This is a genomic window from Cellulosimicrobium sp. 22598 (assembly GCF_052044445.1).
Taxonomy (GTDB): Bacteria; Actinomycetota; Actinomycetes; order Actinomycetales; family Cellulomonadaceae; genus Cellulosimicrobium; species Cellulosimicrobium cellulans_G.
The window spans coordinates 57672-113610 of sequence record NZ_JBQEMZ010000014.1; the positions used below are offsets into that span (position 1 = coordinate 57672).

The 55939-nt window shown below is 75.2% G+C and carries 54 protein-coding genes, 3 tRNA genes and 1 pseudogene (1 of these 58 running past the window's edge); 31 read left to right on the forward strand and 27 right to left on the reverse strand.

Annotated elements, in window-relative coordinates:
* Nucleotides 1-329: 329 nt before the first annotated feature.
* The 4 genes and pseudogenes from ACTJIY_RS15350 to ACTJIY_RS15365 all read right to left on the reverse strand — a co-directional run bounded on the left by ACTJIY_RS15350 (nt 330) and on the right by ACTJIY_RS15365 (nt 1794).
* Nucleotides 330-611 (reverse strand): hypothetical protein, encoded by a 282-nt coding sequence (locus ACTJIY_RS15350; protein WP_253051200.1) that lies wholly within the window; start codon nt 609-611, stop codon nt 330-332.
* Between the two features lie 30 nt (nt 612-641).
* Nucleotides 642-809, reverse strand: coding sequence for a hypothetical protein (locus tag ACTJIY_RS15355; RefSeq protein WP_440674608.1), 168 nt, complete (start codon nt 807-809; stop codon nt 642-644).
* A gap of 83 nt (nt 810-892) precedes the next feature.
* Nucleotides 893-1072: pseudogene (locus ACTJIY_RS15360) on the reverse strand (hypothetical protein); the annotation flags it as partial.
* Nucleotides 1054-1794: an SDR family NAD(P)-dependent oxidoreductase gene (locus tag ACTJIY_RS15365; protein ID WP_440674578.1), complete on the reverse strand. Its 741-nt coding sequence runs from the start codon at nt 1792-1794 to the stop codon at nt 1054-1056. The pseudogene ACTJIY_RS15360 and the gene ACTJIY_RS15365, both read right to left, overlap by 19 nt.
* A gap of 305 nt (nt 1795-2099) precedes the next feature.
* Here ACTJIY_RS15365 and ACTJIY_RS15370 point away from each other — a divergent pair, with 305 nt between their 5' ends.
* From ACTJIY_RS15370 to ACTJIY_RS15415, 10 genes are all read left to right on the forward strand, one after another.
* Nucleotides 2100-3317 carry a toxic anion resistance protein gene (locus ACTJIY_RS15370; RefSeq protein WP_439158256.1) on the forward strand — a complete coding sequence of 406 codons (1218 nt, stop codon included), beginning with the start codon at nt 2100-2102 and terminating at the stop codon, nt 3315-3317.
* A 77-nt stretch (nt 3318-3394) separates the two neighbouring features.
* Nucleotides 3395-3967: a hypothetical protein gene (locus tag ACTJIY_RS15375; protein WP_440674577.1), complete on the forward strand. Its 573-nt coding sequence runs from the start codon at nt 3395-3397 to the stop codon at nt 3965-3967.
* Nucleotides 3964-5709: an AAA family ATPase gene (locus ACTJIY_RS15380; protein ID WP_440674576.1), complete on the forward strand. Its 1746-nt coding sequence runs from the start codon at nt 3964-3966 to the stop codon at nt 5707-5709. Before ACTJIY_RS15375 ends, ACTJIY_RS15380 begins: the two co-directional genes overlap by 4 nt.
* The gene (locus tag ACTJIY_RS15385; protein WP_440674575.1) at nt 5706-7049 is read left to right on the forward strand and encodes a hypothetical protein; all 1344 of its coding nucleotides are present in this window, start codon (nt 5706-5708) and stop codon (nt 7047-7049) included. The genes ACTJIY_RS15380 and ACTJIY_RS15385 overlap by 4 nt, the downstream gene beginning before the upstream one ends.
* Nucleotides 7046-8071: a glutamate ABC transporter substrate-binding protein gene (locus tag ACTJIY_RS15390; protein ID WP_440674574.1), complete on the forward strand. Its 1026-nt coding sequence runs from the start codon at nt 7046-7048 to the stop codon at nt 8069-8071. Before ACTJIY_RS15385 ends, ACTJIY_RS15390 begins: the two co-directional genes overlap by 4 nt.
* Nucleotides 8068-9174, forward strand: a complete 1107-nt coding sequence (locus ACTJIY_RS15395) for a hypothetical protein (RefSeq protein ID WP_253051192.1) — start codon at nt 8068-8070, stop codon at nt 9172-9174. Before ACTJIY_RS15390 ends, ACTJIY_RS15395 begins: the two co-directional genes overlap by 4 nt.
* The gene (locus ACTJIY_RS15400; RefSeq protein ID WP_253051191.1) at nt 9171-11528 is read left to right on the forward strand and encodes a serine/threonine-protein kinase; all 2358 of its coding nucleotides are present in this window, start codon (nt 9171-9173) and stop codon (nt 11526-11528) included. The genes ACTJIY_RS15395 and ACTJIY_RS15400 overlap by 4 nt, the downstream gene beginning before the upstream one ends.
* Complete coding sequence (locus ACTJIY_RS15405; RefSeq protein WP_440674573.1) at nt 11525-12805, forward strand: PP2C family serine/threonine-protein phosphatase; 1281 nt, start codon at nt 11525-11527, stop codon at nt 12803-12805. The genes ACTJIY_RS15400 and ACTJIY_RS15405 overlap by 4 nt, the downstream gene beginning before the upstream one ends.
* A 101-nt stretch (nt 12806-12906) precedes the next feature.
* Nucleotides 12907-14190 carry a VWA domain-containing protein gene (locus ACTJIY_RS15410; RefSeq protein WP_253051189.1) on the forward strand — a complete coding sequence of 428 codons (1284 nt, stop codon included), beginning with the start codon at nt 12907-12909 and terminating at the stop codon, nt 14188-14190.
* Nucleotides 14187-15098, forward strand: coding sequence for an FHA domain-containing protein (locus ACTJIY_RS15415; RefSeq protein ID WP_440674572.1), 912 nt, complete (start codon nt 14187-14189; stop codon nt 15096-15098). Before ACTJIY_RS15410 ends, ACTJIY_RS15415 begins: the two co-directional genes overlap by 4 nt.
* 6 nt (nt 15099-15104) lie before the next feature.
* Here the strand turns inward: ACTJIY_RS15415 and ACTJIY_RS15420 are convergent, their stop codons facing one another.
* Nucleotides 15105-15593, reverse strand: a complete 489-nt coding sequence (locus tag ACTJIY_RS15420; protein ID WP_374614547.1) for an Hsp20/alpha crystallin family protein — start codon at nt 15591-15593, stop codon at nt 15105-15107.
* Nucleotides 15594-15949: 356 nt separating this feature from the next.
* Between ACTJIY_RS15420 and ACTJIY_RS15425 the strand changes: the two genes are divergently transcribed.
* From ACTJIY_RS15425 to ACTJIY_RS15445, 5 genes are all read left to right on the forward strand, one after another.
* The gene (locus tag ACTJIY_RS15425) at nt 15950-16630 is read left to right on the forward strand and encodes a biotin transporter BioY (RefSeq protein ID WP_440674571.1); all 681 of its coding nucleotides are present in this window, start codon (nt 15950-15952) and stop codon (nt 16628-16630) included.
* A 19-nt stretch (nt 16631-16649) separates the two neighbouring features.
* Nucleotides 16650-18116: a class I adenylate-forming enzyme family protein gene (locus ACTJIY_RS15430; protein WP_440674570.1), complete on the forward strand. Its 1467-nt coding sequence runs from the start codon at nt 16650-16652 to the stop codon at nt 18114-18116.
* Nucleotides 18113-19306 carry a thiolase family protein gene (locus ACTJIY_RS15435; RefSeq protein ID WP_353708060.1) on the forward strand — a complete coding sequence of 398 codons (1194 nt, stop codon included), beginning with the start codon at nt 18113-18115 and terminating at the stop codon, nt 19304-19306. Before ACTJIY_RS15430 ends, ACTJIY_RS15435 begins: the two co-directional genes overlap by 4 nt.
* Before the next feature lie 164 nt (nt 19307-19470).
* A complete protein-coding gene (locus tag ACTJIY_RS15440) occupies nt 19471-20127 on the forward strand; it encodes an energy-coupling factor ABC transporter ATP-binding protein (protein WP_374614653.1) in 657 nt (218 codons plus the stop codon).
* The gene (locus ACTJIY_RS15445; protein ID WP_440674569.1) at nt 20124-20723 is read left to right on the forward strand and encodes an energy-coupling factor transporter transmembrane component T family protein; all 600 of its coding nucleotides are present in this window, start codon (nt 20124-20126) and stop codon (nt 20721-20723) included. The genes ACTJIY_RS15440 and ACTJIY_RS15445 overlap by 4 nt, the downstream gene beginning before the upstream one ends.
* Before the next feature lie 114 nt (nt 20724-20837).
* Here the strand turns inward: ACTJIY_RS15445 and ACTJIY_RS15450 are convergent, their stop codons facing one another.
* From ACTJIY_RS15450 to ACTJIY_RS15460, 3 genes are read right to left on the reverse strand one after another with little or no spacing between them, the layout of a single operon-like run.
* Nucleotides 20838-22175 carry an MFS transporter gene (locus ACTJIY_RS15450; RefSeq protein WP_440674568.1) on the reverse strand — a complete coding sequence of 446 codons (1338 nt, stop codon included), beginning with the start codon at nt 22173-22175 and terminating at the stop codon, nt 20838-20840.
* On the reverse strand, nt 22172-22840 hold the full coding sequence (locus ACTJIY_RS15455) for an ArsR/SmtB family transcription factor (protein ID WP_353708057.1): 669 nt from the start codon (nt 22838-22840) through the stop codon (nt 22172-22174). Before ACTJIY_RS15455 ends, ACTJIY_RS15450 begins: the two co-directional genes overlap by 4 nt.
* A gap of 44 nt (nt 22841-22884) precedes the next feature.
* Complete coding sequence (locus ACTJIY_RS15460; protein WP_440674567.1) at nt 22885-23631, reverse strand: phosphatase PAP2 family protein; 747 nt, start codon at nt 23629-23631, stop codon at nt 22885-22887.
* A gap of 208 nt (nt 23632-23839) precedes the next feature.
* Here ACTJIY_RS15460 and ACTJIY_RS15465 point away from each other — a divergent pair, with 208 nt between their 5' ends.
* From ACTJIY_RS15465 to ACTJIY_RS15475, 3 genes are all read left to right on the forward strand, one after another.
* Nucleotides 23840-23989, forward strand: coding sequence for a hypothetical protein (locus tag ACTJIY_RS15465; RefSeq protein WP_156533217.1), 150 nt, complete (start codon nt 23840-23842; stop codon nt 23987-23989).
* A 187-nt stretch (nt 23990-24176) separates the two neighbouring features.
* On the forward strand, nt 24177-24821 hold the full coding sequence (gene orn / locus ACTJIY_RS15470; protein ID WP_440674607.1) for an oligoribonuclease: 645 nt from the start codon (nt 24177-24179) through the stop codon (nt 24819-24821).
* A 75-nt stretch (nt 24822-24896) separates the two neighbouring features.
* A tRNA-His gene (locus ACTJIY_RS15475) sits at nt 24897-24972 on the forward strand.
* A gap of 64 nt (nt 24973-25036) precedes the next feature.
* On the opposite strand, the gene ACTJIY_RS15480 is transcribed toward ACTJIY_RS15475, so the two are convergent.
* Nucleotides 25037-25678 carry a LysE family translocator gene (locus ACTJIY_RS15480; protein ID WP_440674566.1) on the reverse strand — a complete coding sequence of 214 codons (642 nt, stop codon included), beginning with the start codon at nt 25676-25678 and terminating at the stop codon, nt 25037-25039.
* A 236-nt stretch (nt 25679-25914) separates the two neighbouring features.
* Between ACTJIY_RS15480 and ACTJIY_RS15485 the strand changes: the two genes are divergently transcribed.
* From ACTJIY_RS15485 to ACTJIY_RS15500, 4 genes are all read left to right on the forward strand, one after another.
* Nucleotides 25915-26748 (forward strand): ABC transporter ATP-binding protein, encoded by an 834-nt coding sequence (locus tag ACTJIY_RS15485; RefSeq protein ID WP_440674565.1) that lies wholly within the window; start codon nt 25915-25917, stop codon nt 26746-26748.
* Nucleotides 26745-27386, forward strand: coding sequence for an ABC transporter permease (locus ACTJIY_RS15490; RefSeq protein WP_353708053.1), 642 nt, complete (start codon nt 26745-26747; stop codon nt 27384-27386). The genes ACTJIY_RS15485 and ACTJIY_RS15490 overlap by 4 nt, the downstream gene beginning before the upstream one ends.
* Nucleotides 27383-28117 (forward strand): ABC transporter permease, encoded by a 735-nt coding sequence (locus ACTJIY_RS15495; protein ID WP_253051176.1) that lies wholly within the window; start codon nt 27383-27385, stop codon nt 28115-28117. The genes ACTJIY_RS15490 and ACTJIY_RS15495 overlap by 4 nt, the downstream gene beginning before the upstream one ends.
* 91 nt (nt 28118-28208) lie before the next feature.
* Nucleotides 28209-29114, forward strand: coding sequence for an ABC transporter substrate-binding protein (locus ACTJIY_RS15500; RefSeq protein WP_440674564.1), 906 nt, complete (start codon nt 28209-28211; stop codon nt 29112-29114).
* A 120-nt stretch (nt 29115-29234) separates the two neighbouring features.
* On the opposite strand, the gene ACTJIY_RS15505 is transcribed toward ACTJIY_RS15500, so the two are convergent.
* The 7 genes from ACTJIY_RS15505 to ACTJIY_RS15535 all read right to left on the reverse strand — a co-directional run bounded on the left by ACTJIY_RS15505 (nt 29235) and on the right by ACTJIY_RS15535 (nt 37001).
* Entirely contained in the window at nt 29235-30158 is a 924-nt protein-coding gene (locus tag ACTJIY_RS15505; RefSeq protein WP_440674563.1) for an ATP-grasp domain-containing protein, read from the reverse strand.
* A 95-nt stretch (nt 30159-30253) separates the two neighbouring features.
* Nucleotides 30254-31834, reverse strand: coding sequence for a dihydrolipoyl dehydrogenase family protein (locus tag ACTJIY_RS15510; RefSeq protein ID WP_440674562.1), 1581 nt, complete (start codon nt 31832-31834; stop codon nt 30254-30256).
* 64 nt (nt 31835-31898) lie between these two features.
* The gene (locus tag ACTJIY_RS15515) at nt 31899-32465 is read right to left on the reverse strand and encodes an AAA family ATPase (RefSeq protein WP_440674561.1); all 567 of its coding nucleotides are present in this window, start codon (nt 32463-32465) and stop codon (nt 31899-31901) included.
* A 168-nt stretch (nt 32466-32633) separates the two neighbouring features.
* Nucleotides 32634-34280, reverse strand: coding sequence for a solute symporter family protein (locus tag ACTJIY_RS15520; protein WP_440674560.1), 1647 nt, complete (start codon nt 34278-34280; stop codon nt 32634-32636).
* Nucleotides 34277-34627 (reverse strand): DUF485 domain-containing protein, encoded by a 351-nt coding sequence (locus ACTJIY_RS15525; RefSeq protein ID WP_440674559.1) that lies wholly within the window; start codon nt 34625-34627, stop codon nt 34277-34279. The genes ACTJIY_RS15520 and ACTJIY_RS15525 overlap by 4 nt, the downstream gene beginning before the upstream one ends.
* A gap of 186 nt (nt 34628-34813) precedes the next feature.
* A complete protein-coding gene (trmB, locus tag ACTJIY_RS15530; RefSeq protein WP_439158237.1) occupies nt 34814-35629 on the reverse strand; it encodes a tRNA (guanosine(46)-N7)-methyltransferase TrmB in 816 nt (271 codons plus the stop codon).
* Between the two features lie 61 nt (nt 35630-35690).
* Complete coding sequence (locus ACTJIY_RS15535) at nt 35691-37001, reverse strand: TrpB-like pyridoxal phosphate-dependent enzyme (RefSeq protein ID WP_353708049.1); 1311 nt, start codon at nt 36999-37001, stop codon at nt 35691-35693.
* A gap of 351 nt (nt 37002-37352) precedes the next feature.
* Between ACTJIY_RS15535 and ACTJIY_RS15540 the strand changes: the two genes are divergently transcribed.
* Nucleotides 37353-38114, forward strand: a complete 762-nt coding sequence (locus tag ACTJIY_RS15540) for an SDR family NAD(P)-dependent oxidoreductase (RefSeq protein WP_253051168.1) — start codon at nt 37353-37355, stop codon at nt 38112-38114.
* Between the two features lie 122 nt (nt 38115-38236).
* Here the strand turns inward: ACTJIY_RS15540 and ACTJIY_RS15545 are convergent, their stop codons facing one another.
* The 3 genes from ACTJIY_RS15545 to ACTJIY_RS15555 form a co-directional block, all read right to left on the reverse strand.
* Nucleotides 38237-42043, reverse strand: coding sequence for a metallophosphoesterase (locus tag ACTJIY_RS15545; protein ID WP_440674558.1), 3807 nt, complete (start codon nt 42041-42043; stop codon nt 38237-38239).
* A gap of 289 nt (nt 42044-42332) precedes the next feature.
* Nucleotides 42333-42405 (reverse strand) — tRNA-Lys (locus ACTJIY_RS15550).
* Nucleotides 42406-42521: 116 nt separating this feature from the next.
* Nucleotides 42522-42902: a GroES family chaperonin gene (locus tag ACTJIY_RS15555; protein ID WP_374614536.1), complete on the reverse strand. Its 381-nt coding sequence runs from the start codon at nt 42900-42902 to the stop codon at nt 42522-42524.
* A gap of 74 nt (nt 42903-42976) precedes the next feature.
* Here ACTJIY_RS15555 and bcp point away from each other — a divergent pair, with 74 nt between their 5' ends.
* Complete coding sequence (bcp, locus tag ACTJIY_RS15560; protein ID WP_440674557.1) at nt 42977-43453, forward strand: thioredoxin-dependent thiol peroxidase; 477 nt, start codon at nt 42977-42979, stop codon at nt 43451-43453.
* Nucleotides 43454-43552: 99 nt separating this feature from the next.
* A tRNA-Leu gene (locus ACTJIY_RS15565) sits at nt 43553-43634 on the forward strand.
* 224 nt (nt 43635-43858) lie between these two features.
* On the opposite strand, the gene trxA is transcribed toward ACTJIY_RS15565, so the two are convergent.
* Nucleotides 43859-44242, reverse strand: a complete 384-nt coding sequence (gene trxA, locus ACTJIY_RS15570; protein WP_253051165.1) for a thioredoxin — start codon at nt 44240-44242, stop codon at nt 43859-43861.
* A gap of 133 nt (nt 44243-44375) precedes the next feature.
* Between trxA and ACTJIY_RS15575 the strand changes: the two genes are divergently transcribed.
* The 5 genes from ACTJIY_RS15575 to ACTJIY_RS15595 all read left to right on the forward strand — a co-directional run bounded on the left by ACTJIY_RS15575 (nt 44376) and on the right by ACTJIY_RS15595 (nt 49371).
* The gene (locus ACTJIY_RS15575) at nt 44376-45821 is read left to right on the forward strand and encodes an MFS transporter (RefSeq protein WP_440674556.1); all 1446 of its coding nucleotides are present in this window, start codon (nt 44376-44378) and stop codon (nt 45819-45821) included.
* Nucleotides 45787-47412, forward strand: a complete 1626-nt coding sequence (locus ACTJIY_RS15580) for a pyridoxal phosphate-dependent decarboxylase family protein (protein ID WP_440674555.1) — start codon at nt 45787-45789, stop codon at nt 47410-47412. The genes ACTJIY_RS15575 and ACTJIY_RS15580 overlap by 35 nt, the downstream gene beginning before the upstream one ends.
* Before the next feature lie 41 nt (nt 47413-47453).
* Nucleotides 47454-48023, forward strand: a complete 570-nt coding sequence (locus ACTJIY_RS15585) for an NUDIX hydrolase family protein (RefSeq protein ID WP_087471623.1) — start codon at nt 47454-47456, stop codon at nt 48021-48023.
* The gene (locus ACTJIY_RS15590) at nt 48020-48682 is read left to right on the forward strand and encodes a Pr6Pr family membrane protein (RefSeq protein WP_440674554.1); all 663 of its coding nucleotides are present in this window, start codon (nt 48020-48022) and stop codon (nt 48680-48682) included. Before ACTJIY_RS15585 ends, ACTJIY_RS15590 begins: the two co-directional genes overlap by 4 nt.
* A 146-nt stretch (nt 48683-48828) precedes the next feature.
* Complete coding sequence (locus tag ACTJIY_RS15595) at nt 48829-49371, forward strand: flavodoxin family protein (RefSeq protein WP_440674553.1); 543 nt, start codon at nt 48829-48831, stop codon at nt 49369-49371.
* A gap of 113 nt (nt 49372-49484) precedes the next feature.
* On the opposite strand, the gene ACTJIY_RS15600 is transcribed toward ACTJIY_RS15595, so the two are convergent.
* Nucleotides 49485-51119 carry an ABC-F family ATP-binding cassette domain-containing protein gene (locus tag ACTJIY_RS15600; RefSeq protein WP_440674552.1) on the reverse strand — a complete coding sequence of 545 codons (1635 nt, stop codon included), beginning with the start codon at nt 51117-51119 and terminating at the stop codon, nt 49485-49487.
* A 110-nt stretch (nt 51120-51229) separates the two neighbouring features.
* On the opposite strand from ACTJIY_RS15600, the gene ACTJIY_RS15605 reads away from it, so the two are divergent.
* Complete coding sequence (locus tag ACTJIY_RS15605) at nt 51230-51703, forward strand: DUF3054 domain-containing protein (RefSeq protein ID WP_440674551.1); 474 nt, start codon at nt 51230-51232, stop codon at nt 51701-51703.
* A 128-nt stretch (nt 51704-51831) separates the two neighbouring features.
* Here ACTJIY_RS15605 and rdgB read toward each other — a convergent pair whose 3' ends face one another.
* From rdgB to clpS, 6 genes are all read right to left on the reverse strand, one after another.
* On the reverse strand, nt 51832-52521 hold the full coding sequence (gene rdgB, locus ACTJIY_RS15610; protein WP_440674550.1) for an RdgB/HAM1 family non-canonical purine NTP pyrophosphatase: 690 nt from the start codon (nt 52519-52521) through the stop codon (nt 51832-51834).
* Nucleotides 52518-53288, reverse strand: coding sequence for a ribonuclease PH (gene rph, locus ACTJIY_RS15615; RefSeq protein ID WP_253051157.1), 771 nt, complete (start codon nt 53286-53288; stop codon nt 52518-52520). Before rph ends, rdgB begins: the two co-directional genes overlap by 4 nt.
* A gap of 91 nt (nt 53289-53379) precedes the next feature.
* The gene (locus ACTJIY_RS15620; protein WP_440674549.1) at nt 53380-54210 is read right to left on the reverse strand and encodes an MBL fold metallo-hydrolase; all 831 of its coding nucleotides are present in this window, start codon (nt 54208-54210) and stop codon (nt 53380-53382) included.
* Entirely contained in the window at nt 54210-55013 is an 804-nt protein-coding gene (gene murI, locus ACTJIY_RS15625; RefSeq protein ID WP_253051155.1) for a glutamate racemase, read from the reverse strand. Before murI ends, ACTJIY_RS15620 begins: the two co-directional genes overlap by 1 nt.
* A gap of 111 nt (nt 55014-55124) precedes the next feature.
* Nucleotides 55125-55790 (reverse strand): DUF2017 family protein, encoded by a 666-nt coding sequence (locus ACTJIY_RS15630; protein ID WP_440674548.1) that lies wholly within the window; start codon nt 55788-55790, stop codon nt 55125-55127.
* A protein-coding gene (clpS, locus tag ACTJIY_RS15635) for an ATP-dependent Clp protease adapter ClpS (RefSeq protein ID WP_253051450.1) crosses the window boundary here: on the reverse strand, nt 55787-55939 show its 3' portion. The gene runs 135 nt beyond the window's last position; 153 of the gene's 288 nt are visible here — the last part of the coding sequence; its start codon lies beyond the right edge, outside the window — the gene reads right to left on this strand; it ends in the stop codon at nt 55787-55789. Before clpS ends, ACTJIY_RS15630 begins: the two co-directional genes overlap by 4 nt.

The window sequence follows — 55939 nt, forward strand, 5'->3', positions numbered from 1 at the left end:
GCGCCGCAGGGCTCCGTACGCGTCGTCGTCCCCGGAGCGCCCATTCTGAGTCGTCCTCCGAGAACGCGGCGCCCGCTCCCGGGCCGATCTCTCGACCGTACGCCCCGGAGCGGTGGTGGCGAGAGGTGGCGAGGACCCGGACCCACCTCCTACGGTGGACGGGCGGCCGAGGTGCCGCAGGGGGCACCGGTCGGTGAAGAAGCCCGCGGCCGGTGCACCTCTTCGACGGGCCACCGCCCGCCGGAGTGCTCGAAGGCGTCCCTGCTCCTCCACGGCGAGGGGCGGGGGCGCTCGTCCGGGACGCGGTCCGGGCCGACGTCGCGGCAGGGTCACCCGTCCGGTTCGACGACGTAGCCCGCGCGCTCGACGGCGGCGAGGAACGCCGCGAGGTCGGGCGCCTCCCGCAGGAGCGACCCGAGCGTGCCCTCGTGCAGCGTGGCGGTGAACGTCGCCGTCGCGAAGGGGTGCGTGACCGGCGCGGTTCCGGGCAGCGGGGGCGGCACGGAGGCGCTCACGAGCACGCCCGGCTCGCCGCGCACGACGAGCACGACCCGCCCGTCCCGCAGGACGCGGTACCGCGGCACCGTCCCGTCCGTCCTCGCGTCGCCCACGGGTCCACGGTAGGGCCCGGCTGCCCGCGCTCAGCCGAACGACGGCGCCGTCGCGTGGTCGATCTCGACCAGGTAGGCGTGCCGCTCCTCCCCGCGCGGGTAGGGGTTGCCGGTGTAGAGGACGGAGAGCCTGTCGACGACCGCCCAGCCCACGTCGCCGTCGAGCACCTCGACGACGCGTCCGCGCAGGGTCGCCATGACGTAGGGGTTCCCGGTCTCGTCACGGACACCGCGACGCGCGGGTCGCGCGCGAGGTTGCGCGCCTTGCGCGAGCCGGGGCCCGTGAGGAACGCGAGCCGGTCCCCCTCCCAGCCGACCCAGAGCGGCACGACGTGCGGGCCGCCGTCGGGCAGGACGGTCGCGAGGTGCGCGACGTGCGGTCCGGCGACGAGCGTGCGGGCGGCCTCGGGGACATGGGCAGGCCCGGGGACGAAGCCGGCGCTCACACGATCGCCCCGCACGAGAGGTCGACGACGACCCCCGTCGTCGCGCCCGCGGCGTCGGACGCGAGGTACACGGCCGTGCCGGCGACCTCGGAGAGGCGGGGCAGGCGACCGAGCAGCGTGTCCTGCACGAGCACGGGCAGGTCGTCGTCCGACGCGCCGACGGTCTCGGGCGTGAAGTTGGGCCGCAGCCCGACGACGCGCACGCCGTGGCGGCCGACCTCGCCGGCGAGGCTGCGCACGAGCGTCTCGATCGACGCGCACGCGAGGCTGAACCCGCCCATCTCGTGCCGCGACTCGCGCGCCGCCGTCGACGACAGCATGACGATCGCCCCGGACCCCTGGGCGATCATGTGCCGCGCCGCGGCGGTCGCGGTGAGGAAGTGGGTCGTCGTCGCGGACACGACCGGCGCCACGAAGTCCTCGAGGGACATGTCGACGAGCGGGACGTCCTGCAGCGCGTCGTACGCGACGGCGTTGAACGACACGTCGAGACTCCCCGCCTGCTCGACCACCGCGGCCGCGTGCGCGTCGACCGACTCCTTGTCCGTCGCGTCGACGACGGCGGGGTGCGCCTGCCCGCCGGCGGCGCGGACCTCGTCCGCGAGCGCGTCGAGCGTGGCGGCCGTGCGTCCCGCGAGGAAGACGCGCGCGCCCGCGGCGGCGAACGCGCGGCTCACCGCCGACCCCATCGACCCCGCGGCGCCGTAGACCACGGCGTTCTTCCCGGCGAGCTGCATCTCTCGGTCCTTTCCCCGGTGGTGGCGCGCTCGTCCACGGACGGTGGGCGCGGCGAACTCTCGCACACGGACGACGGCGCGCGCGGGCGGAACTCATCGGCCCCCCGGACGTTGGGTCTGGCATGGGGAGTTCTCACCCTCCCGATCCCCGGAAAGGGTAAAGATCAGGCCACCCGTCGTAGATATACTCGGCCGACCGGCGCAGGCCGGTTCCGCCCGGTTCGCCCGGGTCGAGGGGGAGGCCGCGAGGGCCGCCCCACCCGCCACCGACGGCGTCCGACGGCACGCACGAGCGAAGGACAGACATGACCGAGGCAGCACCGCTCCAGCCCCCCGCCCCGACGGAGACGCTCACGCTCAGCGCCCCGGAGCCCGTCAAGCCGGTCGCCGCCACGCAGGCGCCGTCGCTCGCGCCGCGCGTCGACGAGGCCGCGATCCCGGGCCTCGAGTCGAAGGTCTCCACCTACCTCGACCAGCTCCTCGCGACGGACACGCGCTCGCCCGACTTCGCGGCGAAGGCCGACGACATCCGCAAGATGGGCGACAAGGACATCCGTGCCGCGGCCGACGTGTCCAACCGCATGCTCGAGATGCCGGTCAAGGAGCTGCGCGAGGGCGGCGTCTCCGACAGCTCCAAGGTGAGCAAGTCGCTGCTCGAGCTGCGCCGCACGGTCGAGGACCTCGACCCGAGCGAGGCGAGCATGGGCAAGAAGTTCCTGGGCCTCATCCCGTTCGGCGGGAAGCTCCAGGACTACTTCCGCCGCTACGAGAGCTCGCAGAAGCAGCTCAACGCGATCGTCCAGTCGCTCTACAACGGCCAGGACGAGCTCCGCAAGGACAACGCCGCGCTCAACCTCGAGAAGCAGAACCTCTGGGACTCGATGGCGCGCCTCAACCAGTACATCTTCATCGCCGAGCGCCTCGACACCGAGCTCTCGACGAAGATCGCCGAGCTGGAGGCGAGCGACCCCGAGCGCGCCCAGGCCCTGCGCGAGGACGTGCTGTTCTACGTCCGCCAGAAGCACCAGGACCTGCTGACCCAGCTCGCGGTGTCCATCCAGGGCTACCTCGCGATGGACATCATCATGAAGAACAACGTCGAGCTCATCAAGGGCGTCGACCGCGCGACGACCACGACGATCTCCGCCCTGCGCACGGCCGTCATCGTGGCGCAGGCGCTCGCGAACCAGAAGCTCGTGCTGGACCAGATCACCGCGCTCAACACGACGACGTCGAACATGATCGCCTCGACCTCGAAGATGCTGGCCGACCAGTCGGCGAGCATCCAGCAGCAGGCCGCGAGCGCGACGGTCGGCCTCCCCCAGCTCCAGCAGGCGTTCGCCAACATCTACGCGACGCTCGACTCGATCTCGACGTTCAAGACGCAGGCGCTCGACTCGATGGCGCAGACCATCGGCGTGCTGGAGACCGAGACGACGAAGGCGAACGAGTACCTCGACCGCGCACGCCGCTCGGACCAGTCCCAGGTCGGGAACGGCTCGCTCGACATCGGGCGCCTGTGACCCCTGGCGACGCCCGCCCTCCGTCCTCCCGCGGCCTGACCGCCGCTCCCCGCACCACAGATCGGACCCCGAGCTAGATGGGCTGGTTCTCCGACGTGATCGGCCGCCTCGGCGGCCGGTCCCCCGCGCCCGAGCCCGCGCTCGAGCTGCCCGCCCCGCCGACGTCGACCGAGATCCTCGCCTCGGTCGAGCGCGTGGAGCAGCAGATCGAGGGGCGGGTGCCGCCCGCCGTCACGGCGCGCGTGCACCGCATCACCGGGACGGTCGAGGAGATGGTGCCGCGCCTCGACCGCCTCGGCGGCGGGTCGCAGCAGGCGCACACCGTCGTCGCGACGGCCACGAGCTACCTGCCCGAGGCCGTCGGCGCGTACCTGCGCCTGCCGCGCGCCTTCGCCGACCGGCGGGTCGTCGCGCAGGGCAAGACGTCCCTCATGCTGCTGTGCGACCAGCTCGACCTGCTCGGCGTGACGCTCGACAAGATCTCCGACGCGGTCTCGCGCGCCGACGCGGCGGCGCTCGTCGCGCACGGCGCGTTCCTCGCGGAGAAGTTCCGCGACTCGTCGATCGCGCTCGACCCCGGGGCCGGCCAGGGCACGCCCCAGCCGCCGAGCGGCCCGGCGTCGGAGCCCGGACGACTGGAGGCACCATGACCGGCCCGGTGACCCCGAGCCTCGCGGCGGCTCTCGACGCGCTGGACGCGGCGGCGCGCGCCGCGGGCGTGGACGAGGAGGCCGCGCGCGACGAGGGCGCCCGCCTCGCGGCGGCCGTCGCCGAGTCCTCCCCCGGTGCCCCCGCCGCGTGGCTCGCGGCGCTCGGGCACGACCCCGCCGCGACGGGCGCGTTCTTCACGGCCGCGTCGAGCGCGCGGCGCTGGCGCACGTCGCCGACGGACGTCCTCGCCGCGCTCGGGGCGGCCCGCTCGAAGCACGCCGCCGCGTACGGGCAGGCGCTCGCCGACGTCGCACGCGCCGCCGCGCACCTCGGCTCCCCGGGCCCGCACGTGGCCGGGGCCGCCGCGGCCACCGCCGCGGTGCAGCAGTCGGGCGGCGCCCCGCCGCCGGCCCCGGTCGTCACCCCGGCCGCCGGTCGCACGCCGTCGGGCCCGACGCCGCTGCCCGCCGCGGGCGGGCCGCTCGCCACGCGCCCGTCGACCGGCGGGGCGGACCCGTTCGACCTCGGCGACCTGCTCGCCGCGCAGGGCTCGCTCGACGCCCTGCGGCGCCCGGCGCCCGAGGTCCCCTCGGTCGAGTCCATCCTCGACGCGCTCGGCGCGCGCCCGGCCGCAGCACCGTCCGGTGCCACGCCCGCCGCGCCGTCGGGCACGACGCCGGTCGGCGCGCCCACGGGCGGCGCCGACGCCACGGCCACCCGGTCCGAGGCGGCGACGACGGCCGAGGCCGCGGCCGAGGAGGAGCCTCCTCGCTCGATCGAGGAGCTGCTGGCCGAGCTCGACGCGCTCACCGGTCTCGCCCGCGTGAAGGACGAGATCCACCGCCAGACCGAGCTGCTGCGCGTCGAGAAGCTGCGCACCGAGGCCGGCCTCACCCGCCCGACGCTCACGCGCCACCTCGTGTTCCTCGGCAACCCCGGCACGGGCAAGACGACGGTCGCGCGCCTCGTCGCGGGCATCTACCGCGCCCTGGGGCTGCTCGAGAAGGGCCACCTCGTCGAGGTCGACCGCTCCGAGCTCGTCGCCGGGTACCTCGGCCAGACCGCGGTGAAGACCTCCGAGGTCGTCGCCACCGCGCTCGGCGGCGTGCTGTTCGTCGACGAGGCGTACGGCCTCGCGGAGGACCAGTACGGCGCCGAGGCGATCAACACGCTCGTCAAGGACATGGAGGACCACCGCGACGAGCTCGTCGTCATCGTCGCGGGCTACCCCGGGCCGATGGCGGACTTCCTCTCCACGAACCCCGGCCTCGAGTCGCGGTTCTCCACGACCATCACGTTCGAGGACTACGCCGACGCCGAGCTGCGCGACATCTTCGCGGGCATGGCGGCGAAGTCGGACTTCGAGCCGACGCCCGAGGCGCTCGACGTGTTCGCGCGCCTCGCCGCGGCCCAGCCGCGCACCGAGGGCTTCGGCAACGCGCGCTGGGCGCGCAACGTGCTCGACGGCGCGATCGCGCGCCACGCGTGGCGCCTCAAGGACACCGACGCGCCGACGATCGACGAGCTCCGCCTCCTGCTGCCGGTCGACGTCGTCGACGGCGAGGGCGCCCCCGCGCTCCTCGCCACGCTCGACCCGCCCGAGCCCGACGGCGCCCCGGACGACGCCCCGACCGCGGCCGCGCCCGCCGACGACGCGCCGTCCCCCGACGTCGCGTCCCACGACGTCGCGTCCCACGACGCGTCCGAGACCGCCCCCTCCACCGCCGAGGAGAACGCATGACGACCACCCCGGTCCGCCCTGCGGGCCAGCAGATCGTCCCCGCGGGCGGCCCCGCGCCGGGCGCGCCCGGCCCGGCCGGCGCCCCGAGCGGAGCACCGAGCGCCGGCGTGTCCCGCGCCCGGGGCGCGCTGCGCCGCACGCCCGGCAAGCTGCGGCTCGTCATGGCGCTGTGCGTGCTCGCCGCCGTCGCGCTCGGTGCGCTCGGCTTCCAGGCGGGGAGCGTCCAGTCCCGGGCGCTCGAGGCCGCCAGCGAGGACACCGCGCAGCTCGTCGGCGTCCAGGAGGTCCGCAACGCGCTCGTCGCGGCCGACGCGACGGCGACCGGCGCGTTCCTCGTCGGGGGCCTCGAGCCCGCGGACCAGCGCGCCCGGTACGACGACCTCGTCGACCAGGCCGCGACCGGCCTCGCCACGCTCTCCGGGAGCAACGAGGGCGACGCGGAGCTGCTCGGCCAGGTCGCGGCCGACCTCACGGTCTACACCGGCCTCGTCGAGCAGGCGCGCGCGAACAACCGGCAGGGCTTCCCCGTCGGCTCGGCGTACCTCGACCAGGCGTCGACGATCCTGCGCGAGCAGATGCTCCCGGCGCTCGACGAGGTCGTGCTCGACGACGCGGACCGCGTCGCCGCCGACTTCTCGGGCGTCCGCAACGCGCTGTGGGTGCTCGCGGGCGGGCTCGTCGCGCTCGCGGTGCTCGTCGTGAGCCAGGTGTGGCTCGCGCGCCGCACGCACCGCGTGCTCAACGTCGGCCTCGCGGTCGCCACCGCCGTCGTGCTCGTGGTCGGCATCGTGTCGACGGTCCTGCTGGCCCAGGCGAGCTCGCGCGCGCAGGACGTGCGCACGGGGCCGTACGCCGCGACGCTCGCCGCGTCCCAGGCGTACTCGCTCGCCAACGACGCGAAGTCGATGGAGGCGTTCACGCTCATCAAGCGCGGGTCCGGGCAGGCGTACGAGGAGGCGTTCGTCACGGCGACCGACGACGCCACCGCGCGGCTCGACACCGCGGCGTCCGAGGGGATCCTCGACGGGACGACGGCCCAGGCGCTCGACGCGTGGGTGACCCGGCACGCGGACATCCGCGCGCTCGACGACGCGGGACAGTGGGACGACGCCGTCGCGCTCGCCACCGCGACGGACCCCGAGAGCCCCAACGCCGCCTTCGACGCGTTCTCCACGTCCGCGCGCGACGACATCGAGACCAACGCGGCCGCGACGAGCCAGCGGCTCGACGGGGCGGCGACGACCGCGACCGTCGCGGGCTGGCTCCTGCTCGCCGCCGGCCTGGTCGCCGCCCTGCTCGCGTGGCGCGGCGTGACCGCACGACTGGAGGAGTACCGGTGACCACGACGCTCGCCACCCCCGACCGGTCCGCCCGGAGCCGGCGCGCCGCACGGCGCCGCCGCACCGGCGTCGTCGGTGCCGCGCTCGCCGCGGCGCTCGCGCTGACCGCGTGCTCGGGCCCGTCCGGCGCGGACGACCTCCGCCTCACGGCGGCACCCCAGGACGAGGCCACCGAGGAGGCCCCCGCCGCCCCCGCGGCTCCCGCCGAGTGCGCGGACCCGCTCGCGTCCTACGCGCCCGAGGGTGCGCTGCCCGGTCCGGACGCGCTGCCCGGCGGGAGCACGATGGCCGCGATCCGCGACCGGGGGTCGCTGGTCGTGGGCGTCTCCGCCGACACGCTGCTCATGGGCGCACGCAACCCGCTGTCGGGCCAGATCGAGGGCTTCGACATCGACGTGCTCCACGAGATCTCGCGCGCGATCTTCGGCGACCCCGACCGCCTCCAGTTCCGCGTCATCACCTCCGGCCAGCGCCTGGAGGTGCTCGAGAACGGGGAGGTCGACCTCGTCGCCCGCGCGTTCACCATCACCTGCGAGCGGTGGGAGTCCATCGCGTTCTCGGCCGAGTACTACCACGCGGGCCAGAAGGTGCTCGTCTCGCGGGACTCGACGGCCGGCGGGATCGCGGACCTCGAGGGCCAGCGCGTGTGCGCCCCGGAGGGCACGACGACGCTCACGCGCCTCGAGCAGTTCTCGGGCATCGAGCCCGTCCCGGCCACGACCCACACCCAGTGCCTCGTGCTGTTCCAGCAGGGCAAGGTCGACGCGATCACGGGCGACGACACGATCCTCGCGGGCTTCGCGGCCCAGGACCCGTACGCGAAGGTCGTCGGCGAGGCGATCAGCGACGAGCCCTACGGCATCGGCGTCCCGGCGCAGAACGTGGACATGGTCCGGTTCGTCAACGGCGTGCTGGAGCAGATGAAGTCGGACGGGCGCTGGGCCGCGATCTACGGCGAGTGGCTCGGGGGCCTCGGCCCCGCCCCGGCCCCGCCGACCGCGGTGTACGGCCGCACGCCGTGACCCGCACGACCGCACCCGAGGCGCCGGGACGGCTCGGCGAGGCGATCCCCGCCGCCGACCTCCTGGCGTACCTCGCCGCGCTCGAGACGTGGCTCGACGAGCGTCGCACCGAGCTCGACCGGCTCGACGCCGCCGCGCAGGCCGCCGCGACGCCCGACGTCTACACCGCCGACCTCGTGCTCGCGCTGTCGCTCTGGCAGGCGATCCGCACGCGCGCGGACGAGATCCGGCCCGTGTGGGACTCGGGCCGGGCCGACGCCGTCGCGCGCGAGAAGATCTCCCAGCTCGTCTGGGGGCGCCTCGACTCCGGCTCGGGCGCCGCGCTCGTCTCGCTCGTCGAGGCGGTGAAGCTGTGCGACGCGCTCGTCGTCCAGCTCCGCACCCGCCTGTCGTTCGACCCGCACACGGCCGACCAGGTCGCGCGGCTGCGCGGCGTGCGCGCCGAGCTCGTGCGCTGCGAGGACCTGGCGGGCTCCGACGCGGACGCGCGGGGACGCGTCGAGACCCTGCGCGGGCGTCTCGACCACCTCGTCGCCCAGGCCGCGCGCGGGGCCGACGTCGCGGGCCCGCTCGCGGAGCTCGAGACCGAGGTGGCGCGCGCCGAGCGCGACCTCATCGTCGCGTCGGCGCAGCGCCGCGAGCTGCGCCGCGACCGTGCCCGCACCGAGGAGCAGCGCGACGCGCTGGAGGCGCGCGAGCCCGCGCTGCGCGAGCTCGTCGCGCGGTGCCGTCGCGAGATCGCGCACCCGCCGCGGCTCGCCGTCCCCGACGTGTCACGGCTCGGCCCGGTCCCCGACTCCCGCTTCGAGCTCGACGCCTACACGGCGCGACTGGCGACCGTCGCGCGCGCCGTCGAGACCGTCGAGGACGCCTACACCCGCCCGCTGCGCGAGCGCGCCGAGCTGCGCTACAGCCTGGAGCGGCTCGCCGAGAAGGCCGAGGCCAACGGGCGGTCCGCGTCACCCACGGTGCGCTCCGGCCACGCCGAGGCGCGCGCGGCCGTCGAGGCCGTGCCGTGCGACGTGACGCTCGCCCGCTTCCTCGTCGAGCAGTACCAGTTCCTCACCCGCGACCTGCCCACCCCGGAAGGAGCGTCGTCGTGACCACCACCGCGACCGTCCCGTGCTCGGAGCCCGGCTGCCCGGGCACCATCGAGGACGGCTACTGCAACGTCTGCGGCGCACCCGCCGGCGGCTCCGGCGGCACGCCGACGGGGGCCGCGACCGGGACCTCCGGCGCGCCGGCACCGGGCACGGCCGCCGCCGCGTCGCCGTCCGCGATGCTCGGCACCGGGTTCGTCCAGGGCCGTCCCGGGACCGGGCCGTCCGGGGGCGCGGACCCCGACGCCGAGCGCTCGACGCGCACGGGCCGCACGAGCTCGAGCCGCCTCGCGACGGCCGCGCTCGGCTCGGCACGCACCGCCGCGACCGGATCGAAGGCCACGCGCCGCGTCGGCACGTCGTCGACGCGCCTGCGCGGTCGCGGCCTCGGCGCGGGACTGACGACCGTCCCGTCCGTCCCCGCGCGCGACCCGCTGCAGTCCGTGATGGCGGTGCCCGAGGTCGCGGAGCGCAAGCGCTACTGCCCCGCGTGCGGCGAGAAGGTCGGCCGCGGCCGCGACGGGCAGCCCGGTCGGACGTCCGGCTTCTGCCCCCACTGCGGCAACCGCTTCGACTTCACGCCCCAGCTCTCCCCGGGCGACCTGGTCGGCGGGCAGTACGAGGTCGTGGGCTGCCTCGCGCACGGCGGCCTCGGCTGGATCTACCTGGCCCGCGACCAGAACGTGTCGGGCCGGTGGGTCGTGCTCAAGGGCCTGCTCAACTCGGGCGACCCGGACGCCTACGCGGCCGCGATCTCCGAGCGGCAGTTCCTCGCGGAGGTGGAGCACCCGCTCATCGTCGAGATCTACAACTTCGCCATGCACGACGGCGCGGGCTACACCGTCATGGAGTACGTGGGCGGCGAGTCGCTCAAGGAGATCCTCCAGGACCGCCGGGACGCCAACAACGGCGTGATCGACCCGATGCCGGTCGACCAGGCGCTCGCCTACGTGCTCGCGATCCTTCCCGCGTTCGCCTACCTGCACGACCACAACCTGCTGTTCTGCGACTTCAAGCCGGAGAACGTCATCCAGCAGGGCGACGGCGTCAAGCTCATCGACCTCGGCGGCGTGCGGCGCGCCGACGACATGACGTCAGCGATCTTCGGGACGGTCGGGTACCAGGCGCCCGAGGTCGCCGAGGTCGGCCCGTCGATCGCCTCCGACATCTACACGATCGGCCGCACGCTCGCGACGCTCGTCCTCGACTTCCGGGGCAACACGACGACGTACGTCGCGTCGCTCCCGCCGGTCGCCGACACGCCCGTGTTCCAGCAGTACGACTCGTTCTACCGCCTGCTCGCCAAGGCGTGCGCGCTCGACCCCGCGGACCGCTTCGCGACCGCCGACGAGATGCGCACCCAGCTTCTCGGGGTGCTGCGCGAGGTCGTGGCCGCCGACGCCGGCCCGGGCAACCCGGCGCTGCACTCGGCGGCGTCGGTGCTCTTCGAGGCGCCGGTCGCCGACGTGGCGGCCCGGCCGCTCGCCTGGGACGAGCTCCCCACGCTGCGGCGTGATGACCACGACCCGATGGCGAGCTGGCTCGCCGGCGTCAACGTCGTCGACCCGGACGCGCGGCTCGCCGCGCTCGCCGACGCGCCCGAGGACACGGTCGAGGTGCACCTCGCGCGCGCCCGCGCGGCCATCGAGGCGGGCCGCTTCGACGTGCTGCGCGGCACCATCGGCACGATCCTCGCCGACGACCCGTGGGAGTGGCGCGCGGCGTGGCTCGGGGGCCTCGGCGAGCTCGCGCAGGGCGACCCGGTCGCCGCGCGCGCGTCGTTCAACGCGGTCTACGGCCAGGTGCCCGGCGAGCTCGCGCCGAAGCTCGCGCTCGCGGCGGCCTGCGAGCTGAGCGGCGAGCCGGACATCGCGGAGTCGCTCTACGTGATCTGTGCCCGCACCGACGCCAACTACACGGCGCCCGCCGCGTTCGGTCTCATGCGCATCCGCGAGGCGCGCGGCGACCTCGACGGCGCCCTCCACGCGCTCGACCTCGTGGGTCCGACGCGCGGCTCGTACGTCGAGTCCCGCACCCTGCGCGCGCACCTGCTCGCCGAGTCGGGCCGCGGCCTGCCCGCGCTCGCCGACGCGATGGCGAGCGTCGCCGCGGTGTCGATCGCGCCGCGCGAGCGCGCCGAGCTCTCCGTCGGCGTGCTGCGCTCCGCGCTCGAGACCGTCACGCGGTCCGGGCCCGAGCCGACGACGCGGATCGCGGGGGTGCCCGCCGACGAGCCCGCGCTGCGCGACGCGCTCGAGGGTGCGTACCGCGAGCTCGCGTCGCTCACGGACTCGCGCGACGAGCGCATCACGCTCGTCGACCGCGCGAACGAGGTGCGACGGTGGACGGTCCGATGAGCGACGCCCCGACACCCGCGCCCGGCCAGGCCTTCCCCGACCTGGCCGTGCCCGACGACGCCGTCCCGGCGCCGGTGCTCGCGTGCCCCGCGTGCGGCGAGCCGTCGCCCGAGGGCGCGCGGTTCTGCGAGGCGTGCGGCACGCCGCTCGCCCCGCTCCCCCCGGCGGGCGGCTCGGACGACGAGGCGCGCCGCGACGCGGCGGACCTCGACGCGGCGGGCGGAGGACCTGCCGGGCCCGCGACGTCGCAGCACGCGTCCGGGGAGGCGGCGTCCGCCCCGGACGACGGCACCACCGAGCCCGACGCCCGGCCGTGCGTGCGGTGCGGGGGCCGCGTGGCCGAGGACGGGTACTGCACGGAGTGCGGCGAGCCGGCCGCGTCCGAGCGGGACCACTGGGCCGAGCGCCCCGCGACGTGGGTCGCCGGCGTGTGCGACCGCGGCGTGCGGCACTCCCGCAACGAGGACGCGATGGCCCTCGCCGCGAGCCCGTCCGCCGCCGCGGACCGCGCGTTCGCCGCGCTCGTCGTGTGCGACGGCGTCTCCTCCGCGCCCGACTCCGACGTCGCGAGCCTCGCGGCGGCGCGGGCGGCGCGCGACGTGCTCGCCGCGGGCGCCCCGGAGGGCACCTCCCCCGTGGTCGGCGAGCCGACGGCGCGGGTCGCCGCCTGGTCGGCGCTCGTCGCGGACGCCTCGCGGGCCGCGCAGGACGCGATCCTCACGACCGTCGGCGCGATGGCCGACCGCGAGAACCCGCCGTCGTGCACGTTCGTCGCGGCGGTCGTCGACGGCCCGCTCGTCGTCACGGGCTGGGTGGGCGACTCGCGCGCCTACTGGATCCCGGACGACGGCGAGGCGCACCAGCTCAGCGTCGACGACTCCTGGGCGCAGGAGATGATGGCGCAGGGCATCCCCCGCGTCCAGGCGGAGAGCTCCCCGCAGGCCCACGCCATCACGCGCTGGCTCGGCCCCGACGCCCCGGACCCCGTCGCCCGGACGGCTGCCACCTTCCCCGACCGCGACGGCTGGGTGCTGGTGTGCTCGGACGGCCTGTGGAACTACTGCTCCCCCGCCGGCGACCTCGCGGCGCTGCTCCACGCCACCCAGGAACGGGTCGGTCACGACCCGCAGACGGTGGCGGGCGCGCTCGTGGACTGGGCGAACGCCCAGGGCGGCCGGGACAACATCACGGCGACGCTCGCGCGGTTCGACCGGTCGTCGGACGCGGCCTCCCCCGAGCTCGACCCCGACCTCGAGACGACCGTCCCCACGACCTGACGGGCCGCGCGCCGCCGTCCGGCCCGACCCCCGCACGACCCGCCACCACCCACCCCGACCCGATAGCCTGCACGAACACCCGCACCACCGAAGGAGCCCCCATGGCCGAGTTCGCCGCCGAGGTCTACCAGAACGAGTTCCTGTCCGAGGGCGCCACGGACGTCCACGCGATCGTCACCGTGACGTGCACGGGGGCCGGGAGCGCGGGGAGCGTCGGCGGCGCGGGCGGGGTCGCCGAGATCATCATGGTCGACACGTCCGGATCGATGTCGGGCCGGAACATGGAGGCCGCGAAGCACGCCGCCCAGGTCGCCGTGGACCAGATCCTCGACGGCACGTGGTTCGCGATCGTCGGCGGCAGCCATGTCGCCAACCGCGTCTTCCCGTACCCGAACGCGCGCATGGCGATGGTCCAGATGGAGCCGGGCGCGCGCGCCGAGGCGAAGCGCGCGGTCTCGATGCTCACGCCCGGCGGCGGCACGGCGATGAGCACCTGGCTGCGCCTCGCGGACCAGCTCTTCGCGACGGTGCCGCAGGCCACCCAGCGGCACGCGATCCTCCTCACGGACGGCAAGAACGAGTCGGAGCCGCGCGCGAACCTCTCCGCCGCGGTCCGCGACGTCACGGGCCACTTCCAGTGCGACGCGCGCGGCGTCGGCTCGCGCTGGCAGGTCGACGAGCTGCGCGAGATCTCGACGGCGCTGCTCGGCTCGGTCGGCCTCATCGCGGACCCGAACGAGATCGCGGCCGACTTCGAGAGCCTCATGCAGGCGTCCATGGCGCGTGGCGTGGCCTCCGCGGACCTGCGCGTGTGGGCCCCGCAGGGCTCGCAGGTCCTGTTCGTGCGGCAGGTCGCGCCGACCGTCGAGGACCTCACGCACCGCCGCGCCGAGGTGAACCCCCTCACCGGGGCCTACCCGACCGGCTCGTGGGGCGACGAGTCGCGCGACTACCACGTCGCGGTCCGCGTCGCGTCGAAGCCGGTCGGCTCCGAGCAGCTCGCGGCGCGCGTCCAGCTCGCGGTGAACGGCGAGGTCGTCTCCTCCGGTCTGGTCAAGGCCAAGTGGTCCGACGACGAGTCGCTCACCACGCGCATCAATCCCGAGGTCGCGCACTACACGGGCCAGACCGAGCTCGCCGCGGCGATCCAGGAGGGCCTCGCGGCCAAGGCCTCGGGCGACGAGGCGACGGCGACCGTCAAGCTCGGGCGCGCCGTGCAGCTCGCGCAGCAGACAGGCAACGAGGAGGCGACGTCGCGCCTGCGCAAGGTCGTCGACATCGACAACGAGGAGCAGGGCACCGTGCGGCTCAAGCGGAACACCTCGACCCTCGACGAGATGGCCCTCGACACCGCCTCGACGAAGACGACGCGAGTCCGCCGGTGAGCGCCGTCGTCTGCCCCAACGGGCACCCGTCGGAGTCGACCGACTACTGCGACGTGTGCGGCGAGCCGATCGGCGCGGCGTCGGCCCCGTCCACACCCGTGGCGAGCGGGGCGACGCCCGCGGGCGCCGCCCCGGCGGCCGCCCCCGCGACGACGTGCCCGAACTGCGGGTCGCCGGCGCCCGGCGGCGCGCTGTTCTGCGAGAACTGCGGCTACGACTTCACGACCGGCGCGCTGCCCGACCCGGTCGAGCCGCCGTCGGCGCTCTCGCTCGACCCGCCGTCGCGTCCGACGCCCGCGCCCGCGACCTCCGCACCCCCGCAGGCGGGCACGCCCTCGGGGTCCACCCCGCCCCCGCTGCCGACCTCCGCGGCGGGATCCGCGGCGACGCCCCCGTCGTCGTCGACCCCGCCCCCGCTTCCCGCCCCGAGCACCGCCGTCGCCCCCGAGGCGAGCGAGACGGGGACGTCGGGCAGCCACCTCCCGACGCCCCCGGTCCCGGGGCCGGACCAGTGGGTCGTGGAGATCTGGATCGACCCCGACTGGTACCAGGCGCAGCAGCCCGAGGACCCGATGCCCTCCGCGGGACTGCCGGGCCTCGTCGTGCTGCGCGAGCGCAGCGTGCTCGTCGGCCGCCCGTCGGTGTCGCGCGGCATCCACCCGCAGGTCGACTGCGGCGCGGACACGGGCGTCTCCCGCCGGCACTGCCAGCTCAGCACGGACGGCCAGCGGTGGTGGGTCGAGGACCTGCAGTCGTCGAACGGGACCTACGTGAGCCCCGCGGGCGAACCGTTGCCGACCGACCCGATCCCCGCCGGACAGCGACGCGAGCTGTCCGACGGGGACCGGGTCTACCTCGGCGCGTGGACGCGGCTCGTCGTCCGCAAGGCGCTCCCGGGCGAGGTCTGAGCCGGCTCAGCCCTCGGTCGTCCGAGGCTCGGCCTCGGCCGTGATCTGGGTCGCCGCACCGCTGCTGCCCGCGCGGTGCGCGACCTCGATCCGGCGCGGCCGGGCCTCCTCGGCCACGGGGATCGTCAGCGACAGCACCCCGTCCTCGTACGACGCCGAGATCTGGTCGAGCGCCAGACCGCGCCCCACCGTGAGCTGGCGCGCGTAGGTTCCCGAGGGCCGCTCGCGCGCGAGCCACTGGACGTCGGGATCGGTCCGCGGGCTGCGCTCGGCGCGGATCGTCAGCGTGCGGTCCTCGACGGACACGTCGATCGTCCCCGGGTCGACACCGGGAAGGTCCATCGTCAGGACGTAGTGGTCGCCCGCCCGGAACAGGTCGAGCGGCATGCCGCCCGACGCCGACGCCGCGGTCGCGCGCGCGCCGGACGCGAGCTGGCCGACCAGGCGGTCCATCGCGTCGAAGGTGGTCGTGAACGGGTCGATCATCGCAGCCACACCTCTCACCTCCTCGTCGGTCGGTCCCGGACCGTCCGGGACCGGTCGGTGGTCCCGCGAGGTAGGCACCTCGCGGGCGGCTACGTCTCTGTTCTAGCACTCTCCCCCGGAGAGTGCCAAGAGCCGGCGCGCGCCTTCCGGGGGCGGGGCGGAGGGGCGGTTGTCGACTTCCTCCGAGACCGGATCCCGCGACGACAGCATGGTTGGTGGAACCCTCCAACCCGTTGTGCGATCCGTGCACGCGGCGACACCGTCGTCGTCCGCGTCCCCGTCGTCGCGCACCGCGCAGGGCCGGGAGAGTGGACCTGGCCACGACGGGTCGGGCACCGACCCGCCACGACGACGCAGGGAGCACCATGACCGACGCACCGACCACGGCGACCCCCGGGACGCCCGCGCCCGCCACGCAGACCACCGGTCCGGGAGCGGGGCGCCGCGGGCCGCTCGCGCTCGACGCGGGCGACGCCGCGCGCGTCGCGACCTTCGCGGCGCTGATCGCCGCGCTCGGGATGCCGGGGTCGATCGCGCTGTTCGGGAACGCGGTCCCGATCACGCTCCAGACGCTCGGCGTCATGCTCGCCGGCACGATCCTCGGCGCGTGGCGCGGCACGCTCGCGGTCGCGACGTTCCTCGCGCTCGCGGCGGCCGGCCTCCCGGTGCTCGCGGGCGGGCGCGGCGGCCTCGGGGCGTTCGTCGGCCCGTCCGCGGGCTACCTGCTCGGGTTCCTCGCGGGGGCGGCGGTCGTGGGCTGGCTCGTCGACCGGCTGCGCCGGGCGACGTTCGGCGGTGTGCTCGTCGCGTGCCTCGTCGGCGGGGTCGCGGTCGTCTACGCGTGCGGCGTGCCGGTCCAGTCGGCCGTCACGGGGGTACCGCTCGCGACGACGGCGCAGCTCTCCCTCGTGTTCCTCCCGGGCGACGTCCTCAAGGCGCTGGCGGCCGCGGCGATCACCGTCGGCGTCGTGCGCGCCTACCCGGCCGCGCGCCGGTCGGGCCGTTCTGCGGGCCGTCCCATGGCCGCCGGCCGCACCGCCTCCTGACACCTGCGAGAGTGTCCGCGTGCCCGTCGCCCACCAGGTCCTGACGCACGCCGCCGACCCGGCGGTGCGCGACCGTCCCGCCCTGCGCACCCCCGAGCGGTCGCGCACCTACGCCGCGCTCGCCGCGGACGTGCGCGCGGGCGCGACGCACCTCGACGCGACGGGCACGCGCCCCGGCGACGTCGTCGCCGTGTCCCTGCCCGACCCGCTGGACCTGCTCACGGCGGTCCTCGCCGCCGACCACGCCGGCGCGACGCCGCTCGTGTGCGACCCGGCGTGGCCGCGCGCGCACCGCGCGGAGGTCCTGCGCACCCTCGCCCCGCGCACGTTCGTCGAGGTGCCCCTGCCGCGCGGGACCGGCACCCTCCCCGACCTCGTGCCGGGGCTCGCCCCGCAGGGGGGTCCGGGCCCCGGCACGGGCCACGAGCCCGGTCCGGACGACCTCGCGTGGGCGGGGTTCTCCTCGGGCAGCACGGGCCGGCCGCGCGCGGTCGTGCGCACGCGCGCGTCGTGGGAGGGGTCGTTCGACGACGTCACGCGGCTCCTCGGGCTGCGCCCCACCGACACCGTGCTCGTCCCCGGCCCGCTCGCGTCGTCGCTCTACTGCTTCGCCGCCGTGCACACGCTCGCCGTCGGCGCGTGCGCCTTCCTCACGCGCACCCCGGCCGCCACGACCTCCGCGCTCGCGAGCAGCGACGTCGTGCACCTCGTCCCGCAGGTCCTCGACGACGTGCTCGACGCCGTGGCCGCGGGGGCGCCGTCCCGGCTCCGGCACGCGGTCGTCGGCGGGGCGTCCCTCGCCGCCGGGGCGCGGTCGCGCGCGACGGCGCTCGGCATCGACGTGCTCGCCTACTACGGCGCGGTCGAGCTCTCGTTCGTCGCCTACGACCCCGACGGGTCGGGGCTGCGTGCGTTCCCGAGGGTCGACCTCGAGGTCCGGCCGCTGCCGCAGGCGAGCGTCGGCGAGGTCTGGGTCCGCTCGCCCTGGGTGTCTAGCGGCTACCTCGCGCGCGCCACCGGACCGCTGCGGCGCGACGGCGCGTGGAGCACCGTGGGCGACCTCGCCGACCCCCTGCCCGACCCGTCGACGTCGCCGTCCGCGCCCGGCGCCCCGCCCGGCACGCTCGTGCTGCGCGGCCGCGGCGACGGGGCGATCCTCACCGGCGGGTCGACCGTCGTGCCCGAGGACGTCGAGGTCGTGCTGCGCGCGGTGCCGGGGGTCCGGGACGTCGTCGTGCTCGGCACGGCGCACCGGCGCCTCGGGGCGGTCGTGAGCGCCGTCGTCGAGTGCGACGACCGGCCCGGGCTGCGCGCCCACCTGGAGCGCGTCGCGCGCGGGGCGCTCGCGCCCGCCCAGCGGCCGCGGCGCTGGTACGGCACGCGCGCCCTCCCCCGGACCCCGTCGGGCAAGCCTGCGCGCGGGGCCGTGAGCGAGGCCCTGCTGGGGACCGACCCCGCGCGCTCGGGTCTGGAGCCGCTGCGATGACCGCGCCGGGTGCGGGGGCGGACGCGCCCGTGGTCGTGGCCGCGCGCCGCACCTGGGTCGGGACCGCCGGGCACGGGCACCGGTCGTCGTCCGAGGTCGACCTCGCGGCGGGTGCGCTCGGCGCGACGCTCGGCGACGCGCGGGCCCTCGGGGTGGAGGACGACGTCGTCGACGTCCTGCTGGGGTGCTGCACCGGGCCCGGCGGGAACGTCGCGCGGGCCGCGGCGCTCGCCGCGGGACTCGGCGTCGTCGTGCCCGGGCTCACCGTCGACCGGCAGTGCGCCTCCGGTCTCGCGGCGGTGCTGCTCGCCGCGCAGCAGGTCCGGGCGGGCGAGGCGCGCCTCGTCCTGGCCGGCGGGACGGAGAGCGCGTCCCTCGCTCCCACGCGCTCCCACCGCACGGCGTGGGGCGACGTGCCCTACGCGCGCGCCGCGTTCGCGCCGACGCCGTGGGCCGACCCGGGCATGGGGGCCGCCGCCGACGCGCTCGCGCGCCGCCGCGGCGTGACCCGCGAACGCCAGGAGGCGTACGCGGTGCGCAGCCACGCGCGCGCCCTCGCCGCGCACGCGGGCGGGCGGTTCGCGGCCGAGACGGTCCAGGTCGGCGCGCCGGCGCGGTCGCTCGCGCGCGACGAACGGGCGCGACGCCTCGACCCCGCGGTGCTCGCCCGCCTCTCGCCGGCCTTCACGCCCGGCGGCACCGTCACCGCCGCCACCGCGAGCCCGGTGAGCGACGGCGCGGCGGCGGTCGCGGTCGTGCCCGAGCGCGTCCGGCGCGAGCTCGGGGTCCCGGGCCTGCGCGTGCTCGCGTCGGCGACGGTCGGCTGCGACCCCGCGCTGCCGGGGTGGGGCCCGGTCCCGGCGGTGCGCGCCGCGCTCGACCGGGCGGGCGCGCGGCTCGACGACGTCGCGGCGGTCGAGGTCGTCGAGGCGTTCGCCGCGCAGGTCCTCGCGGTGACCGACGCGCTCGGGCTCGACCCGCTCGGCGACCCCGCCGACGACGCGCGGGTCTGCGCCGACGGCGGCGCGCTCGCGCTCGGGCACCCGTGGGGCGCGAGCGGCGCAGTGTCGGTCGTGCGGCTGTTCTCCCGGCTCGTGCGCACGGGCGCTCCGGCCGGGACGCTCGGCCTCGCGACGGCCGCCGTCGGCGGCGGGCTGGGCGTCGCGGCGGTCCTGGAGGTCGTCCGGTGATCGCGAGAGCCCGGGCCGGCCTGGGGCGACCGCGCGCCGTCGGGGACGCTCCGGCCGCGACGGCTGGGACGCCCGGGACGCCCGGGGCGTCCCCCGGGTCCGGGGCCTCCCTCGTGCACGAGTCCTCCGGGTCGGGCTGCACGGTCCGGCTCGAGGACGTCCGCGTGCGCCTCGGCGAGCGCGACGTGCTGCGCGGCGTCGACCTCGAGCTGCGCGAGCGGCGCGTGGGGATCGTCGGGGCCAACGGCTCGGGCAAGAGCACGCTCGCGCGCCTGCTCAACGGGCTCGTCGTGCCGACGTCGGGCCGGGTCCTGGTCGACGGCCTCGACACGCGCCGCGACGGCCCCGCGGTCCGGCGGCGCGTGGGGTTCGTCTTCACGGACCCGGACGCCCAGATCGTCATGCCGACCGTCGCGGAGGACGTCGCGTACTCGCTGCGTCGCCACGCCCCGGCCGAGCGCGACGCGCTCGTGCGTGCCGCGCTCGCCGCGCGCGGCCTGGCGGACCACGCGGACCATCCCGCCCACCTGCTCTCGGGCGGGCAGAAGCAGCTCCTCGCGCTCACGTCGGTGCTCGCCGCGGGGCCGCGGCTCGTCGTCGCCGACGAGCCCACGACGCTCCTCGACCTGCGCAACACACGGCGGTTCGCCGCCGAGCTCGCGGCGCTCCCCCAGCAGGTCGTGCTCGTCTCGCACGACCTGTCGCTCATGGACGCGATGGACCGCGTGCTCGTGGTGGACGGCGGGCGGGTCGTCGCCGACGACGCGCCGGGGCCCGCCGTCGCGCGCTACCTGCGCCTCGTCGACGGGGCGTCGTCGTGACCCCGGGCACCTACCGGCCGGGGTCGTCGGTCCTGCACCGCGCCCCGGCCGGGGCCAAGCTCGTGGGACTGGCGGCGGCGTCGGCCGTCGTGCTGCTGGTGTCCTCGCCGGCGGGGGTCGGCGCGGTGGTCCTCGCCGTCGGCGCGCTCTACGCGGTCGCCGGCGTGGGGTGGCGCGCGGCGTGGGAGCAGGTACGCCCCCTGCGCCTGGTCGTGCCCGTGCTGCTGGCCGTCCAGTGGCTCGCCCTCGGACCGGTGCCGGCGGTGGTGCTCACGACCCGGCTCGTCGCGCTCGTCGCGCTCGCGGGGCTCGTGCTGCTCACGACCCGGACGTCCGCCGTCCTCGCCGCGATCGAGCGGGGGCTGCGGCCGCTGCACCGACTCGGCGTCGACGTCGACCGCGCGGCCCTCGTCCTGTCGCTCGCCGTGCGCTGCGTACCCGTCGTCTCCGCACTGGCTCAGCGCGTGCGCGACGCGTGCCGCGCCCGGGGCCGCGAGCACGACGTCCGCGCCTACGCCGTCCCGCTCGTCGTCGGCGCGCTGCGCCAGGCCGACGCCCTGGGCGACGCGCTGCGCGCCCGCGGCCTCGACGACTGACGGCCCGCCCCACCGCCATGCCGAGAGAGAGCCGTGGTCCCGCGAGGTAGACCCGTGGTCTCACGAGGTAGAGCCGTGGTCAGGACCAGACCTCTACCTCGCCGTACCAGGCCTCTACCTCGCGGAGAGGGGGCTCTCATCGGCCGGCTCGCCCGTGCTGCGGTGGCCGCGGAGGGAGACGACCGCCGCGACGAGGATGCCGACCACGGTCACGACGAGCAGGGCGCGGTAGTCGACGGCGCCCACGAGGGCCGCGCCGACCACGGTCAGCACGAGCTGCGGGACGTTGACCAGCAGCAGGCTCGCCGCGGCGACGCGCCCCTGGAGACCCGGGGGCGTGCGGAGCTGCCGCTCGGTGACGAAGCCGACGATCGACCAGGTGGCGCCGAGCCCGACCGCGCCCATGCCGAGGACGATCGCCACGACGTTCGTCCCCGTCGCGGGCACGATCCCGAGCGCGAGCACCAGCAGCCCGAGGGCGACGAGCCGCTGCGCGCCCCAGCGGGCGACGAGACGGGCGGCCGTGAGCCCCGCGACGATCGCGGTGAGCGCCTGGACCGAGGAGACGGGGCCCAGCAGCTCCGGGGCCAGCCCGAGCCCGTCCTCGATGATCGCGAGGCTGACCGCGTTGAGCAGCCCGACCCCCGCGAACGCGACGAGCATGGCGAGCGTGAGCACGCCGAGCGGGGCCGTCCGCACGAGGTGGCGGAAGCCCGCCGTCATCTCGGCCAGGTACGGCTCGCGCTCGGCGGCCGGGGTCGGGGGCGTCTCGACGATCCGGATCCGGCCGATGACGGTGCCCGAGACGGCGAACGCCACGGAGGCGGCGACCACGAGCGGCCACGCTCCGGCGAGCGCGTACGCGCCCGCGCCGACGACCGGCATGAGGAGGCGGAAAACCTGGTCGATCGTCGTGAGCCGGCCGTTCGCGGGGGCGATCGCCTCGTCCGGCAGCATGTCCCGCACGAGGCCCGCCTGGGCCGCCGCGGTCGCGAAGCCGACGGCCGAGTAGATCACCGTCACCACGAACACGAGCCAGACCTGCTCGGGCCCACGCACGGCGAGGAGGGCGAGGAGGCTCACGGCACCGACAAGGTACGTGACGACGAGCATCCGTCGGCGCGACACGCGGTCCGCGAGCTGCCCGAGGAGCGGCGACGCGAGCGCCGGCAGACCGAGCGCCGCGAACACGAGGCCGGCGGCGCCGTTCGAGCCGGTGAGGTCCTTCACCCAGACGGCGAGGATGATCGCGAGGACCGAGTCGGCGAAGTTCGTGAACCCCCACGCGACCGACAGGAGCCGGAACGGGCGGGACCGCAGCGCGGCACGAGGGTCCGGGGCGTCGTCGCGACCGGCGGCGGGTGCGGTCGCGGTGCGGGACTCCGGCGCCACCTCGGGCGCGTCGGCAGGAGCGGGCCGGGTGGTGGCGGTCGGCTCGGGCGTCGCGCTCATCGAGGGGCCTCCGGCAGGTCGGCGTTGACGATCGAGAAGAGGCGCGCGCGACGTGCCCCCGCGGGACGGAGCGACGGGTCGTCCCAGCGCCCCCGGAAGCGGTCCGTGAGCGCCTCGACCTCGCGAGCGAGCGCGTCGAGCTCCTCGCGCGTCGCGTAGAAGGACGCGCCGGTCATCGTCGAGGCGAGGAGCCACTGCGGGTCGTCGGCGGCGGACCCGGCGAGCCACGCCCGGACACGCGCCGTCTCCTGGTCCAGCATGAGGGTCGCCACCGCGCCCGCGGCGTGCAGGGACTCCGGGACGTCGGGGTCGAACTTCGTCTGGCGGCCGCGCCCGACGGAGCGCCACGGGCGTTCCTTGCCGCGACGCTCCGCGGGCTCGACGTACCCGTACTTGGCGAGCATCCGCAGGTGGAAGGAACAGCTCGCGACGGACTCGCCCGTGACCTCGGCGCACCGTGTCGCGGTGACCTCGCCCTCGTCGTCGAGCAGCGCGAGGATCCGCAGGCGCAGCGGGTGGGCGAGCGCCCGGATGGTCGCCGGGTCGGTCGCGACGACCTGCCCCGGCTCGGGCCTCGGGCCGCGCGGGAGGCGGTCCGACGACGCCGGGCCGGGGCCGGTCGGGACGGCCGGCGGGCTGGGGTGGGGGTCGGCTGGCGTGCTCATGCCCGCCACGCTAGTTCACGAAAGAGTTCTTGCGCAAGAGTTCTTTAGCGAGAGTCGTCCGTCGCTCCGGGAGCCGCACGACGCGCGACCACGAGGTCGTGGACGCGGCTCACCGCGACCACGACCCCCAGAACCGCCACGGCGAGCGACAGGCCTGCCAGGACGTCGGTGAGGAAGTGGTACCCGAGGTAGAGCCGGCTCAGCGCCACGGACCCGATCACGAGCACGGAGGCGACCGCCCAGACCGCCAGGACCCGTGGGTCGTGGTGGCGGTGCCACACCAGGTAGCCGCCCACCAGGACGAGCGTCGCCGCGCCGGTCGTGTGCCCGGACGGGAAGGAGAACGACCGCTCGACCCCGGCGACGACCATCGACACGTCGGGCGGCCTCGGCCGGGCGATCACGGCCTTGAGCACGGTCGAGACCAGCGTCGCGAGCACCATGGCGCCCGCGAGCAGGCCGGGCTCCCACCACGTCCCCGTGCGCCGCGCCCACACCACGCACCCGACCGCGACGAGGACGGGCAGCACGAACGGCCCGGACACTGTCGTGACCACCGTCAGGACGCCCGTCACGACGGGCGTGCGGTGCGCGACCATCCACGCGAGCAGCGGCTCGTCGAGCCGCCACAGGTCGTCCTGCTCGCGAACCGCGTCCAGGAGGAGGGCGAAGCCCGCGACCCCCGCGAGCACCAGGAGCACGCCCGGCCACACGCTCGCGAGGACCGCGCGCGCGGGCACGCCGCGCCGTTCGCCCGCCCCGCCGCCTGGCCGCCCGTCCCCCGCGCTCATCCCCGGAGGCTACGCACGGCGAGCCGACCGCGCAGCGCGGCCGACCGCCGTCGTGCACCGGCACCCGACGCTCGTGGCGAAAAAGGGATGCAGCGCCCCCGACGACCGTGGTCGGATGTACCTACACCGCGGTGACGTCCGTCCGGTCCGTACCGGGCGGTGGAGGGTCCGGCCAGACCCACGAGCCCAGCGTCACGAGAGCAGAACCATGCATCCCTTGATCACGTACGACGTGGCGGCCCTCAGCCGTCGCGAGCAGCTGCAGGAGCAGACCCTGCGCCGGTCGCAGCTGCGCCGCACCACGACCCGCGTCCCGGCGAACACCCGGCAGGCCCGCCTGCCGCGCCGCACCGCATGACGCGCACCGACCGCTCGCCGGACCGGGGACCCTCCCCGACAGGCGGCGGCACCCCTCGTCGAAGGCCCCGACCGTCCGGACCCTGGTGAACCGGACAGCCGGGGCCTTCGTCGTGCGTGCCGCGGCTAGGCTGTCGCCCGTGAGTCCTGTGAACGCGAACGAACGCATCGTCTGGATCGACTGCGAGATGACCGGGCTGGACCTGGGCGCCGACGCCCTCGTCGAGGTCGCCGCCGTCGTGACCGACTCCGAGCTCAACGTGCTCGGCGACGGGGTCGACGTCCTCGTCCGGCCCCCGGCCGAGGCGCTCGAGCAGATGGGCGACTTCGTCCGCCAGATGCACACGACCTCCGGGCTGCTCGACGAGCTCGACGAGGGCCTGACGCTCGCCGAGGCCGAGCAGCGCGTCCTCGACTACGTCCGCACGTGGGTCCCCGAGCCCGGCAAGGCACCGCTGGCCGGCAACTCCGTCGGCACGGACAAGGGGTTCCTGGACCGCGACATGCCCGCTCTCATGGGCCACCTGCACTACCGCATCATCGACGTGTCCTCCGTCAAGGAGCTCGCGCGCCGCTGGTACCCGCGCGCGTACTTCTCCTCGCCGGAGAAGCACGGTGGGCACCGCGCGCTCGCGGACATCCTCGAGAGCATCGACGAGCTGCGCTACTACCGCGCCGCCGTGTTCGTCCAGCAGCCCGGTCCCGACTCCGCGACGGCGCGCAAGGTCGCCGAGCAGGTCGTGGCGACGAGCGTCACGCGCGGCCGGACCCGACCCTCCGACGACGGGGTCGAGACGTCCGTGGCCACCGTCACAGGATCCGCCGACGCCTGACCTCGAAAAGCGGTCCGGGAGCACCTCGCGGACCGGGTACACTTTTCGACGGCCGGTGCTTCACGCCCGGTCATGGTGGGTATAGCTCAGCTGGTAGAGCACCTGGTTGTGGTCCAGGGGGTCGCGGGTTCAAGTCCCGTTACTCACCCCAGACGGCGAGGGCCGGTCTCCGCAGGGAGACCGGCCCTCGCTGCGTCTCCCCGTCCGACCGCGCGTCAGGCGGCGCGGTGCGAGGCGACGGCGAGCACGCCGCCCAGGCCGATCATCATGCCGCCGCCCGTCGCGCGGACCGCGCTCAGGCGCCGGGGCGACGAGGCGAACCACGTCCGCGCCGCACCGGCGGCGAGCGCCCACGCGCTGTCGCAGACGAACGCGACCACCGTGAAGACCAGCCCGAGCACCATCATCTGGGCGGGCACGCGACCGGCGTGGAAGTCCGTGAACTGGGGCAGGACGGCCACGAAGAACACGATGGTCTTCGGGTTCGTCACGCCGACGACGTAGCCCTGCCGCACGACGCGCCACCACCGCTCGCGCACGGGCGCGACGTCGACGTCGACGCTCCCCTCGCGCCGGTGCCGGATCGCCTGGACGCCGAGGTAGGCGAGGTAGGCCGCGCCGACGAGCTTGACGACCGTGAAGACGGCGACGGACGTCGCGACGACCGCGCCGACGCCGAGCGCCACGGCGGTGACGAGCGTCAGCGCGCCGAGCTCGTTGCCGAGGACGCTCAGCACCCCGCCGCGGTGCCCGAGCGTGAGCGACCGGCCGACGACGAACAGCACGCTCGGGCCGGGGATCACGACGAGCACGAGCGAGGCGAGGGAGAAGGCGAGCAGGGAGTCGAGGTGCGGCACAGCGCCACGATAGGACCCGACGTGACGTGCGTCACGGAAGAATCCCCCGCGACCCCCGAGCGGCCCGCGACGACTCACGAGGCCTGGGACGGCGCGAAGCCGACGTACCGGTGCGAGTGCGACGTGTCGGTGGTTCGACGTACGGTCGGTGGACGCGTGGCAATGCGCTCGGCTCGCCGGCCACGGTCGTGGTTGGGTGGGAGGCCGGTTCACCGACTGTCGGGAGGCAGCGCCCCATGATCGAGTTCCGATCGGTCACCAAGACGTACCCGGACGGCACGGCGGCGGTCGCGGACTTCGACCTGGTGATCCCGCCCCACCGCACGACGGTGCTCGTCGGGTCGTCCGGGAGCGGCAAGACGACGCTCCTGCGCATGATCAACCGCATGGTGGAGCCCACGTCGGGCACGATCGAGATCGACGGCGCCTCCGTCCTCGCCCGGGACCCCGTGAAGCTGCGACGCAGCATCGGGTACGTCCTGCAGAACGGCGGCCTGCTCCCCCACTACAAGGTCGTCGACAACGTGACGACGGTCCTGCGCCTCGAGGGCACGCCACGCCGGCAGGCGCGCGACCGTGCGCTCGAGCTGCTCGACACCGTGGGACTCGACCGCGGGCTCGCGGACCGCTACCCGAGCCAGCTCTCGGGGGGCCAGCAGCAGCGCGTCGGGGTGGCGCGCGCGCTCGCCGCGGACCCCAACATCCTGCTCATGGACGAGCCGTTCGGGGCCGTCGACCCGATCGTGCGCGCCGAGCTCCAGGCGGAGACCATCCGGCTGCAGCGCGAGCTGGACAAGACGGTCGTCTTCGTCACGCACGACATCGACGAGGCGTTCCTGCTCGGCGACCAGGTCGTGATCCTCGAGAAGGGGGCGCAGGTGGCCCAGATCGGGTCGCCGAGCGAGATCCTCGAGAACCCGGCGAGCGAGTTCGTCGCGAGCTTCATCGGGGCGGAGCGCGGCACCCGCGCGCTGCACACGAAGCACACGGAGCACGGGACCGTGCTCGTGGACGGGAGAGGACGCACGCAGGGCGTCCTGGTCGACGACCACGTCGAGGGCGGCGCATGACCTGGGTCCTGGACAACCTCGACCTCATCGGCCGCCTCACGGTCGAGCACCTGAGCCAGTGCGTGGTGCCGATCGTGCTCGGGTTCCTCGTCTCGATCCCGCTGGGCTGGCTCGCCTTCCGGTTCCGCCTCACGCGGGGCCTCGTCCTGACGCTCGTCGGCCTGCTCTACACGATCCCGTCGCTCGCGCTCTTCGCGCTGCTCCCGCCGCTCCTCGGCATCAGCTTCCTCTCCGAACTCAACCTGGTCGTCGCGCTGACGGTCTACGCCGTGGCCATCATGACCCGGTTCGTCGCCGACGCCCTGGCGTCGGTCGACCCGACGGTCCGGCAGGCGGCCCTCGCGGTCGGCTACGGGCCGTGGCGCCGCTTCTGGCAGGTCGACCTCCCGCTCGCGGGCCCGGTCGTGCTCGCCGGGCTCCGCGTCACGGCGGTGTCGACCATCTCGCTCGCGACGGTCGGCATCCTCATCGGGATCGACAACCTCGGCTACCTCTTCACGAACGGCTACCAGCGGCAGATCGTCGCCGAGATCCTCTCGGGCGTCGTCGCGGTCGTCGTCATCGCCCTGCTCGTCGACCTGCTGCTCGTGCTCGCCGGGCGAGCGATCATGCCCTGGTCCCGGAAGGTGCGCGCATGAACCTCTTCTCCGACGCCATCGCCTGGATCTTCTCGCCCGCCCGGCTGACCGGCGCGCTCCCCCTCCCGGAGGCGATCTGGACCCACCTCGCGTTCACGTTCGTCTCCGTGCTCGTCGCCGCGGCGATCGCGATCCCGGCGGGCTGGGCCATCGGCCACACCGGACGCGGGCGGGAGTTCGCGGTCGCGCTCTCGGGCGCGGCCCGTGCTGTGCCGTCCTTCGGGCTCGTCCTGCTCCTCGTGCTCGTCTTCGGGGTGACGCACAAGGTCACCGCGTCCGTCACCGCGTTCGTCCTCCTCGCCATCCCGCCGATCCTCGCCGGCGCCTACGCCGGTGTGGAGGCCGTCGAGCGGCGCGTCGTCGACGGCGCCCGGTCCGTCGGCATGACCGGCTGGCAGGTGCTCTTCCGGGCCGAGGTGCCGCTCGGTCTCCCGCTGCTCATCGGCGGTCTCCGCTCCGCCACCCTCCAGGTGGTCGCGACCGTCACGCTCGCGGGCTACATCGGCAACTGGGGCCTCGGCTTCTACATCGTCCAGGGCATCCAGATCCGCGACTTCTCCCAGATCCTCGGGGCCTCTCTCCTCGTCGTCGTCCTCGCCGTCGTGCTCGACGCGCTGTTCGCGATCCTCCAGCGGGTCGTCGTCCCGCGCGGCGTGACCGCCGGTCGCTCGCCGGACGACGCACCCGCCCGGCGGAGGCGTCGCCCGGCCCCCGCCCCGACCACCGCCTGACGCGCGGGCGAGACCACCGCACCGCACGTCGCCCGACCGACCCCTCCCAGCCCCTCCCGGTCCCCGGGACGGCCCTCAGAAAGGCAGACACATGCGCAGCACCCGACGCACCGCCGCCCTCGTCGCCGCCGCGGCGACCGCCGTCCTCACGCTCACCGCCTGCGGCGACGGGTCCGACCCGCTCGACGCCGACACCGGAGACGCCTCGTCCGACGCCATCGTCATCGGCTCCCAGGCCTACGACTCGAACGAGATCATCGCCGAGATCTACGCCCAGGCTCTCGAGGCCAAGGGCTTCACGGTCGAGCGGAACTTCTCGATCGGCCAGCGCGACGCCTACATGCCCGCGCTCGAGGACGGCGAGATCCAGCTCTTCCCGGAGTACACGGGAAACCTGCTGCAGTTCTTCGACCCGGAGACCACCGCGACGTCCCCCGAGGACGTCTACGCCGCGCTCCAGGAGGCCCTGCCCGACGGGCTCACGGTCCTCGACCAGTCGACCGCGACGGACCAGGACTCCTACAACGTGACCGAGGCCTTCGCCACGGAGCACGACCTCACGAGCCTCGCGGACCTCGCCGGGCTCGACGTGCCGCTCACGCTCGGCGGCCCGGCGGAGCTCGAGCAGCGTCCCTACGGCCCGCAGGGCCTCAAGGACGTGTACGGCGTGGACGTCTCCTTCGTCGCCACGGGCGACACCACCGTGCAGGACCTCGTGGCCGGCACGGTGAACATCGCCAACGTGTTCAGCGCCGACCCGAGCATCCAGACCGAGAACCTCGTCACGCTCGACGACCCCGAGGGCCTGTTCCTCGCGTCCCACGTGGTGCCGCTCGTCGACGCGGACGTCGCCGACGAGATCGCGGACGTCATCAACCCGGTGAGCGCGGCGCTCACCCCGGAGGGCCTGATCGCCCTGAACGTGGAGTCCCGGGTCGACCAGCGCTCCCCCGAGGACATCGCCGCAGACTGGCTGTCCGAGAACGGCCTGGCCTGACCTCGCGTCCGACGTGATCGTGGCCCGCCCCGCCCCGGGACGGGCCACGGTCGCGGGCCGGCCGACCGCCGGTCCGTGACGAAGCGCGCGACGTCGGTGCGGCGGCGTCCCTGTGCAGCGTCAGTGCGCGACGCGCGCGGTGATCGCGTCGGCGAACCGGTCGAGCGACCCCGGCGCGAGGGCGAGGAAGAGCGACGGCTCGGTGAGCTCGAGCTCGATGACGACGACGCCGCCGTCGTTGCCCGTCACGACGTCGACGCGCGCGTACAGGAAGCTCGCCACGTCCCCGCCACCGACGGCGTCGGCGGCCACCGCGAGCGCCCGGCGCGCGACGTCGAGCTGCTCCTCGGTCGCGGTGAACGGGCTCATCTCCTCCTGCTGGTACAGGCCGCGGGTCGGGCGGTGCGGCCCGGTGAGGAGCGCGTTCTTGCGCACGGCGTGGGAGAACTCGCCGTCGACGAAGACGAGGCCCGTCTCGCCCGCGGTGTCGACGCTCGTCACGTACGGCTGCACCATGACCTCGCGCCCCGAGACCAGCAGGTTCTTCGCGTGCTGGATCGCGAGCCCGCGCGAGTGCGCCTCGCCCGCCTGGTAGCGGCCCGTGTCCTTGGCCCCGGCGCTGACGACCGGCTTGATGACGAAGTCGCCCTGCGCGGGCAGGCGCGTGTGGATCGCACGCGAGGAGAGGTTGCGCGCGGGGTCGAGCCACAGCGTCGGGATCACGGGGATGCCCGCGCCCTCCAGCTCGCGCAGGTAGCCCTTGTCGGTGTTCCAGCGCAGCACGGCCTCCGTGTTGAGGATGCGCGGGACGCGCGCCGCCCACGCGACGAACTCGTCGCGCCGGGCCGAGTAGTCCCACGTCGAGCGCACGACGACGGCGTCGAACGCGGCCCAGTCGACGTCCGGGTCGTCCCAGACGGCGGGCTGCGCGGCGACGCCACGGGCGTCGAGCGCGCGCACGAGCGGTGCGTCGTCGGGGTCCAGGTGCGGCAGGACGGAGCACGTCGCGAGGGCGACGCGCGGGGCTGAGGTCTCGGTCGTCACGCCCCGAGCCTAGGGGACGGGACCGCCGCGCGGGCGCCCGCACCTCGTGACGCGCCCACCCCGGGCGGCGCGCGCACGCCGCCGCGTGCGCGCGCCTACAGCCCGTACTCCTCGAGGAAGCGCAGCCAGACCTCGCTCACCGTCGGGTACGACGGGACGGCGTGCCACAGCCGACGCAGCGGGACCTCGCCCACGACGGCGATCGTCGCGGCGTGCAGCATCTCCGCCGCGTCGGGGCCGACGAAGGTGGCGCCGACCACGACCTCGCGCGCGGCGTCGACCACGAGCTGGGCGCTGCCGGCGTAGTCCTCGGCGCGCACGGCGGCGCCGGAGACGTTCGCGAGGTCGTACCGCACGACCCGCACGTCGATCCCCGCCTCCCGGGCGGACGCCTCGGTGTGCCCGACTGCCGCGACCTCGGGGCGCGTGAAGACGACCTGCGGGGACGCGACGCCGTCGGCGGTCGCCGCGAACCGCGACCACGGCTCGGGCGCCGCGCCGACCGCAGGTGCGCGCTCCCCCGCGGTCGGCGCCCCGTCGGCGTCCGGGTCGCCGAAGCGCGCGGCGACGACGTCGCCCACGACCCGGCCCTGGTACTTGCCCTGGTGGGTCGTCGCGACCCGGCCCGTGACGTCGCCCGCGGCGTACAGCCAGCCGTCGGCGTCCTCGGGGCCACTCCGCACCACCCCCTGGACGAGCATCGTGTCGTCGACGTCGAGCGCGCGCCCCGGGGTGAGGCCGACGCTGTCGACGCCGAGGTCCTGCGTCCGGGGGGCGCGACCGGTGGCGACGAGCACGCGCTCCGCCGTCACGGGCGACACGTCCGACGCCTCGCCGGCGTCGTCCCCACCCCGGCGCGACCCGACGGACGAGAGAGTGAGGCGCGCCCCGCCGTCGGGCAGCGCCTCGACCGACTCGGTGGCGACGCCGATGCGCACGTCCACGCCCAGCTCGCGCAGCGACGCCGCGACCGCCTCGCCCGCCCAGGGCTCGGTCCGGCCCAGCAGCCCCCCGCGCGAGAGGACCGTGACGCGCGCGCCGAGGTCGGCGAACGCGACGGCCATCTCCGTCGCGACCACTCCGCCGCCCACGATCGCGAGCGACGCGGGGACGTCCTCGACCGCCGTCGCCTCACGGCTCGTCCAGGGGTTCGCGTCGGCGAGGCCGGGCACGTCCGGGAGCACGGGGACGCTCCCGGTCGCGACGATCACCGCGTGCCGGGCCGCGAGCCGCCGCGTCCGCGGGAGGTCGTCCGGGTCGGCGTCGGGCTCCTCGGCCACGACCTCCACGAGGCGCGGTCCGACGATCCGTCCCAGCCCGCGCACGAGCGCGATCCCCGCGCCCTCGACCCAGGAGACCTGGCCGCCGTCGTCCCAGTCCGCGACCATCGCGTCGCGGCGCGCGAGGACCGCGGGGACGTCGAGCGCGTCGTCCACGCCCACCCCCGGCACGCCCCGCGCCTCGGCGCGCGCCGCGCCGGGCCGCAGGAGCGTCTTGGAGGGGATGCACGCCCAGTAGGAGCACTCGCCCCCCACCAGCTCGGCCTCGACGAGCGCGACGCTCAGGCCCGTGCGCCCGGCGCGGTCGGCGGCGTTCTCCCCGACGGGCCCGCCGCCGATCACGATCACGTCGTAGGTCTCGTCGGGCGCGGTCTCCTGCTGCGGGTCGCTCGTCATGGGCCCATCCTCACGCGGCGTCGCGCTCATCGCCCAGCGGGAGGTCGGCGGGCTCGGCGGCGGGTCAGGCGACGCGCGCCTCGTCGAGCCGGTCGAGGACCTGCCGCACCGTCTCGGCGACGGACCGTCCCGTGGTGTCGAGGTGCAGGCCGCCCGGCGTGGCCCGGGCCGCCGCTGCGAACTCGTCCGGTGTCCACTCCCCGTACGCCTGCTTGTGCCGTGCGGCGTCGCGCGCGGCGAGGGTCGCGGCGTCCGGGGTGAGCACGACGGCGTAGCACGGCCGGGTGCGGACGCGCGCCGTGAACCGCTCGAGGTCGGGCCCGAGCAGGATGTCCTGGACGACCGCGACCACTCCCGCCGCGGCATAGGTGTCCGCCGCCTGCGCCGCGAGCACCTGCCGCAGGTCGAGCTGGGCGCGCGCCGCGGCCGAGAGGGGTGGCGCCATGGACGCCTGCCCGCTCACCACGAACCGGCGGAACATGTCGCCGCGCACGTGCGCGGCGAGGGGGAACGTCCGGGCGAGCGCGTCGGCGACCGTCGACTTGCCCGAGGCCATCGCCCCTGTGACGACGAGGACAGGCGCCGGGATCCCCGCGGGGGCGACCGCGTCGGGTGGGATCGGAGAGGTCATGGCGCGACCGTACGTCGCGGGCCGGGCCGGCGGCGACGGGATTGCGGCGCGACGGGACGTCGGTGCGGCGGGACGGGCGGCGCGCGCGTCGACCGGTCCACCGGACGCGGGACGCCCCCGGTCCGGTCGGACCGGGGGCGTCCTCGCGCGGAGGGCAGGAGCGTCCCGCTAGTGCACGACCGCCTTCTCGGCGCCCGCGCCCGTGAGCGAGCGGACCTCCATCTCGGCGAACTTCTCCGGGTGCGGCTTCTCCTTGCTGAGCAGCGTCCCGACGATCCCGAGCAGGAACGCGAGCGGGATGGAGATGATGCCCGGGTTGCTCAGCGGGAAGATCGCGAAGTCGATGTCGGTGTTCTTGATCATCGACAGGCTCGCGCCCGTCATCGGGTCGACCTTGCCGGACACGACGGGCGAGAACGCGATGAGCACGATGCACGAGACGAGCCCGCCGTACATGCTCCACAGCGCCCCGGACGTGTTGAACCGCTTCCAGAACAGCGAGTAGAGGATGGTCGGCAGGTTCGCGCTCGCCGCGACCGCGAACGCGAGCGCCACGAGGAACGCCACGTTCTGGCCCTGCGCGAAGATGCCGCCGAGGATCGCGAGGATCCCGATGACGACGACGGTGATCCGCGCGACCTTGACCTCGCCGTCGGGCTTCACCTCGCCCCGCTTGATGACGTTGGCGTAGATGTCGTGGGCGAAGCTCGCCGCCGCCGTGATCGTCAGGCCCGCCACGACGGCGAGGATCGTCGCGAACGCGACGGCGGAGATGAACCCGAGCAGGATCTCGCCACCGAGCGCGAACGCGAGCAGCGGTGCCGCCGAGTTCACGCCGCCTGGTGCGGCGCTGATGGTCTCCGGCCCCACGAGCGCCCCGGCGCCGTACCCGAGCACGAGCGTGAACAGGTAGAAGATGCCGATGAGCCAGATCGCCCAGACGACCGAGCGGCGGGCCTCCTTGGCCGACGGCACGGTGTAGAACCGCATGAGCACGTGCGGCAGGCCGGCGGTCCCGAGCACGAGGGCCAGGGCGAGCGAGAGGAAGTCGAGCTTCGTCGTACCGGTCGCGCCGTACTGCTTGCCCGGCTCGATGAGCGCCTCGCCGCCCGGACCGGCCTTGTCGATCGCGCCCTGGAGCAGGTCGGACAGGTTGAAGCCGAACTTCGCGAGGACCCACACCGTCATGACGGCGGCGCCCGCGATGAGCAGCACGGCCTTGATGATCTGGACCCACGTGGTGCCCTTCATGCCGCCGACCAGCACGTAGAGGATCATCAGCGCACCCACGACCGCGACCACGACGCTCTGGCCGGCCGTGGTGTCGATGCCGAGCAGCAGCGCCACGAGCCCGCCCGCGCCGGCCATCTGGGCGAGCAGGTAGAAGAACACGACGGCCAGGGTCGCCAGCGCCGCCGCCATCCGCACGGGCCGCTGCCTGAGCCGGAACGACAGCACGTCGGCCATCGTGAACTTGCCCGTGTTGCGCAGCAGCTCGGCCACGAGCAGGAGCGCGACGAGCCACGCCACGAGGAAGCCGATCGAGTAGAGGAACCCGTCGTACCCGTTGATCGCGATGGCGCCGCAGATCCCGAGGAAGCTCGCCGCGGAGAGGTAGTCGCCCGCGATGGCCGTGCCGTTCTGCGGGCCGGTGAACGACCGCCCGCCCGCGTAGTAGTCGGCCGCGGACTTGTTCTGCCGCGACGCGCGCAGCACGATCACGAGCGTCACCGCGACGAACACGCCGAAGATCGCGATGTTGACGACCGGGTTGCCGACGTCCGTGGCCTCCGCGGCCAGCACCTGCGCGCTCACAGCTCGTCCTCCTCGATCTCGCGGCGCAGCTCGTCGGCCGCGGCGTCGAACCGCCTGTTGGCCCAGCGCGCGTAGATCATGGTGATCGCGAACGTGGACACGAACTGCCCCAGGCCGAAGAGCAGCCCGACGGTGATGTTCCCCCAGACCGTGGTGCTCATGAAGTCGTGCGCGTAGTTCGCGAGCAGGACGTAGGCGAAGTACCACACGAGGAAGAGCGCGGTCATCGGGAAGACGAAGTTCCGGAACCGTCTGCGCAGGTCCTGGAAGTCGGGCGAGCGTTGCACGCGCTGGTAGTCGGTCTCGTCGACGGACCCCGGTCCGGGGTCGGCCGTCACGTCGGTCATGACGCCTCCGTTGGCTCATTCCGTGGACTGACAGAGAGCCCGCACCCCGCAGACGGCCACCTGTCGACGCGACCGCACGCGACACTGCGTGCCCGGGGCGACGCTCCACCCCCGGCACAATGTGCCGTAGATCACTTCTGTCCGCAAGAACCTGACGCGGCCGGTCGGCCGACGGGCACCACGGCGTCAGACGCGCGCGTACTCCAGGTCGGTGATGACGCGGCCCGCCGTCTGGCCCTTGCGCTCGAACCCCGTCAGCACGCGCCCCTCGAAGCGCGGCGCCACCCCGCGCGGGCCATGGACGTTGCGCAGCCCCGGCGCGGCGTCGAGCACGTCGAGCATCTGCTCCGCGTACTCCGCCCAGTCCGTGGCGAGCCGCAGCGTGCCGCCCGGCCGCGCGTCGTCGCCCTCGCCCGGAGCCCGCAGCACCCGCTCGGCGAGCGCCGCGAACGACGGCGCCACGAGGCGCCGCTTGTGGTGGCGGGACTTGTGCCACGGGTCCGGGAAGAAGACCCACAGCTCGTCGACGCTCCCCGCGGGCAGCGTCGTGGCCAGCAGCTCGGCCGCGTTCGCCTGGACCAGCCGCACGTTCGTCAGGCCGCGCTGGGACGCGCGCAGCACGGTCTGGGCGAGGCCCGGGGCGTACACCTCGACGGCGAGGAAGTCCGTGCCCGGGTCGTTCTCGGCCGCGGCCACCACGGCCTCGCCCTGGCCGGAGCCGATCTCCACCACGAGACGCGCGTCGCGCCCGAACGTGCCCGCGACGTCCAGCACGAACTCCGGGTCGACCGAGGTCCGCGCGACGTCTCGCGGCACGTCCACGACGTAGCGGTCCCGGTGGGCGTCCCACGCGCGCTGCTGGCGCGGCGCGAGGCGCCCGCTGCGCCGCACGAACGACACGGGCTGGGTCCGGTAGCGCGGGCGGTCGTCGCCGGCGACCGGGGCCACGGAGGGCGCGCCGGTCACGGGCTCGTCGAGGGTCTCGGGGGTCGGGTCGGGCACCGCACCAGGGTACGGGCGCCCCGCGCGAGGACCTACCGCGCGGGGCGCCCGGGGCCGTCCGTCAGACGTACGCCGCGTACGCCGGCAGGTCGAGGACGCCGTTGCCCGACAGCCCGAGCACGATCACCTCCGGCTCCGTCGCGGCGCGCGCGTGCGCGATCGCGGCCGCCACGGCGTGCGTCGACTCGGGCGCCGGGATGATGCCCTCGCTGCGCGCGAAGAGCGTGCCCGCGACGAACGCGTCGTCCTGCTCGACGGCGACCGCGTCCATGAGCCCGAGGTTCACCGCGTGCGACACCATCGGCGACATGCCGTGGTACCGCAGGCCGCCCGCGTGGATCGCCGGCGGGACGAAGTCCTTGCCGAGCGTGTGCATCTTGAGCAGCGGCGTGAGGCCCGCGACGTCGCCGAAGTCGTACCGGTACTCGCCCTGGGTGAGCGACGGGCACGCGGCCGGCTCGCACGCGACGAGCCGCGTCGTCGTGCCCTCGCGCAGGTTGCGGCCCAGGAACGGGAACGTCAGGCCCGCGAGGTTCGACCCGCCGCCCGCGCAGCCGAACACCACGTCCGGCGCGCCCTCGCCCGCCTCGTCGAGCTGGACGAGCGCCTCCTGGCCGATGACGCTCTGGTGCAGCATGACGTGGTTGAGCACGCTCCCGAGCGCGTAGTGCGCCGCGGGGTCCTTCGCGGCCGTCTCGACGGCCTCGCTGATCGCCATGCCCAGGGAGCCGGTCGTCTCCGGGTCCGCGGCGAGCATCGCCCGCCCCGCCTCGGTGAGGTCCGACGGCGACGGGTGGCAGATCCCGCCGTAGACCTCCATCTGCGCCCGGCGGTACGGCTTGGCGTCGAACGACGCGCGCACCTGCCACACCTCGACGTCGAGCCCGAGCAGTGCGCCCGCGAACGACAGCGACGCGCCCCACTGGCCCGCGCCCGTCTCGGTCGTGAGCTTCGTCGTGCCCTCGAGCGCGTTGTAGTACGCCTGCGCGACGGCGGTGTTCGGCTTGTGCGAGCCGACCGGGCTCACGCCCTCGTACTTGTAGTAGATCCGGGCCGGGGTGCCCAGGGCCCGCTCGAGGCGCCGCGCGCGCACGAGCGGCGACGGCCGCCACAGCGCGTAGATCTCGCGGACCGTCTGCGGGATCTCGACGTAGCGCTCCGTCGTCACCTCCTGCTGGACGAGCGCGAGCGGGAACAGCGGCGCGAGGTCGTCGGGCGTGAGGGGCTCGCGCGTGCCGGGGTGCAGGTGCGGGGGCACGGGCTCGGGCAGGTCCGCGGCGAGGTTGTACCAGTGCGTCGGGACGGTCGAGGGCACCTCCGCTCCGGTCGGCTCGAGGGACCGGACGGGGACGGGAGACTGCTGTGTCGTCATTCTGGGGCTCCAGCTCGGGGGTACTCGGGGGTACTCGGGAGGTACAGGCCGCTGGGCCGACGACGCGTGCACCGGGGTCCGCCGAGGCCGCCCACGTCGTCGGGGCACGGCCGGATGAGGTCACCGGCCGTCAGGCGGCCGGCCACCAAGGGGTCACGGACGGGTGCGTCACGAGGCCGACCCTACCCCGCCGCGCGCGGTCCGGACACCGCCGGACGGGCCCGCGGGCGACGGAGGACCACCGGCACCGACCCCGGGACGATCGGCTCTCGCGCGCGCGGGGTGCCGGGCGGTGGGATGGGGCCAGGACGCCGGACGACGGCAGTGCCGGCGCGGACGGAAGGAGCCGTCATGGTCAGCAACCACGTACCGGGGAGGTTCGAGGGCCGCACCGCGATCGTCACCGGCGCGGGCGCCGGGATCGGGCGCGCCACGGTCGAGCGGCTGCTCGCGGAGGGCGCGCGCGTCGTCGCGACGGACGTCCGGGAGGACCGGCTGGACAAGCTCGTCGCGGACGTCGGGACCGACGCCCTCGTGACGGTCGCGGGCGACGTGAGCGCGCAGACCACCGTGGACGCGGTGGTCGCGGCGGCGGACGGCCGCGTGGACGCGCTCGCCAACGTCGCGGGCATCATGGACGGGTTCCTGCCCACGGCCGAGGTCGACGACTCCACGTGGGACCTCGTCCTGGCCGTCAACGTCACGGCCGTCATGCGGCTCACGCGCGCGGTGCTGCCCCTCATGCTCGCCGCGGGCAAGGGCGCGATCGTCAACGTCGGGTCCGAGGCGGGCTCGCGCGCCTCGGCCTCGGGCACCGCGTACGCCACGTCGAAGCACGCGATCGTCGGCTTCACCCAGAGCACGGCGTTCTTCTACACCCCGCAGGGCGTGCGGGCGAACGTCGTCGCGCCGGGCGCCGTCGCGACGAGCATCGAGGCGCCCTTCCGCTCGCAGTACGCCGGCGAGCGGCTCGGACCGGTCATGGCGACGACCGTCCCGCCCGCCGCGAGCGCCGACGAGCTCGCCGCGGCGATCACGTGGCTGCTGTCGGACGACTCGGCCAACGTCTCCGGTGCGGTCCTGCACAGCGACGGGGGCTGGGCCGCCGTCTGACACGGCGGCTCCCGGGCCGAGAACGGAGACGTGGCCCCCGAGCGGGAGTGCTCGGGGGCCACGTCTCACCTCTCGCCGCCGCGCGTCACCGGGTCGCCCCGGTCACCCGCGCGGTGCACGGGTCAGCCGCACGACAGCGCGTCGAACGCGACGTCGCCCGCGAACGTGCGGTCGCCTCCGCTCGCGGCCACGTGCGCGCTGCCCGCCGCGACCTGCGCCGAGCGGACCGCGAACGCCTGGTACGCCGACGCGCCCGGCTGCACGTCCGTCACGGTGCGCTCGCCGTACGGCGTGCTCAGCGTGACGTCGACCGGCACGGTGTCGGCGTTGGTCGCGCGGACCGCGACGTACGCCGCGCCCGCCATGCACTGGCTGCGCGCCGTCGTCGAGACGACGAGGCCGTCCTGGGCGGGTGCCGTCGTGAACGTCGTGACCGGCGAGACCGCCGTGCCCCCGCCGGCGCTCGTCGCGGTGACGACCCACGCGTGCAGCGCGCCCGCCTCGAGGCCGTCCCAGGTGACGGTCGCGACCTCGCCCGAGGACACGGTCGTGCTCCCGATCTCCTCGGCCGGGGCGTAGAGCGCCACGGCATCCGTCACGAGCGTGGTCGTGCGGGTCGTGAGGTCGACCGGCACCGTGAAGTCGTCCTCGAGCCCGTTGTAGCGCTGGCGGTCGTCGTACTCCGTGGCCCCGAAGTTCTCGAGCCACGGCGAGTACGTGTCGACGACGAGCTCGGAGCGGTCGACGTCGAACTGGAGCAGGCGCAGGTAGCTCGACCCGAGCCGCAGGCCCTGGTCGGGCGCGTAGCCACCGATCTCGGTGAGACCGGCCTCCTCAGCGGTGACCTCGTAGAACTGGTAGTCCGCGAGCAGCTCGACGACGCCGTTGCCGGGCGTGCCGACGTCGCGCTTCACGTTGATCCCCACGCCGTGCTCGTGGCCGGAGAGCACGAGGAAGACGTTCGGGTTCGGCTCGACGACCTTCGAGTACAGCAGGCGCCCGTCCGGGGTGGAGAACGGCGCTCCACGGCCGTCGGGGTTGGTGCTCGGCGCGAGGTAGTCGTGCGCGAGCAGGATCGCGTTGCGGTCGGCGAACTGCTCGAGCACGCCGTCTGCCCAGGCGGCCTCCTCGTCGGTCACGCCGTACGAGAGGTACACGGCGACGAAGTCCAGGCCGCCGGCCGTGAACAGGTCGTAGTGGTTCTGGTTGTCGCCCTCGCGCCACGGGCCGCCGTAGGACGCGTCCTGCCAGCCGGCCGACAGCGCCTCGTACCGCTCGGGCCCGTAGTAGGCGTTGTAGAGCGCGCCGGGTCCGTTGTCGGCGCCCGTGAGGTTGTCGTGGTTGCCCGCCAGGACGCCGTTGGGGATGCCCGCGTCGTCGAGCAGCCGCTGCGCGGACGACGAGAACTCGTACTCGCCGCGGACCTGGGCCGCCATCGCGTCGTCCGCCGGCGTGCGCGTGTAGTTCTCGACGATGTCGCCCGTGTGCGCGACGTACTCGATGCCGCGCTCGTCCGCGTTGTCGACGACCCACTGCACGAGGTCGGTGTAGGACTTCGCCCAGACCGCACGCTCCTCGGCGGTCTCCTGCTCGACGGCCCCCTCGGACAGGTACTGCGTGTCGGTGAAGTGGACCATCGAGAAGTCGTACGCGTCGCGGTCCGCGAACGACGTCGGCTCCTCGGTGCCGACGCCGTCGTCGATGTCGTCGGCGAACGGGTCGGTGCCGGTGACGAGGACGTGGACCGTCCCCTGCGTCGCGTGCCGCGCGGACAGCGTGGCCGTCAGGCTCGTCGGCCCGTCGACGGCGCCGCGCACGGAAGCCAGCGCCTCCCAGGCCGCACCGTCCCAGACGTGGAGCGTCGCGAGGCGCTGCGGGTCGATGACGCCGTCCCACCGGACGGTCTGCCCCGCCACGTCGCCCTCCGCCGGGATCTCGAAGCGCTGGAACGCGACGTCGGCGGCGGGCGCCGCGTCGAGCGTCGCGCCGTCGCCCGGGACGAGCGCGTCGACGTCGGCCGGGCTCTCGCCCTCGACGTGCAGCACGTCGGTGGGCACCGCGGCGGTCTCGCCCTGCGCCGCGACCGCGGGCGAGCGCACATCGGCGCGTGCGAACGTCGCCGTGACGTCACCGCCGCCAGGGGCGTTCACGCGCGCGCCCAGCTCGACGGAGCCCTCGACGCCGGTCGTGCCGGTCGCGGGGGTCAGGTCGGTCGGGACGTCCGGGACGCCGAGGCTCGTGAAGCCGATCTCGTGCGTGCTCGCGTTGCCGAGCACGTCCGTCGCCGTCACGACGAGGGTGTGCGCCCCGGGCTCGAGGCCCGGGCCGACGAGCGCGCCCGCCTCGACGGCCTCGCCGTCGAGCGTGACGGACGGGCCCTCGAGCACGCCCGACGCGTCCGTGAGCTCGACGGCGAGGCTGGTCGCCGTGGCGAGCTCGGCCCCGGCGGCGGGCGTGCTCGACGCGACGGCGGGGCCCGTGTTGTCGGTCGTGACCGTGCGCCGGGCCGTGGCCCCTGCGGCCGTCGAGGAGGTCAGGACGTGCTCGCCGTCGGCGAGGGCGGCGGTGTCGAGGTCCGCGCGCAGGCCGGGCGCCGGGGCGTCGGCGGCGGGGGCGACGTCGAACGTGAGGACGGCCTCCCGCGGCTTGGTCGCGCTCGAGCCGCAGTCGCCGTCACCGAGCGAGTACGACGACGCGACGTCGACCGGGGTCGCGGTGCCGTGGCTCGGCACGAGGCCGATGCCCGAGATCGCGAAGTCGTCCCGGTTGTCGCCGCACGAGGTCGGGTAGGTGCCCGTGACGAACCGGACGGTGTTGCGCCCGGCTCCCAGGTACGCGTTGGGCACGTCGACGCGCACGGTCTCGCTCACGTAGTCGCGGTCGACGAGGTCGATGCGCTGGTCGTTGACGAGCAGGTGGTTGGCGTAGCGGGCCTCGATCGAGTTCGAGCCCACGGTGAAGACGAACTGCGACGAGCCGGCGCCGAGGGTCGCCGTGGTGGCGAGCGGCGCGCCGTCGACCTCGATCCCCGTCGGGGCGTCGCCCCCGGCGGGCGGGGTCGCGAGGACGGTCCGCGTGCCGTTGAGGAGCTCGCCGTCCGCCGGGGTCAGGGCCGGCGCGCCGGGCGCGGAGTTGTTCACGGTCACGCCGCTCGTCGCGGTCTGGCCCGACGCGGTCGTGGCCGTGAGGGTGTGCGCGCCGTTCTCGAGCGTCGTCGTGTCGAGCTCGGCCGCGAGGCCGGTCGTCGCGGCCGGGTCCTGGGCGACCGTGAACGTCAGGTCGGCCGTCAGGACGCGGGACGTGTTCGTCCCGCACGAGCCGTCGCCGAACTGGTAGGTGAAACGGTTGCCGGAGCCGTCGGCGACCTCGCCGAGCAGCTCGAGCGAGACCTCGGTGAGGTCGAAGTCGTCGTAGTTCGAGCCGCACGACGTGGGGACGGCGCCCACGACGAACCGCACCGCGTTCTCCCCCTGGACCAGCAGGTCGTTCGGCACGTCGAGCGCGACGCGCTCGGAGACCATGTCCCGGTCGAGGTCGAGTCGCGTGCCGTTGACGAGCACGTAGCTGCCGTAGCGCTTCTCGATCGAGTTGCTGCCCACGTCGAAGAGGAGGTGCGACGTGGCGGGGGTCGCCGTGGCGCCCGCGAGCGGCCGGCCGTCGACCGCCAGCTCGCGGACCGGGTCACCGGCCTGGACGGGCTGCGCCGTGACGGTCACCGTGCCGTCCAGGTACGTCCCGGGCGTCGGGTGGAGCACCGGGGTCCCGCTCGGCTCCTCGGCCGCCGCGGCGGCGCGCTGCGTGGGCGCGCGGTCGGCGGCCACGGCCGCCGTCACGGGGAGCGCGGCCCCCACGGCGAGGCTCGCTCCGACCACGGCGGCGAGCCCTCGGCGTCTTCTCCGGGTGCGGGGCGTGTGCACGGGCGTGCGCATCGGTGTGTCCTTTCGTCGTCGACAGGCAAGGGCACGACCGTCCGACGTCCGCGGCGAGCGCACCCGTACCGGACCATTCCGGGCACGGGTGAACTCTCGGACGAGACGGGACGAACGCGATCCGAACGCCGGGAGACGGTCCGGTGCCCGGCACGCTGACGGGACGGCGACAGGGACGGAGGACGGAGCGCCCGGCGGCGTGCGCGCGACGACGCCGGTACGGGTGCGGCGGACCCCGGGGACGACGCAGGCCGCCCACCCGGAGGGTGGACGGCCTGGTCAGGAAGGGTGCGCCATCAGGGACTCGAACCCCGAACCCGCTGATTAAGAGTCAGCTGCTCTGCCAATTGAGCTAATGGCGCGCGAGAGAAAACACTAGCAGCCGCGGGCGCGCCGGGAAAATCCGTTCCGCCCGTCCCCGTGTGACGTCGGCGACAGCCTCCGACGGGGCGCGTCGTGGCGACGTCGAGAGGCGCGCCTAGAGGTAGAGGCCCGTCGGGCCGTCCTCCTCGACCTCCTGGGACACGGCGTGCACGTCGCGCTCGCGCAGCAGCACGAGGTCCCGACCCCCGAGCTCGACCTCCGCGCGGTCGTCCGGGTCGAACAGGACGCGGTCGCCCACGGCCACCTGGCGCACGTGCTCACCAGCGGCGACGACGACGGCCCACGCCAGGCGCTTCGGGCCCACGGCCGTCGCGGGGATGACGAGGCCCGCCGAGCTCTGGCGCTCGCTCGCGTCGACCTCCGGGTCGACGAGGAGCCGGTCGTGCAGCATCCGGATCGGCAGGTCACGGGCCGCCGGCCGGGCGGAGGACGAACGGGGCGAGGAGGGGGAGGGCGCGGACGTCGTCTTGCTCACAGCCACAACGCTACCGGTGCCGCGACGCCTCACCTACGCTCGAACCCACACCCTGGCCGGACCGAAGGAGATCCATGTCCACGCGCCTCACCGTCGGCGACACCGCTCCCGACTTCACCCTGCCCGCCGCCGGCGGCAGCACCGTCACGCTCTCCGACCTGCGCGGCAAGCACGTCGTCGTCTACTTCTACCCGGCCGCCGGCACCCCCGGCTGCACGACCGAGGCGTGCGACTTCCGCGACAGCCTCGCCTCGCTCCAGGGCGCGGGGTACTCGGTCGTCGGCGTCTCCCCCGACCCCGTGGACAAGATCGCGGCGTTCGTCGAGGCCGAGCACCTCACGTTCCCGCTCGTCTCCGACGTCGACAAGACGGTCCTCGAGGCGTACGGCGCGTGGGGCGAGAAGAAGCTCTACGGCAAGACCGTCGTGGGCGTCATCCGCTCGACGGTCGTCGTCGACCCCGACGGCACGGTCGAGCTCGCGCAGTACAACGTCAAGGCGACGGGCCACGTGGCCAAGCTGCGCCGCGACCTGGGCATCGACCCGAAGTAGCCGTCGCGGCGCGAGCGCGGCGCCCCCGCACGAGCGCGGCGTCCTCGGACGCGTCGCCCGACCGGGAGCGCAGCGCTCGCGCCGTAGACTGACCACCGCGCGCGAGTGGCGTAACTGGCAGCCGCGCCAGGTTTAGGTCCTGGTGTCCTCGGACGTGCGGGTTCGAGTCCCGCCTCGCGCACCCTGAGCGACACCCCGTTCTTTCACCCACCCACCAACTGGACGCCCGTCCAGTTGGGCGGCTAGCCTGACGTCAGAGCCGGTGTCCGCACCATTGCCCCCTGCCGGTGCGGGCACCGGCTTCTTCCGTCGAGGCGCACCCTGCGCGCGCACGACGGCCTCTGACCGAGACGCGAACGGCCCGGCACCTCCAGGTGCCGGGCCGTTCGCGTACGCGGGGACGGGTCAGGCGTCCTGCGCCGGGGTCCCGTCGTTCGCCGCGGCGATCTGGCGACGCACGTCGTCCATGTCGAGGCCCTTGACGGCGTCCACGACCTGCTTGAGCGCGGGCGCGGGGAGCGCACCCGGCTGGGAGAAGACGAGGATGCCCTCGCGGAAGGCCATGAGCGTCGGGATCGACGTGATGTTCGCGGCCGCCGCGAGGCCGCGCTCGGCCTCGGTGTCGATCTTGCCGTGCACCACGTCCGGGTTCTCCTCCGACGACGCCTCGAACACCGGGGCGAACATCTTGCACGGTCCGCACCAGTCGGCCCAGAAGTCGACGAGGACGATGTCGTTCTCGGTGATCGTCTGCTCGAAGGTGGACTCGGTGAGCGTCTGCGTGGCCATGGATGATCCTCCTGGGACGGTGGGGGTGTCTGCCTCGTAGAGCAACGATCCTCCCCCACGTATTCCCCTCCCTCTCCCGGCACGGGGTGGACCTCGACCCGCCCCGGGCGCGACCAGCCTCTACGCTGCCCCTGTGACGAACGCCACCGCTTCCCCCCGGCTCTCGCGCGCCACCATCGCCGGCTACGCCGCCGGCTCCGTCGGCACCGGGGGCTTCGGCACCCTGCCCGGCCTCGTGCTGCTCGTGTACCTGACCGACGCGCTCGCGGTGCCCGCCGCGGTCGCGGGGCTCATCGTCACCGGCGCGAAGGTCTGGGACGTCGTCATCGACCCGTTCATCGGGTACGGCTCCGACCGCGACCTCGCCCGCACCGGCTCGCGCCGGCGCTTCATGACGATCGGCGCCCTCACGCTGCCCGTCTTCTTCGCGCTGACGTTCGCCGTCCCCGCCGCGGCCGGGCCCACCGCGGCGGCGATCTGGGTGCTCGTCGCCTTCCTCCTCGCCGCGACGGCGTTCTCGCTCTTCCAGGTCCCGTACATCGCCCTGCCGGCCGAGCTCGACCCCACCTACGACGGCCGCACGCGGCTGCTCGCGTGGCGCGTCGCGGCGCTCGCGTTCGCGATCCTGCTGTTCGGCGCGGGCGGCCCCGCGCTGCGCGGGGGTGGCGACTCGACCTCGGGCTACCTCGTCATGGGCGTCGTGTCCGGCCTCGTCATCGGCGCCGGGATGCTCGTCGCCACCCGCGTCGCCCCACGCACGCCGGGCGCCCGGAACGCGGGCTCGCCCGTCGGGACGACGACGTCGCTCGCCCCCGCCGCGTCGACGTCGGCTTCGCGCGCATGGACCCTCGCGGTCCGCGAGGCGTTCGACGCGCTGCGCCGCTCGCGGCCGTTCCGCACGCTGCTCGCGGCGTTCTTCCTCCAGGCGGTCGCCACCGGCCTCATGCTCGCGGGGGCGGCGTACGTCGCCCGGTACGTGCTCCACGACGAGGCCGCGGTGAGCTACCTCTTCGCCGCCCTCATCGCCCCCGCGCTGCTCTGCATGCCCCTGTGGACCCGGCTCGCGCGCCGCGACGGGAAGGAGCGCGGCTTCGTCGTCGCCACGGTGCTCTTCGCCGTCGCCGCGCTCGGGATGGTCCCGCTCCTGTGGGCGCCCGGCGCGTGGGTGTACGTCCCGACGGCCCTCGCCGGGATCGCCTACGCGGGCATGCAGGCGCTGCCGCTCGCGATGCTCCCGGACGTCATCGCCCACGACGCGCGCACGCACGGCGAGGGGCGCGGCGGGGCGTTCAGCGGCGTCTGGACGGCGGGCGAGACCACGGGCATGGCGCTCGGCGCCGCGGTGCTCTCGCTCGTCCTCGGCATCACGGGCTACGTGTCGTCGCGCGCCGGGGAGACCGTGGCGCAGCCGACCGCGGCCGTCGACGGCATCGCCCTGGCGTTCTCGGTCGTCCCCGCGGTCCTCGTGCTGACAAGCCTCGTACCGCTCGTACGGTACGGTCTGCGCAAGGGGGACATCGACGACACAGCACCGGAGCTGCCGCGTGACCACGCCTCCACCGACCGAGCGCACGACTGACCCCTCCTCGGAGCACTCCGGGGGCGCGCCGGGCGACGTCCCGCTGCGCACGGACGGGATCCTCGACCGGCTCGCCGCGCTCCGCGCCGACGACGCCCCCACGCACGGGGGCCGCGTCCTGTCCTACGTCTACGACCCGGGTCTCGCCGAGCTCGACGAGCTCGCCGCCGCGGCCGCCCGCGCGGTCCAGCCCGTCAACGGCCTCGACCCGACCACGTTCACCTCGGTGGCCGTCATGGAGTCCGAGCTCGTCGCCTTCGCCCGGACCATGCTCCGCGGGCCCACCACCGGGCCCGACGCCGTCGTGGGCTCGGTGACCTCGGGCGGGACCGAGAGCTGCCTCCTCGCGGTGAAGATCGCGCGAGACGCCGCCCGCGCGGACCGGCCCGGCGTGCGCCCGCGCGTCGTCGCCCCGGTGAGCGTGCACGCGGCGTTCCGCAAGGCCGCGCAGTACCTCGACGTCGACCTCACGCTCGTGCCGGTCGATCCCGCGACCGGCACGCTCGCCGCCGCCGACCTCGTCGCGGAGCTCGACGGCGGGCCTGACGGCGCCGACGTCGCGCTGGTCGTCGTGTCCGCGCCGTCGTACCCGCACGGCGTCGTCGACCCGGTGGCCGAGGTCGCCGCCGCGGCCGCCGCGCGCGGCGTGCCGGTGCACGTGGACGCGTGCGTCGGTGGGTGGGTCCTGCCCTTCTGGGAGCGCGCGGGCGGCGAGCAGGTGCCCGCGTTCGACTTCTCCGTGCCGGGCGTGACGAGCATCTCCGCGGACGTGCACAAGTACGGCTACGCCCCCAAGGGCACGTCGGTCCTGCTCGTGCGTGGCCGTGACCGGCAGCGCCGCCAGTTCTTCGCGACGACGGGCTGGCCCGGCTACCCGGTGGTCAACCCGACGACGTCCGGCTCGCGCTCGGCGGCCCCGCTCGCCGCGGCGTGGGCCGTGAGCCAAGCCCTCGGGACGCCCGGGTACACGGCCCTCACCGCACGGTGCGTGCGCGCGACCCGGGCGCTGCGCGCGGCGATCGAGGGGATCGACGGGCTGCGCGTCGTCGGCCACCCGACCGGCCCCCTCGTCGCGGTGGCCTGCGACGAGTCCGTCCCGGCCGCGCGGCAGGTCGACCCGCACCTGTGGGCCGACGCCGTCCGGTCGCTCGGCTGGGTCCTCCAGCCCCAGCCGGGGCTCGCGCAGGACGACGGGACCCACCTGCCGCACACGACCCACCTCACGGTCACCCCCGTGACGGAGGCGGGCCTCGAGGGCCTCGTCGCGGCGCTCGTCCGGGGGGCGGACGCCGTGCGCGGCGAGCCGCGCCCCGACGTGAGCGCCGTGCTCGGCGCGCTCGCGGGGGCGTTCGCCCCGGGCGCCGGCGGCGCTGCGCCGGAGCCCACCGCCGACGCCGTCTGGGAGGCGCTGCTCGCGGCCCTCGCCGCGGACGGCGGCGAGCACGGCGGGACGGCCCGCTCCGTCCTGCCCGACCGGCTCGCGCCGCTCATGGCCGTCATGGAGGTGCTGCCCGCTGCGGTGGCGGAACGGGCGCTCGTCGAGATCGTCGCGCGGGTCGCCGAGCCGCCCGCCGGTCCCGCCGTGCCGTGAGCGGACTCGCCCCGGCGCACCGCACGGGGTAGAACAGTCGCGTGACCGACACCGCCGACTTCGTGCCCGACGACTTCTCCCACGAGAACCCGCAGCCCGCGGGCTGGCTCAGCCCGGAGGAGATCGCGGTCGCCCGTGCGCAGCTCCCGCTCGTCTACGTCGACGCCGTCCCGGTGCGGGTCGACGACTCCGGCGACGTCGTCGCGGTCGGGCTCCTGCTGCGCGTCACGCCGGAGGGCATGATGACGCGCGCCCTGGTCTCCGGCCGCGTGATGTTCCACGAGCGCATCCGCGACGCCCTGCTGCGGCACATCGAGAAGGACCTGGGCCCGGTCGCGCTCCCCCAGGTCCCCGCGTCGCCGCAGCCGTTCACGGTCGCCGAGTACTTCCCGACGCCGGGCATCACCTCCTACCACGACCCCCGCCAGCACGCGGTGTCGCTCGCGTACGTGGTGCCGGTGACGGGCGACTGCCGCCCGCAGCAGAACGCGCTCGAGCTCGCGTGGCTCACGCCCGAGCAGGCGTGCAGCGACGAGGTGCAGCTCGAGATGCGCGGCGGCCAGGGGGTGCTGCTGCGCCAGGCGATGGCGTACGTCGGCCGCCTGCCGTGACCGGTGCGCCGCGCGTCCCGGCGACCGGACGAAGGATCGCCGTCGCGCGGGTGCTCCACGCGCTCGTGGCGCTCGCCGCGCTCACGGGCGTCGCCATGGAGCTCGTCATCGCGCTCGTCGACGGGCCCGGCTCGGCCCCGAGCCAGGCCGAGCGGCTCGTGCGCCTCTTCTCCTACTTCACGATCCAGTCGAACCTGCTCGTCGGGATCGTCTCGGTCCTCCTCGCGGTGCGGCCCGAGCGCGACGGCCCGGTGCTCCGCGTCGCGCACCTCGACGCGCTGCTGTGCATCGCCGTCACCGGCCTCGTCTACAACACCGTCCTGCGCGGCCTCGCCGAGCTGAGCGCCGCCGGCCAGGTCTCGAACCTGCTCCTGCACCTGCTCGCGCCCGTGCTCGCCGTCGCGGCGTGGCTCCTCGTCGGTCCGCGCCCCCGGGTCGACGCCGCGACGGTGTGGTGGTCCGTCGTCTACCCCCTCGCGTGGATCGCGTACACGTTCGTCCGGGGCGCTGTCGTGGACTGGTACCCGTACCCGTTCCTCGACGTGGGCGAGCTCGGCCTGGGCCTGGCGCTGGTCAACACGGCGGTCGTCGCGGTCGTCTTCCTCGCGCTGGCGTGGGTCGTGCGCCTCGTCGACGCGCGGCTGCGCCCAGCCCCCTGACGCCTCGTCCACCGGACGACGGCGAGCCCGGGACCAACGACCCCCACGCTCCGTCCGCTCGGCCCTGGGCCGGGCGGGCCCCCGCCCGGACGCTGGAGGGAGGGGACCCGTCCGGTCCGGACGGGCGTTCGACGAAGGGGCGCGCCATGGATGCCGCAGTGGTCTACGAGTCGATGTACGGGAACAGCGAACGGGTCGCGCAGGCCGTCGCCGAGGGGCTGAGCGAGACGGTCCGCGTGACGGTGGTCGACGTGACCGACCCCGCCGCGAGCCCCGAGGCGCTCCGGCACATGGGCCTCGTCGTCGCCGGCGGCCCGACCCACGCGTTCGGCATGACCCGGCCCACGACCCGCGCCGAGGCCGTGCAGCGCGCGAGCGGCGACGTGTCCGACCGCGCGACGGGACTGCGCGAGTGGGTCGAGTCCGTCCCGCGCCAGGACGAAACGCGCCTGGCCGCGACGTTCGACACGCGCGTCACCAAGGTCAAGCCCCTGCCCGGCTCCGCCGCGCGCGGCGCGGCCAAGGTGCTGCGCCGCGCCGGCTTCCGCCTGGTCACTCCCCCGGCGTCGTTCTACGTCGGGGACGTCGAGGGGCCGCTCGACGACGGCGAGCTGGACCGCGCACGGGCGTGGGGCCGCGCGCTGGGCAAGGTGCTCGTGCCCGCGGCGAGCCCGGCCGAGGGCCGCTGAGGCTCCCGCGGTTGGTAGGGATCGGGGTCGGTGCCGCCGCGGATCCGTACCGTCGCGCGTCGGTGCCGTCGCAGGTCGTGCCGTCGCAGGTCGTGCCGGTCTCGCCGCCGGGGTCAGCCCGCGAGCTCGAGCCGCGGCCAGTCGTCGAGGTCCTCGCGCATCCGCCGGTCGTGCGTCGCGACGACCACGGCCGCGGGCGTGACCCGCAGCGCCTGCGTGAGCTCGTCGACGAGGTCGATCGAGAGGTGGTTGGTCGGTTCGTCGAGGATCAGCACGTGCGGCGCGGCCAGGAGCGCGCGGGCGAGGTCGAACCGGCGTCGCTGCCCCGCGGACAGCTCGCGCAGCGGGCGCTCCAGGTCCTCCTCGGTCAGCAGGCCGAGGAACGCGACCGGCACGAGGTGGTCCGGGTCCAGGCGTCCCGCGTCGAGCAGCTCGAGGGCCTCCCGCGCGTACTCGTCGAACCCGGTGCGGTCCTCGGCCTCGGGGGGCAGCGCCGGGCCCTCCTGCGCGACGACGCCCAGCCGTGCGCCGTCGACCACGGACCGTGCCCCGCGGTCGAGGGGCACCAGTCCCGCGAGCGCCGCGAGGAACGTCGACTTGCCGCTGCCGTTCGGCCCGGTGACGAGCAGCCGGCCCGAGGGCGGGAGCGCGACCCGGGTCCCGGGCAGGTCGAGGCGCGCGCCGCCGTCGGGCCCGACGCGCGGGCTGCGCAGCTCGAGGACCGGGTCGCCCGGGTCCCAGCCGGGCGACATCGCGGGCAGCTCGGGGAAGACGAGCTGGAGCGGCGGCACCGGGACCTCGACGGCCTCCGCCTCGAGCTGCTGGAGGCGCCGGTCCGCGGCCTTGACGTGGATGCGGGCCCGCGTCGCGCGACGGTGCTTCTGGCTGCCCTTGGGCGGGCGCCACTCGTCGGACAGCCCCTCGTACGACGCGTCGAGCACGGCGGCGAGCTTCTCCGCGCGCTTCTGCTCCGCACGGAACCGCTGGCGCCAGCGGTGCAGCGCCTGGTTCTTGGCGAACCGGTAGGACAGGTAGCCCGGCTGCCCGTAGAGCACCGGCTTCCCGTCCATGGCCGGGTCGAGGTCGAGGATCTCGGTCGCGACGTCGTCGAGGAGCTGCCGGTCGTGCGTGACCATCACCACGCCGCCGCGCCACGCGACGAGCTCGCCCGTGAGGAAGTCGATGCCGCCCGCGTCGAGGTGGTTGGTGGGCTCGTCGAGGAGCAGCAGGTCCGCACGCTCGGCCAGCCGGCACGCGAGCCGCACGCGGTAGCGCTCGCCGACGGACAGGGTCGCGAGCTCGCGGTCCCGGTCGCGGCACGCGCCGAGCCGCGAGAGCGCGACGTCGACCCGGCGGTCCGCGTCCCACACCGCGAGGTGCTCGGCCCGCGCGAGGATCTCGGTGAGCTCGGCGAGGTCGCCGGCCTCGTGGTCGAAGTCGCGCGCTGCCGCCTCGAGCTCCGCCGCGACCGCCCGCAGCCCGCTCAGCGTCGCGGCGACGAGCGTGCCCACCGTCTGTCCCGGCGCGATCGCGAGCTCCTGCTCGACGAGCGCGAGCGAGCCCGCGCGCCGGACCTCCCCGCGACCGGGTGCGAGGTCCCCCGAGAGCACGTGCAGCAGCGTCGACTTGCCCGTGCCGTTCTCCCCCACCACCCCGAGCCGCGTCCCCGCCGCGACGCGTACCCCGACCCCGTCGAGGACGGGTCGTCCGGGGTAGGCGAAGGCGAGGTCGTCGGCGGCAAGATGCACGGGGACTACCTTATGGTCCGCGAGATCGGCCCCCGCGGCGCGAGATCGACCTCCCGAGGGTCGATCTCGACCGTACGGGCCGATCTCGCGAGCGGGGTACGGTCGAGCCCATGAGCACCGCGCCCTCCGGACCGGACCACGCGAACGTCCCGTCTCCCGCCGCCGGCACCCCCGGGACGACGACGGCGCCCCCGACGGACCGGGCCACGACCGGGGCCGTGGCGCTCGCCGTCGCGCTCGACGTCGTGAGCGTCCTCGCCTTCGCCGCCGGTGGCCGCGCGACCCACTCCGCGAACAGCCCCCTGACCGCCGTCGCCGGCATCGCGTGGCCGTTCCTCGTCGGCCTCGCGGTCGCGTGGATCGTGCTGCGCGCGTGGCGACGCCCGCTCGCGCCCTGGCCCGTCGGTGTCGGCGCGTGGGCGCTGACATGGGCCGTCGGCATGGCCCTGCGGGCCCTGACGGGCGAGGGCCTCGCCGTGCCGTTCCTCGTGGTCTCCGCGCTGTTCCTGCTCGCGACGCTCGTCGGGTGGCGCCTCGTCGCCACGCTCGTCACGCGCCTCCGCGCGGCCCGCGCCCCGAGGTAGAGGCGTGGTCGCCCGAGGGAGAGGCGTGGTCTGGGACCAGGCCTCACCCTCGCCGTACCGGGCCTCTCCCTCGCCGTACCGGGCCTCTCCCTCTCCGGACCGTCCCTCTCCCTCTCCGGACCGGGCCTCTACCTCGCCGAGAGCACGGTCACGATCTCCGGTGCGAGCGCGCGGAACGCCTTGCCCCGGTGGCTGACGGCGTTCTTCTCCGCGGGGCTGAGCTCGGCCGCGGAGCGGGCGGGCGCGCCGGGGTCCGGCTGCTCGTCCGGCAGGAGGATCGGGTCGTACCCGAACCCGTTCTCACCGCGCGGTGCGGTCAGAAGGGTCCCGCGCATCTCGCCGGTGCGCACCACCTCGGTGCCGTCCGGCGTGACGAGCGCCGCCGCGCACACGAAGCCCGCTGCCCGGTGCTCGGCGGGCACGTCGCCGAGCTGGGCGAGCAGGAGCTCGAGGTTCGCGACGTCGTCGCCGTGCCGCCCGGCCCAGCGCGCCGAGAAGATCCCGGGGGCGCCGCCGAGCACGTCGACGGCGAGGCCCGAGTCGTCCGCGACGGCGGGCAGCCCCGTGGCCGCGACGAGCGCGCGCGCCTTGATGAGCGCGTTCTCCGCGAACGTCACGCCGTCCTCGACCGGCTCGGGCGCGCCCACGTCGCCCGCGCCGACGATCGCCTCGGGCGCGAGCTCGAGCCCCGGGTGCGCGTCGAGCTCAGCGGCCAGGATGGCGCGCAGCTCGGCGATCTTGCCCGGGTTGTGCGTCGCGAGGACGAGGCGCGCGCCGTCGGGCACGACGACGCCCGTCGCCGCGGGCGCGCCGCTCACCGCGCGTCCGCCGCGAGCGCCGCGCGCTGGATCGCGGTGAGGTCGGCCGTGCCTGCCACCGCGAGGTCGAGCAGCGCGTCGAGCTCGGCGCGGTCGAACGGCGCGTGCTCCGCCGTGCCCTGCACCTCGACGAACGTCCCGGAGCCCGTGACGACGACGTTCATGTCCGTCTCGGCGCGCACGTCCTCGACGTACGGGAGGTCGAGCATGGGCGTGCCGTCGATGATCCCGACGCTCACCGCCGCGACGGAGTCGGTCAGCACGGGCTTGCCGCCCGTGATGTGGCCGTGCCGCTGGCCCCACGCGACGGCGTCGGCGAGCGCGACGTAGGCGCCGGTGATCGCCGCGGTGCGCGTGCCGCCGTCGGCCTGCAGGACGTCGCAGTCGAGCACGATCGTGTTCTCGCCGAGCGCCGAGACGTCGATGATCGCGCGCAGGGACCGGCCGATGAGACGCGAGATCTCGTGCGTGCGCCCGCCGATCCTGCCCTTGACCGACTCGCGCTGGCTGCGCTCGTTCGTCGCGCGCGGCAGCATCGCGTACTCGGCGGTGACCCAGCCCTCGCCCGACCCCTTGCGCCAGCGCGGCACGCCCTCCGTGAACGACGCCGCGCACAGCACGCGCGTGCGACCGAACTCGACGAGCACGCTCCCCTCGGCCTGGTCGAGCCAGTGGCGGGTGATGGTCACGGGGCGGAGCTGGTCGGGCGTGCGGCCGTCGGCGCGCAGGCGCGCGCCCGTGTCCGAGGACGATGCGGGGATGGTCATGCCGCCACCCTACCGACCACCCGGCACCCGCTGAGTGCGGGTGTCTGTCGTCACGACGCCGTGCGGGCGACAGGTCCCCCGCACTCAGGGACTAGAGGTCGAACACCGCGCCCGTCGTCGCGACGTCGACCGGACCCGCGTACGACTCGCGCGCCTCCGCGCGGGAGCGTTCGGGGTCGTTCCACGCCGGGAGGTGCGTCAGCACCAGGCGGTGCGCGCCGGCCGTCGTCGCGACCTCGCCCGCGCGACGCCCCGTGAGGTGGATGCCGCGCTCGACGCCGTCGTCGCGGCCCTCGTGGAACGCGGCCTCCGACAGCAGCAGGTCGGCGTCCCGCGCGAGCTCGACGACGCCGTCGCACGCGTCGGTGTCGCCCGTGTACGCGAGCACGGCCCGCTCGCCCGGCCGCAGCGACGACGGCCCCGTGACGCGCACGCCGTACGCTTCGACGGGGTGGAACACGCGGTAGGGCTCCAGCGTGAGCGGCCCGACCTGGACGGGCGCGCCCGGGTCCCAGACCCGCACGTCGAGCTCCTCGGCCATCCCGTCGCCCGGCTCGGCGCCGTACGCCGCCTCGATGCGCGCGGCCGTCCCCGACGGACCGAGCACCGTCAACCGGCTCGGCACGCCGGTCCGGGTCGAGCCGCGCTCGGGGTGGTAGCGCAGGTAGACGTACAGCCCGCAGACGTCGACGAAGTGGTCGGGGTGCAGGTGCGACAGCGCGATCGCGTCGAGGTCGAGCGGGTCCACGAACCGCTGGAGCGCACCCAGCGACCCGTTCCCGAGGTCGAGCACGACGTTCCACTCGCGCGCCTCGAAGCCCGCGGCCGCGGCCTCGGCAGCCGGGACCTGGACGAGGTACGACGACGCAGGCGACTCCGGCCCGGCGAACGACCCCGAGCACCCGACCGTGACGAGGCGCATCAGGCCGCCTCCACGCGGAGCACCTCGGGGCCGAGGAAGCGGCGCGCCAGGTGCTCGAACGGCTCCGCGCTGCCCGTCGCGAGGAAGCGGTGCTGCGGCGGCCCTGCGTCGCGCGAGCGCTCGAGGTCGTGCGCGACGAGCGTGCGGTAGACGTCCTTGGCGGTCTCCTCCGCGCTCGACACGAGCGTGACCTCCTCGCCCATGACGTAGGAGATCGCGCCCGTCAGGAGGGGGTAGTGGGTGCACCCCAGCACGAGGGTGTCGACGCCCGCCGCCTTGACCGGGTCGAGGTAGCGGTGCGCGACCTCCAGCACCTCGGGCCCCGACGTCACGCCCTGCTCGACGAGGGGCACGAAGTCCGGGCACGCCTGGGTCGTCAGGTGCAGGCCCGGCGTGACGGCGAACGCGTCCTCGTACGACCGCGACGTGATGGTGGCGCGCGTCCCGATGACCCCGATCCGCCCCGAGCGCGTCGCCGCGACCGCGCGCCGCGCCGCCGGGAGGATCACCTCGACGACCGGCAGGCCGTGACGCTGCGTGTACCGCTCGCGGGCGTCGCGCAGGACCGCCGAGGAGGCCGAGTTGCACGCGATGACGAGCATCTTCACGCCGTCGTCGACGAGCTGGTCCATGATCGCCAGCGCCATCGCCCGGACCGCCGCGAGCGGCTTGGGCCCGTAGGGGCCGTTCGCGGTGTCCCCGATGTAGAGGAGGGACTCGTTCGGGAGCTGGTCCAGGATCGAGCGCGCGACGGTCAGGCCGCCCACGCCCGAGTCGAAGATCCCGATGGGAGCGTCGTTCACCCGCCCGAGCCTACTGGCGCGCCCGCGCGCGGGGCGCACCGAACCGCGGCTGCCGCCTGTGGCAGCGCCCACAGGGCGGTCGCCCGTCCGGCCCGACGCGCGGCACGACCCTCAGGGCCGGCCGCGCCCCGCGCGCAGGTCGGCGAGCATGCCGTCCACGAGCGACTCCTGGAGCAGTCCCGTGAGCAGGAACACGCTCACGAGGAAGCGGCGCGGCGCGCCGCCCACCTCGCCGTCGTCCGGGCCGTCGTCGCCCTCGCGGTCCAGCTCGTCGTACAAGCCCTCGACCTGCTCGTCGGTCCGCAGGCCGAGCCGCTCCGCGAGCACGAGGCGGACGTCCGTCAGTGCCCCCGCCACGTCCTCGGCCTCGTCGCGCGCGACCGTGAACGGGGCCACCTCGGCGGGCTCCGCGTCCACGAGCAGGCGCGCCAGCCGCACCAGCCGCCCGACCTTGCGCGCCGCGAGGTCGTCCTGCGTGAACCGCCGGAACTCGGCAGCCACCTCGACGTCGTCCGACGCGTCCGGGAGCAGACGACGCACCGCCGGGTCGGGCGGGGGCGTCGCGTCCGACCCGTGCCCACGGGGCGCCGGGCCCGTCCAGCCGGGGGGCGACCACCCGTCGTCGGGCCCGGACGGCCCGGGCTCCCCCGGCACCCGACCGGGCACGCCCTCCTGGAGCATCTGCGCGACGTCGCCCGCGAGCTGGGCCAGCACGATCCGTTCCGACGGCTCGAGCTCTGCGACGTACCCGTGCGCCTCCGCGCGGAACGGCCTCACTGCTCGCCGTCCTTCTGGAGCGTCGCCCACAGCCCGTACGAGTGCATCGCCTGCACGTCGACCTCCATGCGCTCGCGGTCGCCCGTCGACACGACGGCACGACCCTCCTGGTGCACCTGGAGCATGAGCTCGTGGGCGCGCTCCGCGGC

Bases quoted from the DNA above. Each gene is read 5' to 3' on its own strand.
- ACTJIY_RS15355 (WP_440674608.1), bottom strand. From the start codon at position 809: ATGGCGACCCTGCGCGGACGCGTCGTCGAGGTGCTCGACGGCGACGTG.
- ACTJIY_RS15365 (WP_440674578.1), bottom strand. From the start codon at position 1,794: ATGCAGCTCGCCGGGAAGAACGCCGTGGTCTACGGCGCCGCGGGGTCG.
- ACTJIY_RS15370 (WP_439158256.1), top strand. From the start codon at position 2,100: ATGACCGAGGCAGCACCGCTCCAGCCCCCCGCCCCGACGGAGACGCTC.
- ACTJIY_RS15375 (WP_440674577.1), top strand. From the start codon at position 3,395: ATGGGCTGGTTCTCCGACGTGATCGGCCGCCTCGGCGGCCGGTCCCCC.
- ACTJIY_RS15380 (WP_440674576.1), top strand. From the start codon at position 3,964: ATGACCGGCCCGGTGACCCCGAGCCTCGCGGCGGCTCTCGACGCGCTG.
- ACTJIY_RS15385 (WP_440674575.1), top strand. From the start codon at position 5,706: ATGACGACCACCCCGGTCCGCCCTGCGGGCCAGCAGATCGTCCCCGCG.
- ACTJIY_RS15405 (WP_440674573.1), top strand. From the start codon at position 11,525: ATGAGCGACGCCCCGACACCCGCGCCCGGCCAGGCCTTCCCCGACCTG.
- ACTJIY_RS15410 (WP_253051189.1), top strand. From the start codon at position 12,907: ATGGCCGAGTTCGCCGCCGAGGTCTACCAGAACGAGTTCCTGTCCGAG.
- ACTJIY_RS15425 (WP_440674571.1), top strand. From the start codon at position 15,950: ATGACCGACGCACCGACCACGGCGACCCCCGGGACGCCCGCGCCCGCC.
- ACTJIY_RS15435 (WP_353708060.1), top strand. From the start codon at position 18,113: ATGACCGCGCCGGGTGCGGGGGCGGACGCGCCCGTGGTCGTGGCCGCG.
- ACTJIY_RS15450 (WP_440674568.1), bottom strand. From the start codon at position 22,175: ATGAGCGCGACGCCCGAGCCGACCGCCACCACCCGGCCCGCTCCTGCC.
- ACTJIY_RS15455 (WP_353708057.1), bottom strand. From the start codon at position 22,840: ATGAGCACGCCAGCCGACCCCCACCCCAGCCCGCCGGCCGTCCCGACC.
- ACTJIY_RS15460 (WP_440674567.1), bottom strand. From the start codon at position 23,631: ATGAGCGCGGGGGACGGGCGGCCAGGCGGCGGGGCGGGCGAACGGCGC.
- ACTJIY_RS15465 (WP_156533217.1), top strand. From the start codon at position 23,840: ATGCATCCCTTGATCACGTACGACGTGGCGGCCCTCAGCCGTCGCGAG.
- orn (WP_440674607.1), top strand. From the start codon at position 24,177: ATGACCGGGCTGGACCTGGGCGCCGACGCCCTCGTCGAGGTCGCCGCC.
- ACTJIY_RS15485 (WP_440674565.1), top strand. From the start codon at position 25,915: ATGATCGAGTTCCGATCGGTCACCAAGACGTACCCGGACGGCACGGCG.
- ACTJIY_RS15490 (WP_353708053.1), top strand. From the start codon at position 26,745: ATGACCTGGGTCCTGGACAACCTCGACCTCATCGGCCGCCTCACGGTC.
- ACTJIY_RS15495 (WP_253051176.1), top strand. From the start codon at position 27,383: ATGAACCTCTTCTCCGACGCCATCGCCTGGATCTTCTCGCCCGCCCGG.
- ACTJIY_RS15500 (WP_440674564.1), top strand. From the start codon at position 28,209: ATGCGCAGCACCCGACGCACCGCCGCCCTCGTCGCCGCCGCGGCGACC.
- ACTJIY_RS15510 (WP_440674562.1), bottom strand. From the start codon at position 31,834: ATGACGAGCGACCCGCAGCAGGAGACCGCGCCCGACGAGACCTACGAC.
- ACTJIY_RS15515 (WP_440674561.1), bottom strand. From the start codon at position 32,465: ATGACCTCTCCGATCCCACCCGACGCGGTCGCCCCCGCGGGGATCCCG.
- ACTJIY_RS15525 (WP_440674559.1), bottom strand. From the start codon at position 34,627: ATGACCGACGTGACGGCCGACCCCGGACCGGGGTCCGTCGACGAGACC.
- ACTJIY_RS15535 (WP_353708049.1), bottom strand. From the start codon at position 37,001: ATGACGACACAGCAGTCTCCCGTCCCCGTCCGGTCCCTCGAGCCGACC.
- ACTJIY_RS15540 (WP_253051168.1), top strand. From the start codon at position 37,353: ATGGTCAGCAACCACGTACCGGGGAGGTTCGAGGGCCGCACCGCGATC.
- ACTJIY_RS15545 (WP_440674558.1), bottom strand. From the start codon at position 42,043: ATGCGCACGCCCGTGCACACGCCCCGCACCCGGAGAAGACGCCGAGGG.
- bcp (WP_440674557.1), top strand. From the start codon at position 42,977: ATGTCCACGCGCCTCACCGTCGGCGACACCGCTCCCGACTTCACCCTG.
- trxA (WP_253051165.1), bottom strand. From the start codon at position 44,242: ATGGCCACGCAGACGCTCACCGAGTCCACCTTCGAGCAGACGATCACC.
- ACTJIY_RS15595 (WP_440674553.1), top strand. From the start codon at position 48,829: ATGGATGCCGCAGTGGTCTACGAGTCGATGTACGGGAACAGCGAACGG.
- ACTJIY_RS15605 (WP_440674551.1), top strand. From the start codon at position 51,230: ATGAGCACCGCGCCCTCCGGACCGGACCACGCGAACGTCCCGTCTCCC.
- rph (WP_253051157.1), bottom strand. From the start codon at position 53,288: ATGACCATCCCCGCATCGTCCTCGGACACGGGCGCGCGCCTGCGCGCC.
- ACTJIY_RS15620 (WP_440674549.1), bottom strand. From the start codon at position 54,210: ATGCGCCTCGTCACGGTCGGGTGCTCGGGGTCGTTCGCCGGGCCGGAG.